Source organism: Leisingera sp. ANG-M6 (genome assembly GCF_000813905.1).
In the GTDB taxonomy this organism is placed as follows: Bacteria; Pseudomonadota; Alphaproteobacteria; order Rhodobacterales; family Rhodobacteraceae; genus Leisingera.
The window spans coordinates 111,793-167,679 of the sequence record NZ_JWLG01000007.1; the positions used below are offsets into that span (position 1 = coordinate 111,793).

Consider the following 55,887-nt stretch of genomic DNA (forward strand, 5'->3'; position numbering starts at 1 on the left):
TTTCGAGGCTTCCCTGTGGATAACTTCGCAAGGGCCTGTCAGCGCCGCATCAATGTAATCAGACCGCGTTCCAGCCGCCCGGCCGGCCCGGTTTCCCGGTAGGTTCCGCTCATCCGGCCCTGGTCAATCAGAAACAGCCGGATGTCCTGCCGCAGCTCCTCTCCGGTCCCACTGTCGCGTTCCGCCTGCAGGTTCAGCCGCAACAGCTGGTCCGCACCGCAGGGCAGCGCGCCCAGCGCCAGTTCATCCAGAAAGACCTCCGTGCCGTCAGGCAGGTCACCGCGGCCCACGCTTTCGGCCCTCAGCCCCGTGCCGGGCTTCAGCGGCGCCCGGTCCTCGACCCCGATGGGCAGAAACCCCAAGGCGGCGGAATCCGCCACCAGCCGCCCGTTGCGGAATCCCAGCCGCAGCACCTCGCCGCTGCGCTGCGGCAACGCCACCATTTCGATGCGCCCGCCCGCTGTCAGCCCGGTTTCCCCCGGCCCTTTCTGCACGACCCACTGCCCGCGCAAGGCCTGCGAGCCGCCCTTGATCAAATCGTCAATGGAGATACGGCAGCCATCCAGCGGCGGCGCCTTGAAAAAGCTTGAAGCTTCCGCCAGGGAACCCGGCGCCGCGTTGCTCTGCTCAGTCTGCGCTTCAGCCGCCGGAGAAGCGCCCAGCAGGGCCGCAACGGCCAGCGCACGCCAAATAGTCATCGCCATCCTCCGCGTTTTGGCGCGAGGATAGCGGATCAGGTCTTCATAACAGGTGAACGCGGGCGCATGGCCCGCTATCTGCGACCGGGCGTGTGCTGCCCGGCCGCAAACCCCTGGTCTGAAGGTCCGGGGGCTACTCGGCCGCCACCTGCTCCAGCACCGGGTAATCGGTATAACCTTCATCTCCGCCGCCATAGAAGGTTTCCGGGTTGCCTTCGTTCAGGGGTGCGTCCGCTGCCAGCCGGTCAACCAGGTCCGGGTTGGAGATGAAGGGGCGTCCAAAGGCCACGAGGTCGGCTTCTCCGGATGCCGTCCGCGCCAGCGCAGTTGCACGGTCGTAGCCGTTGTTGGCCATGTAGGTGCCTGTATAGATTTTCCGCAAAGCTTCGAAATCACCCTCACGGGCGCCGCCGGGGTTCCCTTCGACCATGTGCAGGTAGGCCAGACCATAGCTGTTCAGACGCTGGATCAGCGGCGTGTAGAGTTCCACGGGATCGCTGTCCAACACATCGTTGAAGGTGGCAAAGGGTGACAGGCGCAGGCCAATGCGGCCGGCGTCCCAAACCGTCAGCAGCCCGTCAAGAATCTCGAACACAATCCGGGCGCGGTTTTCCGGGGAACCGCCATAGGCATCGGTGCGGGTGTTCACCCCGTCCTTCAGGAACTGCTCCAGCAGGTAGCCGTTGGCCGCATGCAGTTCGATCCCGTCGAAACCTGCGTCCTTGGCGTATTTTGCAGCCTGCACGTAATCGGCGACCACCCGCTGGATGCCTTCAGCGCTCAGCGCCTGCGGCTTGGCGGTCGGCTCAAAACCATTATGGGTGAACGTCTGGGCCTCTGCAGCGGCATCCGTGGAAGACACAGCATGGGTGCCTCCGGGCAGCAGCGAGTCATGCGTGATCCGCCCGACATGCCACAGCTGAATGACAATCTTGCCGCCCTTCGCATGGACCGCATCAGTGACCTTGCGCCAGGCCGCGGCCTGCGCCGCCGTGTGGATGCCCGGGGTCTGGATATAGCCTTTGCCCTCGGGGCTGATCTGGCTGCCCTCGGTGATGATCAGGCCGGCACCCGCCCGCTGGGCATAGTACTCCACATGCCGGTCCAGAACCTCGCCGGTCTGGTCGTCAGCCCGGTTTCGGGTCAGCGGCGCCATGACGATGCGGTTTTTCAGCTCGATTGCACCAGCAGTGCTGGCGGAAAACAATTCTTGGCTCACGGGGATTTCCCTCCGGTCAAAGTTTCCAGCAACAGGAACGTCGCCGGAAAGACCTGAGCATTCCGCTCCGCGCGTTCAAGCAGGGGCCGGCCAGAACAGCTGCTCACCTGCGCACAGCAGACTGTTCAATCGCGCGGCTTTACAACCGCTCAATATCCCCTTGCGCGCGCAGGTAGTGGAAATCCTTTTGCCAGGCCTCGAACGTGCCAGCAGCAATCGCCTCCCGCATACCTTGCATAATCTCCTGAAAATAATGCAGGTTGTGCCAGGTCAGCAGCATCCCCGAAATCATTTCGTTGGAGCGGAACACATGGTGCAGATAGGCCCGCGAATAGTTGCTGCACGCCGGGCAGGAACACTGCTCGTCCAGCGGCCGCGGGTCGTCCTGGTGCCGGGCGTTCTTGATGTTCACGACGCCGTAGCGGGTGAAGGCCTGACCGGTGCGGCCCGACCGCGACGGCAGCACGCAGTCCATCATGTCGATACCGCGGGCGACGGCGCCGACGATATCATCCGGCTTGCCCACACCCATCAGATAGCGCGGCTTGTCCTCGGGCAGGAAACCGGGAGCATAATCGAGGCACTCAAACATCGCCTCCTGCCCCTCGCCCACAGCCAGACCGCCGACCGCGTAGCCTTCGAACCCGATCTTCTTCAGCGCCTCGGCGCTTTCCTCGCGCAGGTCCTGCTCCAGCCCGCCCTGCATGATGCCGAACAGCGCATGGCCCGGACGGTCGCCGAACGCCTCGCGCGACCGCTCCGCCCAGCGCATCGACAGCCGCATCGACTCGGCAATCCGGTCGCGGTCCGCAGGCAACGCCGGGCATTCGTCGAAACACATGACGATGTCCGATCCCAACAGGCGCTGGATCTCCATTGAGCGTTCCGGCGTCAGCTCATGCTTGGAACCGTCAACGTGGCTCTTGAAGGTCACGCCCTTCTCGGTGAGCTTGCGCAAACCGGCCAGCGACATCACCTGGAACCCGCCTGAATCAGTCAGGATCGGGCGTTCCCAGTTCATGAACTTGTGCAAACCGCCCAGCCGGTCGATCCGCTCTGCCGTCGGGCGCAGCATCAGGTGGTAGGTATTGCCCAGCAGAATGTCAGCCCCGGTCGCACGCACGCTCTCCGGCATCATCGCCTTCACGGTCGCGGCAGTGCCAACCGGCATGAAAGCAGGCGTGCGGATCTCGCCGCGCGGCGTATTGATGACACCTGTGCGCGCCTTGCCGTCGGTTGCCTTCAGTTCGAAGTTGAAAAGCTCTGCCATCTCGTATTCCTGCCGTTACACTCAAACCGGCATCCCGGTGATTCACCCCTAATGCCAAGGAGCCAAGCTCATGTCCACAGCCGACCCTGCACCGCAACTGAAACTCGGCTGGGAGGAATGGGTCAGCCTGCCGGACCTCGGCCTGCCTGCCCTGCGGGTCAAGGTCGACACCGGCGCCCGCACCTCGTCGCTGCATGCCACCGGGATCGAAACCTTCGGTCCGGCAAGCGCCCCCAAGGTGCGCTTCATGGTGCACCCCATTCCCGGCCAGTATGATCTGGAAATCCCCTGCTCTGCCCTGATCAAGGACCGGCGCGAGGTGACATCGTCAAACGGCGAAAGCGAGATGCGCTTTGTGATCGAAACCCCGATGGAGATCGGCGGCGAGTCCTGGCCGGTGGAACTGACGCTGACCGACCGGCGCGGCATGGCCAAGCACATGCTGCTGGGCCGCCAGGCGCTGACCGAGAACGTCACCGTGGTTCCCGGTGAGCGCATGTGCCAGCCGGCACTGGACTATTCCGTCTACGCCTCGGCCAACATCCGCAAATCCGCCCCGAAGCGCGCCCTGCGCATCGCTGTGCTCAGCCGCGAGGACAATTACTCCACCCGCCGCCTGGTGGAAGAGGGCGAAAGCCGCGGCCACACGGTGGAGGTGATCAACACCACACGCTGCTACATGGCGCTGAACGCGCTGGCACCGGAAATCCACTATGACGGCAAACGCCTGCCCCGCTATGACGCGGTGATCCCGCGCATCGGCGCTTCTGTCACCCAGTACGGCACCGCTCTCCTGCGTCAGTTCGAAACGCTGGGCACCTTCTGCGTCAACGGCTCCGAAGGCATCACCGCCAGCCGCGACAAGCTGCACGCGCACCAGATCCTGGCCCGCCACAAGATCGGCATGCCCGCCACCGCATTCGCCGCCTCGCCCAAGGACACCGGCAGCCTGATCCAGATCGTCGGCGGCGCGCCCCTGATCGTGAAGCTGCTGGAAAGCACCCAAGGCAAAGGCGTGGTGCTGGCGGAAACCAAGAAAGCCGCCGAAAGCGTCATCACCGCATTCCGCGGGCTCAAGGCCAACTTCCTGGTGCAGCAGTTCGTCAAGGAAGCCGCGGGCGTCGACATCCGCTGCTTTGTTGTCGGCTCCAAGGTGGTCGCGTCGATGAAACGTTCGGGGGCTGAGGGCGACTTCCGCTCCAACCTGCACCTGGGCGGCAGCGCCGAAACGGTGCGCATCAGCAAGGAAGAACGCGCCACCGCCGTGCGCGCTGCCCGCGCCTTTGGTCTCAACGTGGCGGGCGTCGACCTGCTGCGCTCGGAAACCGGCCCCAAGGTGCTGGAGGTGAACTCCTCCCCCGGGCTGGAGGGGATCGAGAAGACCTCTTCCAAAAACATCGCCGCTCTCATCTACGGCGAAATCGAAGACCGGGTCCGCCCCACCCCGATGCGGCGGCTGAAACCGACCAGCAACTGAAACCGCAAATAACCCGGCAACAGTCACCGGGCGGCAAGCCTGTCCGGGCTTGCCAGCCTGCGCCAGCCCGCGTCATATACGCCTGAAACTCTTGAAACCAGCGCTGTCAGAACCCATTTGTATACCATTGCACACAACGGGGCATATCATTGAACAAGGCCAAGACTTCCGGCGCACAGCCCCTGCCCGGCGGGCCGCCTGATCCGGCGGCGCAAACCGCGCCCGCCGCCCCTGCGGCCCCTGCTGAACAACCAAAGGAATTTTACATGAACGAAGACCTGATCCTCGACCTCCTGTCCGGCAACCTGCTGTATCTGCTGGGTGCTATCCTGCTGATCATCGTGATCCTCAAAGGGGTCAAGATCGTGCCGCAGTCGGAGAAATACGTGGTCGAGCGTTTTGGCCGCCTGCATTCGGTGCTGGGGCCGGGCATCAACTTCATCGTGCCCTTCCTGGATGTGGCCCGCCACAAGATCTCGATCCTGGAACGCCAGCTGCCCAATGCCACCCAGGATGCGATCACCAAGGACAACGTGCTGGTGCAGATCGACACCTCTGTCTTCTACCGCATCCTTGAGCCGGAAAAGACCGTCTACCGGATCCGCGACGTCGATGGCGCCATCGCCACCACCGTGGCCGGCATCGTGCGCGCGGAGATCGGCAAGATGGACCTGGATGAGGTGCAGTCGAACCGGGCCCAACTGATCACCCGCATCCAGGAAGCGGTAGAGACCGCCGTGGATGATTGGGGCATCGAAGTGACCCGCGCCGAGATCCTCGACGTGAACCTGGATCAGGCCACCCGCGACGCCATGCTGCAGCAGTTGAACGCCGAACGCGCCCGCCGCGCCGAGGTCACCAAGGCCGAGGGCCAGAAACGCGCCGTGGAGCTGCAGGCCGATGCGGAGCTGTACGCGGCTGAACAAACCGCCAAGGCCCGCCGCATCCAAGCCGAGGCCGAGGCCTACGCGACCGAAGTTGTTGCCAAGGCGATTGCCGAAAACGGGCTGGAGGCGGCGCAGTACCAGGTCGCCCTGAAACAGGTGGAATCGCTCAATGCGCTCGGCAACGGCGACGGCAAGCAGACCATCGTCGTTCCCGCCCACGCGCTGGAGGCCTTTGGCAACGCCTTCAACCTGCTGAAAGGAGCCAAATGATGGACACACCCTTCTGGGCCTTGTGGTGGGTCTGGGGCGCCGGCGCGCTGGCGCTGGCGATCCTCGAGGTGCTGGCACCGGGCTTTGTCTTCCTGGGCTTTGCCATCGGCGCCGCGGTGGTGTCCCTATTGCTGCTGGCCGGTGCGGGCTTCGGCCTGCCGCCGCTGCTGTTGATCTTCGCCGTGCTGTCGCTGGCAGCCTGGCTGGTGATGCGCAAGTTCTTCGCCCTGCCCAAGGGTCAGGTGAAGACCTTCAACCACGATATCAACGATTAAACCTGTTTCCGGGGCGCCAAACGCGCGCCCCGCGCCTGATCCGGGCTGTCAGAACCTGAACCCCACCCCCGCCAGCAGACTGTGCGTCACCGCATCATGGCGGAAGAATCCCGGGGTGCCGCGGGTGCCTTCCTGATACTCTACACCCAGCCCGCGGTACATGACGTAGATCGAGGCCCGGTCCCAGCGGTCGTAGATCACCCCGCCCATGGCTGACCAGCTTTCATCGGAACTGCCGCCGAAACCGATATCCCCCTCCAGCATCAGGCTGAGGTCATCCGACAGGCGGCGCTGCCAGCGAAAGCCTGCAACCGGATCGGTCCAGTCGGCGCCGCGCCGCACCATGCCGCCGGGCAGGCTGGCCGTCACATCCACATCCCAGTGGCGAACGCCGCCGAACAGTTCGAACTGGTCCAATCCGCGCTCGAACCGGTAGGTCATCACCGCCTCGCCCAGATTCTGATCATAACGCACCGATGCCGGTCCCATTGCAGTGGCCCCGTCCGCATCGGCATCCAGTATCGAATAGCGCAGCCTGAACCCGAAGTTGCTGCTGTGAAACCCCTCGAACTGCAGCATGCCCCCAGCACGCAGCTGGTCAAATGCATCACCGGCATCAATCTCCACATCGCCACCGGCGAGACCCAGTTCTGTGGTGCTGTCGATGGAGGGCGCCAGGACAAAGGGCGTCAGCTGCCACTGCCAGCTGCCCTCGGTCCGGGCAGGCGCGGCAGCAGCCAATACCGCAGCCGCCGCCAGCATAATGCGTGCGAAAACGCGGTGAAGTGCAGACAGCTCAGGCATGGCTCCTCCCCGGACCCGCCCAGACTGGATCACGACCGGCAATCGGATACCGGTCCGCTGCAGCCTGGCAGCCTTCACAAAAACATGATGGGGAACCACAACTTAGCGCGAATCCGGGTGCAAATCAAATATTCACATCGCAAGAGTCGCAGATCATCGGCGTCTTGGCGCCTGCCGCCTCTGGACGCCGGGGCGCTTATTTCCTATATAAACCGTCGGAATATAGAACCGGGATCCTCATGACCAACCCTGCCGAACCGCTCGAAGGCGCCCCGCTGATCGCGCCCTCCTCCGTCAGCCACCCGCTGTACGAGGCCATCGTCGACGCCTGCCGCACCGTCTATGACCCGGAAATCCCGGTGAACATCTACGAATTGGGCCTGATCTACACCATCGACATCACGGACGAGAATGACGTGAAGATCATCATGACCCTGACCGCGCCGGGCTGCCCGGTGGCAGGTGAGATGCCGGGCTGGCTGATTGATGCCGTCTCCCCGGTCGACGGCGTCAAGAGCGTTGATGTCGAACTCACCTGGGAACCGCCCTGGGGCATGGAGATGATGTCCGACGAGGCGCGCCTCGAACTGGGCTTCATGTAACCCCGCTCCAGTTGTCATGGAAGTTTGATGCGCCCGTCATGCGGGCGCAATCCGGTTGTTACATATGCGCGGCACGCTCTGCGCAAATTTGACCAACCGGAGAAAAATTCATGCGCCTCGCCCTGACTTCGGCAGCCGCCCTGCTTGTGTCCACCGCCGCCCTGGCCGGCAATCCGCCAGTGGCAGCGGATGCGGGCCTCAGCTACGGCCCCCGCCCCGCCTATCTGATCTCCAAGCTGCCCGAGGGCGCGCTGAAAGAGAAGCTGCAGTCCTGCCTGGGCCAGACGCCGCAGCGCACGGATTTCTCCATCGGCCACCGCGGCGCACCGCTGATGTTCCCCGAACACACCGCCGAATCCAACATCGCCGCCGCGCAGATGGGTGCCGGCATCCTGGAATGCGATGTCACCTTCACCAAGGATCTGGAACTGGTCTGCCGCCACGCCCAGAACGACCTGCACACCACCACCAACATCCTGACCTCGGATCTAGCGGACACCTGCGTCACCGCCTTTACCCCGGCCGACGGCGAAACACCCGCCGCTGCCGAGTGCCGCACCTCCGAAATAACCCTGGCCGAATTCCGCAGCCTGCAGCCCAAGATGGACAGCGCCGACAAGACGGCCCTGACCGCCGAGGCCTACCAGGGCGGCACCGCCGACTGGCGCTCCACCCTGTTTGCCGGTGACGCAACCAGCATGACCCACGCGGAATCGATCACCCTGTTCAAATCGCTTGGCGCTAAATTTACCCCGGAGCTGAAGAGCCCGGCGGTGGAGATGCCTTTCAACGGCTTCTCCCAGGCAGACTACGCCCAGAAACTGATCGACGAATACAAGGCCGCCGGCATCCCCGCTTCGGATGTCTGGGCGCAAAGCTTCAACCTGAATGACGTGCTCTACTGGATTGAAAACGAGCCTGAATTCGGCAAGCAGGCGGTGTTTTTGGACGCCAGCTATGACCTCGAAGGCTTCGACCACAACAACCCGGCGACCTTCCCGCACGACTTTGCCGCGCTGCACGCCAAAGGCGTCAACTACATCGCCCCGCCGATGTGGATGCTGGTGACGTCCGCGGACGGCAAGATCGTCCCCTCGGCTTATGCCAAAGAAGCCAAGGCGGCAGGCCTCAAGCTGATCACCTGGACCCTGGAACGCTCCGGCCCGCTGGCCACCGGCGGCGGCTGGTACTTCCAGTCAGTTGCAGACCTCACCACCGACGACAGCATGTACTACCAACTGCTGGACGTGCTGGCCCAGAACGTGGGGGTTGAGGGCGTGTTCTCCGACTGGCCCGCCACCACCACCTACTACGCGAACTGCATGGGGCTCTGACGCCCGTCCCTCCCCAAATGACGGACACCCCCATCACCGGCCGCCTCCCTGCCCAGGAGGCGGCCTCTTTTAATTCTGCATAGCAGGTATATGTTATGGCTTCCCGGTCGCATCCGGGGTTGAGCCGCCCCGGCGGCCATCCTAGATAACTAGGGAAGCGCAAGGAGACATACATGTTCGGCATTCCCGGCAAACAGGCGGTGACCATGACGCCCAAGGCTGCGGCCCAGATCGCCAAGCTGATGGCAAAGGACGGCCATGCCGGCCTGCGCATCGGCGTCAAGAAGGGCGGCTGCGCGGGCATGGAATACACCATGGAATATGTCGACGCGCCCGACGCCAACGACGAGGTGGTCGAGCAGGACGGCGCCCGCATCCTGATCGCGCCGATGGCGCAGATGTTCCTGTTCGGCACCGAAATCGACTATGAGGTGACGCTCTTGGAAAGCGGCTTCAAGTTCAACAACCCCAATGTGTCCGAGGCCTGCGGCTGCGGCGAGTCGATCTCCTTCAAGGAAGTTCCCGGCACCTGATCCGGCACACATTGGCAGAAAACACCGGGCGGGGCTTTCCCCGCCCTTTGCTTTTCAGCCAGGCTCTCAAGCGAATTGCACCGCTCCGCCGCCGGTGCTACCAGTCACGCCCAAACAGGACATTCGGAGGCACCCCCATGCGGCGGAAACTGGCAGCAGGCAACTGGAAGATGAACGGCACCGGCGAAAACCTCGCTGAACTGGCGGCCCTGGCGGAAAGCCATGCCTCCCCCGCAGCCGATATCCTGATCTGCCCGCCTGCCACCCTCCTGTCGCGCGCCGCGGACACCGCCAACAGCAGCGCCGTCGCCATCGGCGGCCAGGACTGCCACGCAAACGCCTCCGGCGCCCACACCGGCGATCTGTCGGCGGCCATGCTCAAGGACGCAGGCGCCTCTGCCGTGATCCTCGGCCACTCCGAACGCCGCGCCGACCACGGCGAGAGCGACGCCCAGGTCTGCGCCAAGGCCGAGGCCGCCATCGCAGAAGGCCTCATCGCCATCATCTGCATCGGCGAAACCCTGGCAGAACGCGAAGCAGGCGATACGCTGAAAGTGGCCGGCACTCAGCTGGCAGGCTCCGTCCCGGCCAATGCCGCAGGCGAAAACACCGTGATCGCCTATGAGCCGGTCTGGGCCATCGGCACCGGCAAGGTGCCGACCCTGGAACAAATCGCCGAAGTGCATGATTTCCTGCGCGCCGAACTCACCGCCCGTTTCGGGGCTGAGACGGCAGACAGCATCCGCCTGCTCTACGGCGGCTCGGTGAAGCCGTCTAACGCTGCGGAAATCTTCGCCGTCTCCAACGTCGACGGCGCGCTGGTTGGCGGCGCCAGCCTCAAGGCCGCGGATTTCTCCCCGATCATCACCGCGCTTGAGGCCAGCTGAGGCTATTGGGTATTTAAGACCAGAAAGAAGCAGCAACTCCTGCGCGCTTCTTTCTGGTTCGAAATACCCCCGGGTGAATTGGCCCGAAGGGACAAGAGGGGCTGCGCCCCTGCCCGGAACCGAAAAACGCCCCGGTTTCCCAAGGCGTTTCTCTTAAAAACGAACTTGCCTAGTTCGTTATGATCTCCGGCCCCATCACCGCGTTTGGCAGCACCGTCGACAGCCACGGCACATAGGTGATCAGGATCAGGAACACGAACAGCACCGCCAGGAACGGAAGTGCGGCCCGCACCACCCCCATCATCGGCATGCCCGCCACGCCCGAGGTCACGAACAGGTTCAGGCCGACCGGCGGGGTGATCATGCCGATCTCCATGTTCACCACCATGATGATGCCCAGGTGGATCGGGTCGATGCCCAGCTCGATGGCAATCGGGAACACCAGCGGCGCCACGATCACCAGGAGGCCCGAGGGCTCCATGAACTGGCCGCCAATGAGCAGGATCACGTTGACGACGATCAGGAACATCACCCAGTCAAAGCCCGCCGACAGCATCGCATTGGCGATATGCTGCGGCACCTGCTCATCGGTCAGCACATGTTTCAGGATCAGCGCGTTGGCGATCACGAACAGCAGCGTCACGGTCAGCTTGCCCGCTTCGAACAGCGTGTGCTTGGTGTCCCGATGCACCAGCGACGGGACAAAGTACACCACGCTTTCCGCAAAGTTCAACGCAAACGCCTTGGCCCGCAACCAAAGCTGCTTCGGCAACTTGGCAAGGAAATCTGCAAATGTGCTGCCGCCTTGCAGATTCGCGACTTCTGCCGTGGCGCCTGCCCCCCAAGCCCGGGATTCGACGCGCGGTCCCATATCCCGATAAACAAAGCTGGCAATAAAGAAGGCATAGACCGCCGCCACCGCTGCCGCCTCAGTCGGCGTGAAGATGCCGCCATAGATGCCGCCCAGGATGATCACGATCAGGAACAGGCCCCAGCCGGCCTCACGGCCAGAGGTGATGATCTCGCCCCAGCCCTTCCACTCGCCCTTCGGCAGGTTCTTGACCTTGGCCATCACATAGATGGTGACCATCAGGAACAGACCGGCCAGCAGGCCCGGAATGACACCGGCCAGGAACATCCGCCCCACGGAGACTTCCACGGCCGCCGCATAGACCACCATCACGATCGACGGCGGGATCAGGATGCCCAGGGTGCCTGCGTTACAGATCACACCGGCCGCAAACTCCTTGGTGTAGCCCACCTGCCGCATGCCAGCGATCACGATGGAACCGATGGCCACCACGGTCGCCGGAGACGACCCGGACAGCGCAGCAAACAGCATACAGGCAAACACGCCCGCAATTGCCAGACCGCCGGGCAGGTGGCCGACGCAGGCGATGGAGAAGCGGATGATCCGCCGTGCCACGCCGCCCGTCGTCATGAAAGACGACGCCAGAATGAAGAACGGGATCGCCAGCAGCGTAAAATGCCCTTCAAAAGCTTCAAACAGCGTACCTGCGACCGAGGCCAGCGAACTGTCGGAGTAGATCAGCAAGAAGATAGTCGAGCTGAGGCCCAGGGACACCGCAATCGGCACCCCGATCAGCAGCAGGCCGATCACCATCGCAAAGAGGATTACCACTTCCATCAGTCATGCTCCCCGCGCTGCGCCTGCACTTCTGCAATTTCATCTTCGACCTCATGGCTGGCGACCAGCCGGTCAGCCTCGCCGCGGGCAATCTGGAACGCCGCCTGGATGAAGCGGAACACCAGAAGCAGCATCGACACCGGCAGCACCACGTAAGGCACCACCTTCGGCAGTTTCTCGTAAGAATCGCCGTAGTTGATCAGGTCCTCCAAGAACTTGAACACCGCCACCATCGGCACGTCCTGCACCTCATAGAAGCTCTGGCTGCGCGCCTTCATGTCCAGCCCGGTCGGGAACCAGCGGCCCGAGGTGGGCGGCAGGTCGGCAAACACCGCCCAGTAGTCATAAGCCCCCTTCAGCAAGAGCAGCGAAAACACCATGCAGCAGCCAGCGGCAAACAGGCCAACCGCCTTGCGCGCGCCCGGCGACAGCATGTTGACGATGGCATCAACGCCCAGATGCGCGTGGGTCTTGACCGCGTAAGACGCCCCCAGCAGCACCAGCCAGGCAAACAGGAACACCGTCAGTTCCAGTGCCCACAGAATGTTGGAATTGAACACGAAGCGCGCGATCACATTGGCGAATGTAATCGCCGTCATCAGCCCCAGCAGAAGCGCGATCAGGGTTTCTTCGAGTGAATTGATAAGCCCGCTCGGGCCGGTTCTGGACCCCGCCATGGCTGCCTCCCAAGTTTTGCGGAAAGTAAGGGTGCAGGCGGCGGATCCCCGCGCCGCCTGCGGTCACGGGGCGCCCGCGCAGGGCACCCCGGAGATGGCCTTTAGAGGCCTGCGTTGATGGCTTGCGCCGCGTCGATCTTCTCCTGGCCGACGTCGCCTGCGAATTTCTCCCACACCGGCTTCATCGCCTCGACCCAGGCCGCGCGCTGCTCAGGGCTCAGCTCGCGCACCACGCCGCCGGCGTCGATGATCGCCTGGCGGGCCTCGCCGTTCACTTTAGTCGACTCGGCGTTGCGGACCGCGGTCACCTCGTTCAGGATGGTCAGGAACTGGTCGCGCACTGCCGGATCCAGGCTGTCCAGCCAGTCCACGGAGGTCACCACCAGGTAATCCAGCGCGCCATGGTTGGTCTCGGTGATGCCGTCCTGCACCTCAAAGAACTTCTTGCCGTAGATGTTGGACCAGGTGTTTTCCTGACCGTCGACAACCCCCTGCTGCAGCGCGCCGTAAACTTCGGAGAACGCCATTTTCTGGGGCGAGCCGCCGATCGCTTCCATCTGCGCCACCAGCACGTCAGAGGACTGCACGCGGAACTTCAGCCCGTTGGCATCCGTGGGCTCGACCAGCGGCTTGTTGGCGGACATCTGCTTCATGCCGTTGTGCCAGTAGCCCAGCCCCTGCAGGCCGCGGCGCTGCATCGAATTCAGCATCTCCTGCCCTGTCTCGGACGCCTGAAAGGCATCCACGGCTTCGATGTTTTTGAACATGAACGGCAGGTCGAACAGGCGGAACTGCTTGGTGAACTTCTCGAACTTCGAGAGGCTCGGCGCGGCCAGCTGCACATCGCCCTGCAGCATCGCTTCCAGCACCTTGTTGTCGTTATACAGCGTGGAGTTCGGATAGACCTCCATGCACATGGTGCCGTTCATCTCTTCGTTCACGCGCTTTTCCAGCAGCGCCGCAGCAATCCCCTTGGGGTGCTTGTCGGTGTTGGTGACGTGGCTGAACTTCACCACGATTTCGCCGTCATCACAGGCGGCGCTTGCGGCGCCTGCGGAAACAGCCAGAGCCAATGCGGTGGCGGCAGTTGTCAGGAATTTCATGGTTTTTCCTCCCAGAAAAATCGTCTGTAAATCCGATGGTGCACTCAGCGCAGGGCTGAGGCCTGGCAAAAGCATCCCAAGTTGCGGAAAACCGCTCAACAATTGATTCGAGAATCACCATTCCACAGAATTATCTGCGTCTTTGCATACACTTACGGGAGACATCAAAAGCGTATCAACAACGCCCGCAACAAGCTGTGCGAAATCCCGCACAGGGCTTTCAGGGCTTTGTGCGAAAAACCGCACAAATGTTAGCGCCAGACAAAACTGCAGGAATCACGAGCATGTTTGCAACTGATAGGTCTGCGCCTGCCTGGGCGGGCGCGAATGCGCCTGACCGTTTTGCCGGAGGCAAACCTGTGGTTTGACGGGCAGGCAGGCGCAGACCGGGCCGCAAGCGATCCGGTCTAAGAAGGGTGTTGCGCACCCACCGTACGCACCGCTTGCCGCTCTTTAACCCGGGCTTGCGATACTCATTTCCGTCGCGACACCGGTACGGACTGACACACCGCACCACCAGGAGATCACAGGGCCCCCGGACCACTTCTTAATAGGTTTCAGGGGCGTCCCGCACCGAAGGCTTCAGCGGACATGGGGGCTTGCGACCCCCGTCCTCCCTCCGCCCACGGCCCCACCCGGGGCTTTCCGGCGGCGCCGCCTCCTTGATTACCCCGGCCTCAGCGCCGGACAGAACGAACCGCAAGGCTCCCGGCCCCAGCGCCCTCAGCGGCGGTAATCCTCGGGCCGGATGCCATAGCGGGCCAGCTTGTCATAAAACGTCTTGCGCGGCAGCTTCAGGGCTTCGGCGGCCGCAGCCGCGCGCCCGTTTGCGCGGCCCAGCGCCGCAATCAGCAGCGAGCGCTCCACCTGCGCCATCTGCTCTGCCAGCCCCAGCCCGGCCGCCGCTGCGGCCTCTTCCGGCATTCCCAGCACAAACCGCATCGCCGCCGACATTAATGAGCGCGCATTGCCCGGCCAGTCCTGCGCCATCAGCGCCGCCAGATGGTCCTGCGAAACCTCCGGCGCCTCGATCCCCGCCTGCTCCGCCGCCTGTGCCACGTAATGGCGGAACAGCACCGGAATGTCGCCCGGACGCTCCGCCAGCGAGGGGATGCGCACCCGCATCACATCCAGCCGGTAAAACAGATCCGCGCTGAACCCGCCCGCTTCCGCCTTGCCCGCCAGATCAGCGCTGGAGCCCGCGATGATCCGCACCCCGCCGCCCTGTTCCAGCTGCGCCAGCAGCGCATACTGCGCCGCCTCCGGCAGCGCCTGCACCTCGTCCAGAAACAGCGATCCGCCCGCCGCCTCCTGACACAGCTCCGCCACCGTCTCCGCCGCCAGCCCTGCGGCCGGGCGTTTCACAAAGGGCCCCTGCGCGGCGGGCGACATCAGGTGGATAACCTCCGCCACCTTGGAAATGCCGCTGCCGGGCGCGCCGGTGACCAGCACCTCTGCCCCCGTCGGCGCCACCGCCCGCACCCGCTGGCGCATTTCCTTGGCCTGCGGCGAGGTCCCGAATAGCAGCCGCGCTGCCGGGTCGCCGGTTTCCAGCTGATGCTTCAGCCGCCGGTTCTCCAGGACCAGCGCCCGGGTCTTCAGCGCGCGCTCCAAGACCGGCAGGAAGTCGGCGGGCGCACAGGGTTTCTCAAGGAAATCAAACGCCCCCTGCGACATCGCCTTCACCGCCATCGGAATGTCACCCTCGCCGGTCAGCAGCACCACCGGCAGTTCCTCGTCGGCACCGCGGGCATAGTCCAGCAGGTGAAACCCGTCCCGCCCCGGCATCCGGATGTCAGACACGATGATGCCATCGAACGCAGAGGTGATGTGATCCTTGGCCGCCACAAACGAGCCGCAGGCGACCACATCCAGGTCGTTCAGCTCCAGCGTCTGAGCCAGCGCCTCCCGCACCGCCGCGTCATCATCTACCAGCAGCACCTTGCGGGTCATGCCGCGTCTCCCTTTTCAGCACCTTCGCGCCACGGCTCCAGCTCCACCGTGAACACCGCGCCGCCGCCGGTATTGGCACCACGGATATTGCCGCCAAAGCTCTGCACCAGCCCATAGGAGATCGACAGCCCTAGCCCCATGCCTTCGGAACTGCCCACTGCCTTGGTGGAATAGAAGGGATCAAACATCTTTTCCGGCTCCTTGATGCCGGGACCGCTGTCCTGCACCCGCACCAGCAGCCGCGGGCCAGTGTCAACGCTGATCGAGATCACCTTCTCCACCTGTCCCTGCATCGCATCGGCGGCGTTGTTGATCAGGTTCACAAACACCTGCGTCAGCCGCACCTCGCCGCCCCAGGCATGGACCGGCCCGCCGCAGGCAGCTGGGGTCCACCGTAGGTCGATGCGGTCGGCCTTCAGCCGCGGCATCGTCAGCTCCACTGCGGCGTCGATCACCTGCACCAGATCGACCTGCCCCATCGGCTCGCTTTCATTGCGGGCAAAGGCACGCAGGTTCTTGATGATCCGCGCCATCCGCGCCGCCATATCGGCAATCCGGCCCAGGTTTTCGCCGGTCCGCTCCGCCTTGCCGCGCTCCAGGAAGGCCGCGCCGTTCTCGGCATATTGCTGGATCGCCATCAGGGGCTGGTTCAGCTCGTGGCTGATCCCCGCAGACATCTGCCCCAGCGCCGACAGCTTGCCCGCCTGCACCAGCTCCTCCTGCGCGCGCTTCAGGGCCGCCTCGGCCTCCTCGCGCTCGCGCACCTCGCGGCGCAGCAGGGTGTTGGCCGCCGACAGATCACGGGTGCGCTGCTCGACCCGGCTCTCCAGCACCGCGTTGGCCTCCGCCAGGGTGCGGCGGCGCTCCATCACGATGAACAGCATCGCACCCAGCGCCAGGCACACTGCCGCCAGCGCCGCCGCCTGCAGCAGCGCAATCTGCCGGGCCGGCGCCACGTCCACCAGGATCTCCCCGGTCATGCCGATGACCGGCAGGCCAACTGTCAGATGCAGCGCCTGGGCAGGCAGGTAAGGGCTGCCCTCCAGGCTCCAGATCTCATGCCCGGCAAAATAGTCGCGTCCCGTCACGCTCGGGTTCTGTCCGTCAGCGCCGCGCTGCCAGAACAGCAGCTCCGTGCGGTTGGCAATGAACACCTCTCCGCGCTCATCGGTAAAGAACACCGCGGGCAAGGAGCCGCGCCAGGTCTGCTCCACGTCCCCCACATCTGCGACCACAACCAGCGCGCCCCGCACCCGGCCCTCACCGGAAAAGGCGGGGGCTGCATAGAAATAGGCGCGTTTGCCCTCCGCGGGCAGCACGCCATGGCCGGTGCCCAGCGCGCCCTGCGTGGCCCGGATGAAATAATCCTCCGCTGCCACGCTGGCACCTGTCACCCCCTCGGCAGCCGCCAGCACCCGCCCGTCCGCGGCAGCAAAGAACACATCCAGCGCCGCGGTCTTGTCGGCGACCGCGCGCAGCAGCTCCGCCGCCTCGTCTTGCGCTGCCGGCGTCGAGAGGTCTGCCAGCGCCGGATGCTCCGCGGTCAGCACCGCCAGTTCCTGATAGACCTGTAGCTGGGTGCTGACGCGGTCAGACGCCAGCGCCAGATCCGCGGCGCTGCGCTCAGCCAGCCCGTTCAGCGCCTGTCGGTATCCATAAGACCAGACCGCAAGCGCCAGTGCCGCCACGGCCACAAGGAACCCGGCAGGCAGGCTCCAGCGAAGATAGTGCTGTGTTTTCATTGCGGCACGTTATCAAAGCGGCCCTTGCATTGACCAGACGCAACAGCAACAACCGGTATATGAAGACTTTAATCCAATCCCCCACCGATCCCGCCTTTGTGCAGGACCCCTATTCTTTCTATGCCGAAGCCCGGAAACATGGGCAGCTGCACCACTGGCAGGACTACGGCATGGTTGCTGCCTTCGGCCATTCCGCGGTGCATATGCTGCTGCGCGACCGCCGCTTCGGCCGCGAGGTTCCGGAAGAGCTGCGCAAGCCCGGCCCCGCCCATCTGGCCCCCTTCCTGGCGGTGGAGGCGCATTCAATTCTGGATGCCGAACCGCCCCGCCACACCCGCCTGCGCCGCCTGGTGTTGCACGCCTTCACCTCGCGCGGGATCGCGGCGCTGGAGCCGGGCATCAAGGATCTGTGCCACCAGCTGGCAGGCAGCTTCCCGGACCAGCCCTTCGACCTGCTGGACGCCTATTGCACCCAGGTGCCGGTGATCACCATCTGCCGCCTGCTGGGCGTGCCGGAGGAAATGGCGCCGCAGCTTCTGGACTGGTCGCACAAGATGGTGGCGATGTATCAGGCGTCGCGCACCGAAGAGACCGAACACGCCGCGGCCAAGGCCTCGCAAGAGTTCACGGACTTCCTGCGAGGCTACATTGCGGAGCGCCGCAATGATCCCCGCGACGACCTGATCACCCGGCTGATCGCGGCGGAGGAGGAAGGCGACAAGCTGTCAACAGACGAGCTGATCGGCACTTGCATCCTGCTGCTGAATGCGGGCCATGAGGCCACCGTGCATTCGCTGGGCAATGGTGTGAAGACGATGCTGCAGCAGGGCTGGCAGCCGGAGTGGCTGGCGCCGGAGGGGATCGAGGGGCTGGTGGAGGAAATCCTGCGCTTCGACCCGCCCCTGCACATGTTCACTCGCTACGCCTATGAGGAGGCAGAGGTTTTCGGCCACACCTTCCAGCGCGGCGACCAAGTGGCCCTGCTGCTGGGCGCCGCCAACCGCGACGCATCGGCGCTGGACGATCCGCACCGCTTCGACCCATCCCGCCTGCCGAAAGTGAACAAGAGCTTCGGCGGCGGTCTGCATTTCTGCGTCGGCGCGCCGCTGGCCCGGCTGGAGATGCAGATTGCCCTGCCCATCTTGTTCGAACACTGCCCGGACCTGAAACTGGCGGCAGAGCCGGAGTACTCGAACACCTATCACTTCCACGGCCTCACGCGGCTGATGGTCACCCGCAGCTGAGGACCGGGGCGCTCCCGCCCGCGCCGCAGGGATCACAGATCCCCTTGCACAGTTGGGCCAGGCGCCGCTGACGCGGCGTGACGCCCCCCCTTTTTCACCTTTGGCAAAATACTCCGGGGGTGAGGCGCCCCGGCGCCGAGGGGGCAGCGCCCCCTCCCGCCCTCCTTCCGCGCCCGGCCCGGATGTCACTGCGGCAAGGCCGGCAGGGCCGCCATACCGGGACTGTTCAGCAGCCACTCCCGGAACGCGGCCACCTTGGGGTCATGCCATTTCTGCCGTTCACCGATCAGCGCATAAGACCCTTGCGGGGTGGCGCAGGCCATGTCCGGGAAGGGCAGCACCAGATCCCCCCTTTCCAGTTCGTCGCGGCACAGCACCAAATCGGCCATCACCACACCGGTCCCGATCACAGCGGCACGGGTGGCCATATCGAGGTTCGGGAAAACTTCACCGCTGTCCGGGTCCACCCCCTCCACCCCGAAGTGCCCCAGCCAGGTGTGCCAGTCCTGGCGGCGCGGGGTTTCGTGCAGCAGCCTCAGACCCGCCAGCGCCGCAGGACCGTCCGCAAGCGCAGGCAGCAGCGATGGCGCGCAAGCGGGTGAGAGGATCATGCCGAACAGCGGCATGACCTCGATATCCGCAGGCCGCCCCGGAATATTTTCCAGCGAAATGCCAAGATCGTATTCCGACCGTTCAAACCCCTTGCTGCCATAGAAGTCAGTGGCCAGCCGCAGCGTGATCTCCGGATGCGCGATGCGGAACTGCTCCAGCTGCGGCAGCAGCCAGCGCAGCGACAGGGTCGGCGGGCAGATCACCCGCAGCTCCGAGGCATCCGCCGTGACCCGCTCCACCTCGCGCTGCATCATCGCAAAGGCCTCGGTCAGCACCGGGTAAAGCCGCTGCCCCGCCGCCGTCAGCGCCACCCCGCGGGCGTTGCGGTGAAACAGCGGCACGCCGATGTGGTCCTCCAGGATCTTCACCTGCCGGCTGATGGCACCGCGGGTCACGAACAGCTCCTCCGCCGCAGCAATGAAGCCTTCGTGGCGGGCAGCGGCCTCGAAGGCGCGCAAGGAATTGAGGGGCGGCAGGCGCATCAGATCACCATGGGTCAGTTTTCCTGATCCATGGTGGAGATTAACTGGTTTGCGCGCAAGCCCCCTCCGCCCCTATCTGTCAGAGGCCAGAACGGAGGAACAGCCATGACCTCAAATTGTGAAACAGCAGACATCCGGCACCATGCGGGTCCGGCCCGCAGCGTGTTTGATTGGATTGCAGCCCTGATAGGGCTGAGAAAAGCTGAGCCTTTTACAAACACGTCCCGGAAAACGGTCCACGTGCCGCGCCGCGACATGGAGCGGCTGTCGGAAATCTCTCCGCACCTGCTGGCCGATATTGGCGTAGTGCCGCAAGCATCCGCCGAAGACACATCACCCTGGCGGCTGCAAGATGGGCGCCACCTGCTGCTGCGCCCGCCTCTGTGACGATCAGCTGCGGCCAGCCGGCCGCCCTACCCTCTAGCTGCCCAGCGGCAGCATGGTGGTCGACTTAATCTCTTCCATCGACAAAAGCGCGGTCACATTGTGCACTTTCACCTCTGAAATCAGCGCCTGATAGAACACGTCATAGGCACGGGCGTTCTGCACCCGCACTTTCAGAATATAGTCGATGTCCCCCGCCAGCCGGTGCGCTTCCTGCACCTCGGGGCGTTCCTGCAGCGCCTTCAGGAACTTGGCCTGCCATTCCGCCTCATGCTCCGAGGTGCGGATGAGGACAAAGAAACAGGCCTCAAACCCCAGGGAATCCGCGTCCAGCAGCACTGTCTGCTGGCCGATCACCCCGGCCTCCTTCAGCTTGCGGATGCGATTCCACACCGGGGTCTTGGAAGACCCCACCCGGCGGGCTATTTCATCCAGCGACTGGCTGGCGTCGCGCTGCAGTTCAGCCAGAATTTTCCGGTCCGTGCCGTCGATCCGCACCGTCATTCCTGTTTTCTCCTTTTGTGAGGACCAATCGGCCCGATGTCCCGCCGCGGCAAAACCATTGTTCTTATTTATCCGCCCATATAGCGCAATACCGGGAATATTTCCTATATCTAACCCCAAGTCAAACACACTGAAGAGGGTACAGGAATGTCCGCACCATCGACACATGCTGCCAATGCCGCCACTCACGTCCGTGGCAGCATGGACTGTATGGTTGCGGGCCAGGTGTGCTTTGCGGGCTCCGGCCCCGGCGATGCAGAGCTTCTGACCCTGAAGGCCCTGCGCGCCCTGCAAGCCGCCGACGTGATCCTGCATGACCGCCTGGTCAGCGATGAAATCCTCGCTCTGGCCGGTCCGCAGGCGGTGCTGGAAGACGCAGGCAAGGAAGGCTTCGGCGCTCAGGTCAGCCAAGCGGACATCAACGCCCGTCTGGTGGCACTGGCCAAGCAGGGCAAGAAGGTACTGCGGCTGAAGGGCGGCGACCCGGCGATCTTTGCCCGCCTGGATGAAGAGCTGACCGCCTGCGAGGAAGCGGGCATCGCCTACAGTATCATCCCCGGCATCACCGCCGCCTCCGCTGCCGTGGCCGCCATCGGCCAGAGCCTGACGCAGCGCGGCCGCAATACCTCGGTCCGGTTCCTGACCGGCCATGCGATGACCGGCTTTGCCGATCACGACTGGGCCGCACTGGCGCGCCCGGGCGAGGTTGCCGCGGTCTATATGGGCAAGAAATCCGCCCGCTTCGTGCAGGGCCGCCTGATCATGCATGGCGCCGACCGCGCAACGCCGGTGACCATCATCGAAAACGCCTCGCGCCCCGAACAGCGGGTGCTGGAAACAACGCTGGACCGCCTGCCCGCCGACCTGGATGCGGCTGGTTTCGACGGCCCTGCCCTCACATTCCTGGGTCTTGCCCCGCGCCAGGCGGCGGCAGCCCTGAACGATCTCAAAACGGAGCTTGCATAATGGCCCGCGCCTTTACACCCAAAGTCATCACCGCCAACGACCTGCTCGAGGGCGACGTGATCTATTTCACCGCCCAGGACACCTGGACCCGCGACCTGTCCGAAGCTGAGCTGATCACGGACGAGGCAGACGCCCAGCTGCGCCTGATCGAGGCGGAGAAGCAGAACATCAAGATCGTCGGCGCCTATCTGGCCGACGCCAAGGCAGGCCCGAACGGCCCCGAGCCGACCCACTTCCGCGAGGAATTCCGCCGCACCGGACCCTCGAACTACTTCCACGGCAAACAGGAGGCTGAAGCCAATGTATAAGTACAATGAATTCGACGAAGCCTTCCTGGCCGAACGCAACGCACAGTTCCGCGCCCAGGTCGAGCGCCGCATCGACGGCTCCCTCACCGAGGAAGAATTCCGCCCGCTGCGCCTGATGAACGGCGTCTATCTGCAGCTGCACGCCTATATGCTGCGGGTTGCGATCCCCTATGGCACCCTGAACCCGAACCAGATGCGCGCCCTGGCGCTGCTGGCCGAGAAGTGGGACAAGGGCTATGGCCATTTCACCACCCGCCAGAACATCCAGTACAACTGGCCGAAACTGCGTGACCTGCCGGACATGCTGGACGCGCTGGGTGAGGTCGGCCTGCACGCGATCCAAACCTCGGGCAACACCATCCGCAACACCACCGCCGACCATTTCGCCGGTGCCGCCGCGGATGAGCTGACCGATCCCCGCCCCTATGCCGAGCTGATCCGCCAGTGGTCCACCGACCACCCGGAATTCCAGTTCCTGGGCCGCAAGTTCAAGATCGCCATCACCGGCAGCGACACCGACCGCGCCGTGATCCGCGCCCATGACGTGGGCCTGCAGGTGGTCGAGAAGGACGGCAAGCTGGGCTTCAAGGTTATCGTTGGCGGCGGCCTCGGCCGTACCCCGATGATCGGCCAGGTGCTGCGCGAGTTCCTGCCGCAGGCGGATCTGCTGCCCTATCTGGAGGCGGTTCTGACCGTCTACAACGTGCTGGGCCGCCGCGACAACAAGTACAAGGCGCGCATCAAGATCACCGTCTCCGAGAACGGCATCGACACCTACCGCGCGATGACCGAGGAAGCCTTCCTGACCATCCGCGGCCAGTACGACGGCACCGACCAGGAGCTGCTGGAAGAGATCAAAGCGCATTTCCAGGCGCCGGAATTCCGCTCTGCCCCGACCGATGCGTTCGACACAGCTTATGCCAACGACCCGGTGTTCCGCGCCTGGGCCGACACCAACCTGCACGCGCACCGCGCCGAGGGCCACGCCATCGCCACCATCTCGATCAAGGCGCATGGGGCAACCCCGGGCGACGCATCGGCTGAGCAGATCCGCGTGATGGCGGACCTGGCAGAGCAGTACGGCTATGGCGAGCTGCGCATCAGCCACCAGCAGAACGTGATCCTGCCGCATGTCCACAAGTCGGACCTGCCGGCAATCCACGCCAAGCTGAAAGAACACGGGCTGGCCACCGCCAACCTCGGCCTGATCTCGGACATCATCGCCTGCCCCGGCATGGACTACTGCAACCTGGCCACCGCGCGCTCGATCCCGGTCGCGCAGGAGATTGCCACCCGCTTTGACGAGCTGAAGCTGGAGCATGACATCGGCCACCTGCAGATCAAGATCTCAGGCTGCATCAACGCCTGCGGCCACCACCATGTGGGCCACATCGGCATCCTGGGCCTGGACCGCGCAGGGGTGGAGAACTACCAGATCACCCTGGGCGGCGACGCGTCGGAGAATGCCGCCATCGGCACCCGCACCGGCCCCGGTTTCGCCTATGACGAAATCGTGCCTGCGGTGGAACGGATCGTGGAGACCTACCTGTCGGTGCGCGAAAACGCCGAGGAGACCTTCATCGAAACCTACCGCCGGGTTGGCATGGATCCCTTCAAGGCCGCGCTTTACCCCGAGGCTCAGAAAAAGGTCGCCTGATCTGATGTTCCATACAGCCGGAAACAAGCCCGCCGGAGAGGAAGACCTCATCCGGGACCGGGAGCTGGCCGCCAAGGCGGAGGCGCTCAATGCGCGCTTCCGCCACCATTCGGCCACCTCGGTGATGGAGGGCGCATTGCGGGACGCAGGGAATATCGCCCTGGTCTCCTCTTTCGGCGCGGAATCCGTGGTGCTGCTTCACATGGCCGCGATCATCGACCCGATGACCCCGGTTGTGTTCGTGGACACCGAACTGCTGTTCACCGAAACGCTGATCTATCAGCAGGAGGTGAGCGAGCGGCTGGGCCTGCGCAATGTGCGCATCATCCGCGCCGATGACATCGCCGAGAAGGACCCCTACGGGGCCCTCAAGTTCAGCGACAAGGACGCTTGCTGCACGCTGCGCAAAACCGTGCCGCTGCAAAAGGCGCTGGCGGACTACGACGGCTGGATCACCGGCCGCAAGCGGTTCCAGTCCGGCACCCGTGCGGCGCTGGAGTTCTTCGAGGTCGAAGAAGGCACCGGGCGGCTCAAGATCAACCCGCTGGCCCACTGGGCGCCGGAAGATGTGCGCGCCTATATGGATGAAAACCGCCTGCCCCGCCATCCGCTGGTGGCCAAGGGCTATCCCTCGATCGGCTGCGCGCCCTGCACCAGCCCGGTCAAGGAAGGCGAAGACCCGCGCGCCGGACGGTGGCGCGGGGAGAACAAAGAAGAATGCGGCATCCACGTGGTGGACGGCCAAATGGTACGCACAGGAGCGTGAGTGAGATGACTGTTATCGTGACCGACACCGGCTTTGCCGCCGAAGACTGGACCGGCGGCTTTGAGGGCAGCAACGTGCTGGAGCTGGCCTCGGACGCCAATCTGGCCGAGGTGTCGCTGGACGGCGTGGAGCTGGTGCGGGTGCAATTCCCCAGCTTTGCCGACGGCCGCGGCTTCACCCTGGCCCGCCAGCTGCGGCTGAAGGGCTTTGAGGGCCGCCTGCGCGCCTTCGGCCATGTGATCGCCGACCAGTACGCCATGGCCCGCCGCTCCGGCTTTGACGAGGTTGAGCTGACCGACGAGCTGGCCGCCCGCCAGCCCGAGGACCAGTGGCTCGCCCGCGCCAACTGGAAAGACCACAGCTATCAGGCCCGCCTGCGCGGCAGCACCGCTGCCCGCTAAGCCAGCCCCTTAACCCGGGACACTCCCTGAAACCGGCTCCGTTGCGTCAGACGCGGGGCCGGTTTCGCAAAACAGGGGGTTTTCCTGACATGTATCAAAGACTAATCAGAGGTGCCGGCTACTCCTCCGGCAGTGGAACCGATGAATGAGATGACACCCGTGACCGACACTGCAACCGACCCGAAACCGGCCAAAGCCGTGCCGGCCCTGCCCGACGCCCAGACCGTGACCCAGGTGAAACACTGGACCGACCGGCTGTTTTCCTTCCGCTGCACCCGGCCTGCCTCCCTGCGCTTCCGCTCCGGCGAGTTCGTGATGATCGGCCTGATGAACGATCCCGATCCCAAGACTGGCAAGGTGAAGCCCCTGCTGCGCGCCTATTCCATCGCCTCCCCCTCCTGGGACGAGGAAATGGAATTCTACTCGATCAAGGTGCAGGACGGCCCGCTGACCTCCAAGCTGCAGCACATCAAGGAAGGCGACGAGATCATCCTGCGCCCGAAGCCCGTCGGCACCCTGGTGCATGACGCGCTGGTTCCGGGCAAGCGGATCTGGTTCTTTGCCACCGGCACCGGCTTTGCGCCCTTCGCCTCGCTGCTGCGCGAGCCGGAAACCTACGAGAAATTCGACGAGGTGATCATCACCCACACCTGCCGCGAAGCTGGCGAGCTGACCTATGGTGCTGAGCTGATCGAGAGCCTGAAGGACGACGAGCTGCTGAATGAGGTGATCGGCGAAGGCTTCTGGAAGAAGATCAAGTACTACCCGACCACCACCCGCGAAGAGAGCCCCAAGATGGGCCGCATCACCGACCTGATGCGTTCCGGCGAGGCCTTTGCCGATCTCGGCGTGCCGCCGCTGAACCCGGAAAGCGACCGGGCGATGATCTGCGGCAACCTGGCCTTCAACCTGGAGCTCAAGGACCTCTTTGAGAACACCTATGGGCTGGAGGAAGGCGCCAATTCCAAGCCTGCGCATTTCGTGGTGGAAAAGGCGTTTCTGGACTGATCCGGCGCTGGTCCGCCCCTGCGGGCTGCCCGAATTTTGACACGGATTTGACGGGAGGCTGCCGCCTCCCGTTTATCTTTTGTTGGGGATGAATCGGTAATTCTGCTGCTGAGATCCAGAATGGAGCACCAGCAGATGCATAACGAAACGGCCCCCGGGCAGGCGCCCGTCTTCCAGTCCGTCAGAACCGAAGCAGGCAAGGCCCGCGTCCGCGCCGCGCTGTCCGGCTTCCAGAACCGCCCCGACCCGGTGCAGCCGCCGCTGCAGGACAGGATTGCCGCCATCAAGGCCCGGTTTGATCTGCGTGCCATGACACCGCAGGACATCGACCTGATGTTCGACGCGCTGGTGCAGGAAGGCCAGCCGATGACCGCGCCGTTGCTGCTTTTGAATTCGATGGGCGACCGTTTCCGCAGCCATCTGGCCGGCCTCACCGGCAAGGACTACGACGGCGGCAAAGCGCTGGACCTGCTCGCGGTGGCACAGCTGCAGATCCAGCGCGCCCGCAAGCAAGGCGGCGCCAGCGGCGGCTGGGAGAGCTTCCTGACATTTCTGGTGCCGCGATCGCCCTCTGAACAGCCCGCAGCCCAAGCACCGCTGGAGCATATGGCGCGCCTTGCCCAGCAGGCGCAGGCGCGGCCGCACTGACCGGCCGCCGCGGCGCGGTTGAACCGGACAATCAAAAAAGGCGGCCGGGGTTCCCCAGCCGCCTGTTTTTTTCCCGCCTTGGCGGAGGCTATCAGTCGCTGCCGGTTGCCGTGGTGTCAGCCGCACCGGTTTCGCCAGCGCCGGACTGGTTCAGCAGTTCCTCAGCGGCAGTGTTTGCGCTGTCCAGCGCCCCGGTGGCAGTGTCCTGTGCCGCCTCAGCAGCATCTGCAGCCGCATCCGCCGCGCTGTCTGCCGCGCCTGTTGCAGTTTCTGCAGCGCTGTCAACCGCTGTGGCTGCTGCATCTGCTGCGGTGCCGGTGGCCTCGCCAGCCGCATCGGACGCGCTGTCCAGCGCATCGCCGACGGTTTCCGTCACCGCGCCGGCGGCCTCGTTTACCGCATCCTGCGCCGCTTCAACCGCGTCGCCTGCTGCCTCGGCGCCAGACTCGACGGCTTCTTCCACTGCCTCAGCCGCGTCCTGGGCGGCGTCTTCTGCCGCTGCCGCCGGTTCTTCCGAAGTCACCGGATCGGTGCTGCTTTGCTCTTCCTGCACCGCAGGTGCTTCAGCCGGGGCGGGCTCCTGCGCGTCCTGGCCGCTCACCAGCAGATAGGCAACCACCGCTGCGGCACCCAGGCCCAGCACGATCAACAACTGTTTCATAGGTCTCTCCTCACTCCTTTCGGCCCGTCCGGGGCCGGGCCGCGCCACGCGCGGCATCTGCCTGCCAGATGGCAATGCACGGGGCACAGCTCAAGGGGGAAGTTTGGCACATATGCATCACGGGCGGCGCCGCGCCGCCCGGCCGCGCCAAACTGGCGGAACCCCGCCGCAATTGCGGTTTTTCAGACGGTTGCGCCGCCCGCTTCACCTGCGCTGCAGACCAGTTTCGCTTCTGTTTTCCGGGCCTTTTGCAACATGCGGCCTTGAAATGCGGCTTTCCTGCCGCCATACCGCCCATAACGCTTGAATCACAGACGCGGGGGCAGTAGCGTTCCCGCACTTTTTGCAATGACAGAAGGATCGCAGTCATAGCCCGCAGACCTCATAACGCGCCGCCGCAACGAGACACCGGCCCGCGCGTCAACGAAAAAATCCGCGCCCCCGAAATCCGCCTGATCGGCGCCGATGGCGAAAACGTCGGGGTTGTGCACCCGGCAAAAGCCATGGACATGGCGGCAGAGGCCGGACTTGATCTGGTTGAAATCTCGCCCAACGCCAATCCGCCCGTGTGCAAGATCATGGACTTTGGCAAGTTCAAATACGAACAGCAGAAGCGCGAGAGCGAAGCCCGCAAGAAGCAGAAGATCATCGAGGTCAAAGAGGTCAAGTTCCGTCCCAACACGGATACCCATGACTACGATGTGAAGATGCGCAATGTCGTGAAGTTCCTGGAGAACGGCGACAAGGTTAAAGTCACCCTGCGTTTCCGCGGCCGCGAAATGGCGCACCAGAATCTTGGCCGCGAGCTTCTGGAGCGGGTTGCCGAGGACACCAAGGAGATCGGCAAGGTCGAGAACTTCCCCAAGATGGAAGGCCGCCAGATGATCATGCTGATCGGGCCGCTCGCCAAGAAATAAGCCGGTGCACCGCTGGTGCCAGGCACAGCCCCGCAGGCCGCCGCCTGCGGGGCTTTTTTTGTCTGCTTCGGTTAGCGCTGCCTTAACGCCTGCCCGCTATACAGGTGCCATCCCCAGTGAAGGCAGACGCATGACCAGCTTGACCGACGTTCAGAACACCGCCTTCATGGCCATTGGCCCCAGCCGGATTGCCGCGCTGTCGCTGCTGGCGCTGGCGCAGGCGCCGGAGGGTGCGGACAGCTCCAATGCAGAGGATGTGCTGGACCTGTCGGTGCGGCGTATCTTCGCCGCTTGCGATATGCTCGGCGGCGGGCTGGATGCCCTGCTGGCGGACTGCGCCTATACTCTTCCGGCGGAGCTTGAGGGCAAGCGCCAGTCCTGCCTGGAGTTGCTGGAACCGCTCCACAGTGCGGCCGGCCAGGCTGACGGCGCCGTACTGGCGCACGTTCGCAATGTGCCGGATCTGGCCGCCCTCTGCCTTTACCGGCTGGAACCGGCGGTCTCGGACTTTCTCAAGGACATGGTGCAGACCCTGCGCGAGGCGCAGCAGCAGCGCGAGGAAGAGCGTGACGCACAGATGCGCGCGACCATCGCCACTGCCGAAGGGGTTGGCAAGAACATCAAGTTCATCTCCTTCAACGCCTCGATCGAGGCGGCGCGGATCGGCGAAATGGGCAAAGGCTTTGCCGTCATTGCCACCGAGATCCGCGAACTGTCCGGCAAGACTCAGAACCTGCTGGAAGAAATGTCCGGCTATCTGAAGCACTGACACGGGAACAGGCACCGGTAACCGGTGCCTGCGCATGTCTTTAGCTTGCGGCGGTTCAGCCCGCTGCGGCCACCGCGCGTTTTGCCATCACCCCAACCAGATGGGCGCGGTATTCCTTGGTGCCATGCAGATCACCGATCATGCCGCCGGCATCCACACTCAGCCCGTCCAGCGCGTCCGGTGCGAAATTGGCATCCAGCGCCGCCTCGGCCTCATGCCAGCGGAACACGCCCTCCTCTGACGCTCCGGTGACAGCCACCCGCACGCCCGCCGCATATTTCGCCGCAAAGACGCCCACCAGGGCAAACCGCGAGGCGGGCTGCAGGAACTTCTGGTAATTGGCCTTTTCCGGCACCGGGAAGCGCACTGCGGTGATGATCTCGCCTTCTTCCAGCGCAGTCTCGAACAGGCCGCGGAAATAGTCATCGGCAGTGATCTCGCGGGCGTTGGTGACGATGGTCGCACCGCTGCCCAGCGCCGCCGCCGGATAACAGGCCGCCGGGTCGTTGTTGGCCAGCGAACCGCCGATGGTGCCGCGGTTCCTGACCGCCGGGTCCCCAATATGGCTGGCCAGTTCCGCCAGCGCCGGATAGCTGTCCGCCGCGGCAGCGGCCACTTCTGCATGGGTGACTGCGCCGCCAATGGTCAGCATGCCGCCGTTGTCGCTCAGCTCCTTCAGTTGGGGAATGCCGCTGAGGGAGACCAGTTTCGACGGCATCGCCAGCCGCTGTTTCAGCGTCGGGATCAGCGTCTGCCCGCCGCCCAGCGCCTGCGCGTCCTCATCCGCCAGCGCAGCAACCGCCTCTGCAACGGTTGAGGGCTTCTCGAATTCGAATTCATACATTTCGTATCCTTTCTGAAAACCGGCCCGCCGGCTTTCATCTTTCCGAAAATACTCCGGGGGTATGGGGGCAGCGCCCCCATGAGCCCTTACCCGTTCATCGCCGCCCAGACCCGAGCAGGCGACAGCGGCATGTCAATGTGGGCCACGTTCTTGCCGCCCGACTGCAGCGCGTCGATCACCGCGTTGACCACCGCTGGCGGTGATCCGATGGCGCCGGCCTCACCGCAGCCCTTCACGCCCAATGGGTTATGGGTGCAGGGGGTCTGGCAGGAATGGTCCACCTGGTAGAACGGCACGTCATCGGCCCGGGGCATGGCGTAATCCATGAAGGAGGCCGACAAGAGCTGGCCGTCCTCGTCGTAGGCGGCGTTTTCCAGCAGCGCCTGGCCGATGCCCTGCCCCAGCCCGCCATGGACCTGACCGTCAACGATCATCGGGTTGATAATATTGCCGAAATCATCCGCCGCCGCGAACCGTTCAATGCTGACTTTCCCGGTGTCGGGATCCACCTCCACCTCGCAGGCATAGGCGCCGGCCGGATAGGTGAAGTTCGCCGGGTCATAGAAGGCGGTCTCCTCCAGCCCCGGCTCCAGCTCCTCCAGCGGGTAGTTGTGAGGGACATAGGCCGTCAGGCAGACATCTCCCCAAGCCACCGACTTGTCGGTGCCTGCAACGGTGAACTGGCCGTCCTTCAGCTCGATATCGGCGTCCGAGGCCTCCATCAGATGGGCGGCGATCTTCTTGGCCTTGCTGATGATCTTCTCTGTCGCGCGTACCATGGCGGAGCCGCAGACCGCGATGGAGCGCGAGCCGTAGGTGCCCATGCCAAAGGGCACCCGGCCGGTGTCGCCATGCACGATATCGACCATGCTCTCATCAATGCCAATCATGTCGGCCACGACCTGAGGGAAGGAGGTTTCATGCCCCTGCCCGTGGGAATGCGCGCCAACCATGACGCTGATGGAACCGGTGGCGTTCACCCGCACCGTCGCCGCGTCATACAGCCCCGCCCGGGCGCCCAGCATGCCGACGATATTGGACGGCGCGATGCCGCAGGCCTCGATATAGCAATTGATGCCAAAGCCGCGCAGCTTGCCCTTGGCTTCGCTTGCGGCACGGCGGGCGGCAAAGCCAGCGACGTCAGCCACTTCCTCCAGCTTGTCCATGGTCGCCACGTAATCGCCGGTGTCATAGGTCAGCGCCACCGGGGTTTCATAGGGGAACTCGGTGATGAAGTTCTGGCGGCGCAGGGCAATCGGGTCAGCGCCCAGCTCGCGCGCGGCCTTGTCGATCACCCGCTCTAGCTGATAAGTCGCCTCCGGCCGGCCGGCACCGCGGTAGGCATCCACCGGCACCGTGTTTGTGAAGACCGTTTTCACGTTCACCTGCACGATGGGCGTCTTGTAGTTCCCCGCCATCAGGGTGCCGTGCAGGTAGCTGGGCACCGAGGTGGAGAAAGTCGAGAGATACGCGCCCATATTCGCCATCGTGTTGGTGCGCAGCGCGGTGAAGTTGTTGTCAGCATCCAGCGCCAGCTCGATCTTCGTCACATGGTCGCGGCCATGGGCGTCGGAGATGAACGCCTCTGCCCGGGTCGAGGTCCATTTCACTGCCCGGCCGCAGGCCTTGGCGGCGAAGGTGCAGAAGGCTTCCTCGGCATAGTGGAAGATCTTGGAGCCGAAGCCGCCGCCCACATCCGGCGCGATCACCCGCACCTTGTGCTCCGGCAGGCCCAGCACGAAGGCGCACATCAAGAGGCGGATCACATGCGGGTTCTGGCTGGTGGTGTAGAGCGTGTGCTCATCCGTGGCGCGGCTGTAATCGCCGATGGCCACGCGCGGCTCCATCGGGTTGGCGACCAGACGGTTGTTGACCAGCTCCAGCGTTGTCACATGGGCGGCACTGTCAAAGGCCGCCTGCACCGCGTCGTCATCGGGATTGCCGAACACCCAGTCATAACAGAGGTTTGAGGTCAGATCCTCATGCACTTTTGGGCTGCCGTCTGCAAGTGCCGCCCCCATGTTGACCACCGCGGGCTTGTCGCCCAGATCCAGCTCAATCGCTTCCGCCGCATCGCGGGCCTGTTCCAGCGTGTCAGCGACCACGGCGGCAACAATCTCACCCACGTGGCGGATGGTGTCATGCGCGATGATCGGGTGACGCGGCTCCTGCTGCGGGTTGCCGTGGCGGTCGGTGACGCCCCAGCCGCAGGGGATGCCGCCCACCTCGGCGAAATCGGCGCCGGTGAAGATCTTCACCACGCCGGGCATCGCCTCAGCCGCGGATGTGTCGATGGAATTGATGGTCGCATGGGCCACATCGGCGCGCAGGAAATGCACATGGGCCTGGCCGTTCACGTTGATGTCGTCGGTATAGTTCCCGGCTCCTGTCAGGAACCGCACGTCCTCGCGCCGCTTGGGGCTGGCGCCGATGCCGTTATCCTTGGGCATGTCTGGTCTTCCTCCCTGGAGGGTGCTGCCGTGGCGCACCTCTTTGTCAGTCACTCCTTGTTCAGCTCAGGCCGGGTACCGGCCTGGGGTCGTCCGGTTATTCCGCCGCTATGCTGGATACATCCTGTCCCGAGGCCGCCATGATCGCCTTGACGATATTATGGTAGCCGGTGCAGCGGCACAGGTTGCCTTCCAAGTAGTCGCGGACCTCCGCCTCAGTGGGCTTGGGGTTGTCTTTCAGCAGTGCCGCCGCCGACATCACCATACCCGGCGTGCAGAAGCCGCATTGCAGCCCGTGATGGTCCTGGAACGCCTGCTGGATCGTGTTCAAAGAGCCGTCGGCATTGGCCTGGCCTTCGATGGTGGCAACCTCGGCGCCTTCGGCCTCTTGCGCCAGCATGGTGCAGGCTTTCACCGCCTTGCCATCCACATGCACCACGCAGGCGCCGCACTGGCTTGTGTCGCAGCCCACGTGGGTGCCCGTGAGCCCCAGCTGCTCGCGCAGGAATGATGACAGCAGCGTGCGCCCTTCAACGTCGCCGCTGGCAGCCTTGCCGTTCACGGTCATGGAGACCTTGGCCATAGTACCCTCCCTTTAGCTTGTTTTTGTCTGGCTGGGGGGAGTTAAGCACGCCGCCAGCCTTCCGCGAAGTGTTTTCCGGCGGGGATGCAGCGCAAATTCGCGTCAGAGCCGCTTACCCATGGTTGTGACCTTGCGTCACAAATCCCGCGCTGCAGCGCCGCATTCAGCCTTCTGCATCGCGGCGCGGCATCGGGCGGGTGGGGATTTCCTTCAACAGGCCGCCAACGCCCATGGCGGCGATATCGGCGGAGCTGACAGGCAGTCCGCAGACGATCCGCTCAAGCACCCAATCGGCACCATTCAGCGCCGGCGAACGTGCACAGCCCGGCAGGCCGATCACCGGCTTGTCCTCGTATGCGCCCAGGAACAGCAGGTTGCCGGGGTCCACGGGCATGCCGAAACGAGTCACCGTGCCGCCTGCCTGCCGCAGCCCCTGCGGCGCGACGTCGTGAGGGTCGGAGGTGGCGGAGCCGGTGAGGATCAGCAGCAGCTGCCCCGGCGCGTTAGCAATGGCCTCAGCCAGTTCCGCCTCGCGGTGCGGCACCACCACCCGCGGCGACAGGCTGAGCCCCAGCCGGTGCAGCCGCCCCGCCATCGCGGCACGGCCCTTGTCCGGGGGGGTGTCTTCCGTGACTGCCGTTTCGATCAGCGTGGCGGAGGAGAGGACCGGCGGCAGCACCCGGATCGCATCCCCTGCCCCCTCGCTGGCACGGCGGATTGCATCGGCCGGCACGCCATAAGAAATGATCTTGATCGTGGCCAGCATGCCGCGCGCATCGGCCCGGTGATAGTCCGGTACGGTGGCGACGGTTATCATCGGATCGACCGCGTTGACCGCCGCCAGCCTGTCCCGGTCCAGCCGCACCAGCCCGGCGCCGGTGGCATAGAGGTTCACCCGTCCGGTGCCGGCGCCGGAAATCCGGATGCCCTGCGCGGACGGGTCCGGCACCAGTGCGTTTGCCAGCGCCTCTGCTGCCGCATCCTCGTGCAGGTCGGCAGGGTCGAGCCGGGCAACGGTCAGCGTGTCATGGCCCGCGGCCGCCAGATCCGCGAGGTCATCCGCGCTTAGCACCGTGCCCTTGGCCACCTTGCCGCTGGCGCCCTGCAGGGAATGCGCGAGGATGGCGCCCTGCGCGTCATCCAAGGGGACCGGGCCAAACCTCATGGCTGCTTGCCGCGCAGAACGGCGGTCATTTCCGACAGGATCGAAACGGCAATTTCCGCCGGGCTGGCGGCACCGATGTCGAGGCCGATGGGGCCGTGGATGCGGTTGATCTGGTCTTCATTGAACCCGGCCTCCTGCATCCGCGCCACACGGGCGGCATGGGTCTTCTTGCTGCCCAGCGCGCCGATATAGAACACATCAGCGCTGAGAGCTGCCTCCAGCGCCGGGTCGTCCAGTTTCGGGTCGTGGGTCAAGAGCACCAGCGCGGTGCGGGTGTCCAGCCCCAGCTTTGCGACCGCCTCATCCGGCCAGTCGTCCATCAGGGTTTCGCCGGGGAAACGCTCAGGAGAAGCGAAGGCCGCGCGAGGGTCGATGATAACCGGATCATAACCTGCAATCCGCGCCATCGGCACCAGCGCCTGGGTGATGTGGACTGCGCCCACTGCCACCAGCCGCAGGGGCGGGTTATGGACAGCCACGAAGGTCTCGCCGTCGTCTTCCAGCCCGGAGCGGTCCATACGCATGCGGTCCGGGTATTCTGTGCGGGTGAGATGGCGGGCGCCGGTGGCGAGGTTCACCTCATAGGCAACAGGGGTGCGGCTGGCGCGGGCCGCCACCAGCTCCTCCAGAATTTCCACCGGCAGGGCAGAGCCCACCGGCTCCACCAGCACCTTGATGGTGCCGCCGCAGGCGAGGCCGACGGCAAAGGCGTCCTCGTCGCTGACGCCGAATTCCAAGAGCCGGTGCTGGCCGTCCTGCAGCGCCTCCAGCGCCTCGCCCACCACCGCGCCTTCGACGCAGCCGCCGGAGACCGAGCCCTCGATCTGCCCCACCCCGGACACAACCAGCTGCGACCCGGTGCGGCGCGGGGCGGAGCCCCAGGTCTGCACCACGGTGGCCAGCGCAGCGCCGGTGCCGGAACGGTGCCAGTGCAGCGCGGTTTCCGGGGCGTGCTCAAAGGGGGTCATGGTCTGCATCGGCGGGCCTTCCGGTGTCGGGTGGGTTTGCGTTCAAACATCGGCGCTTGCGGCGCTGGTTTCAAGCGGCATGCGTCTCAGAGCATCCCCATCAGCCGCGCCTTTTCACCCGCATCAGAGGGGCTGGAGATCACCTGCGCCAGATCCTGCAGCGAGGCGATGGAATGGCCGGCGCGGAAACTGTCCGTGTAGGGCAGCATCGCACGGATGCCCTGCGCCTTGGGGGCAAAGCCGTCCCAGCGCAGCAAAGGGTTCAGCCAGATCAGGCGGCGCGACGACAGCTGCAGGCGCTGCATTTCGCGTGAAAGGCCTTCCGCATCGCCGCGGTCCAGCCCGTCGGTGATCAGCAGCACCACTGCGCCCTGCCCCATGACGCGCCGCGACCAGTCGCGGTTGAAGGCATGCAGGCAATCGCCGATGCGGGTGCCGCCCTCCCAGTCCTGCGCCTCTGCCCCCGCTGCGGCCAGCGCCGCGTCCACATCACGCTGCGCCAGATGACGGGTGATGTTGGTCAGGCGGGTGCCGAAGGTGAAGCCATGCACCCGTGCCCAGCCCTGCCCACCAGAAGTTCCCCGGGCGTTTGCCGCGGCGTGCAGGAAATGCAGAATGATGCGGCTGTACTGGCTCATCGAGCCGGAGATGTCGCAGAGCACCACCAGATTGGGCCAGCGGATGCGGCGCTTGGCGCGGGCGATCTGCTGCAGATCGCCGCCCTGCCGCGCCGCATTGCGTAAGGTGCGGCGCCAGTCGGCCCGCTGCCCGCGCGGCGCGGCCATCAGGCGGCGGGACTGGATCGGCGTCACCGGCAATTTCAGCTGCGCCAGAATGCGCTTGGCGGCGGCAATCTCAGCCGTGCTCATCTGTTCGAAGTCCAGCGTCCTGAGGCGTTCCTCCGCCGACATGGTGCGGGAGGCGTCGATCTCGATCTCGGTGCCTTCCTGCTCCGCTTCCGGGAGGTCCGGCTGCTCCAGCATGCCGTCCAGCAGCGCCTCTGCCGCGCGTTTCTCCGCAGGTTTTGCGGGCCGCTCCTCCTGCACGCCGCGGATGGCGGGCAGCATGGCGGCCATCATCTGCTCCAGATACCGCGGATCGCGCCAGAACAGGCGGAAGACCTGGGCAAACACCACCCGCTGTTCCGGCTTGGTGACGAAACAGGCGTGCAAGGCCCAGTAGAAGTCCTGGCGGCTGGTGAAGCCCGCAGCCGCCACCGCGCGCACCGCATCCAGCACCCGGCCCGGGCCAACGGGCAGCCCGGCCTTGCGCAGGGCGCGGGCGAAATGGGTGATGTTGCGGAGCAGCTTGGGGTCGTCCGGCAGGGTGAGCGGGGGATAGTCAGGCACTAGCGCTCATGGGGGCGCTGCCCCCATACCCCCGGAGTATTTCCAGAAAGATGAAGCATCAGGCAGCGTCCAGGCTGGCCTTGGCCTCATCAAGGATGCGCTTGGCCTCGGAGCCCTGCAGGCGGGCGATGTCGTCCTGGTATTTCAGGATGGCACCCAAGGTGTCGGCGATCACCTCGGGGCTGAGGGCGATGACATCGAGCGCCAAGAGGCAGTTGGCCCAGTCGATGGTTTCCGCAACGCCCGGTTTCTTGAACAGATCCTCGGTGCGCAAGGACTGCACGAAGGCGACGATCTCGCGGCTGAGCTGTACGCTGGCCTGGGGCGCGCGGGCGTGCAGGATGTCGAGTTCACGCTGGAAATCGGGGTAATCCACCCAGTGGTAGAGGCAGCGGCGCTTCAGCGCGTCGTGCACCTCTCGCGTGCGGTTGGAGGTGAGGATGACGATCGGCGGCTCCGGCGCCTGGATGGTGCCAAGTTCGGGAATGGTCACCTGGAAGTCGCTGAGCGCCTCCAGAAGGAAGGCCTCAAACGGTTCGTCGGTGCGGTCCAGCTCGTCGATCAGCAGGACGGGGGCGCCGTGTTCGTCCGGGCGCATCGCCTGCAACAGCGGACGTTCGATCAGGTAGTCCTGCGAGAAGAGTTCATTCTGCAGCGCCGCGCGGTCGGCGCTGCCAGCGGCCTCGGCGGTGCGGATGGCGACCATCTGGGCGGCGAAGTTCCATTCATAGACGGCGCTGGCGGCATCCAGACCTTCGTAGCATTGCAGGCGGATCAGACGGCGGCCGAGGCTGGCGGCCAGCGCCTTGGCGATCTCGGTCTTGCCGGTGCCGGCCTCACCCTCCAGGAACAGCGGGCGGCCCAGTTTCAGCGACAGGAAGACCACGGTGGCCAGCGCCCGGCCGCAAACGTAGCCCTGCTGCGACAGCAGCTCTTGCACCTGTTCGATGGATTGTGCCTGCATGTGGAGCCTCCCCTAACCCCGCCCAACAGGCCATGGGCGGGCGCATCGGTCAAGCGGCGGCTGGCCGCGACGCTGCGGCCCTGCAGTGGCACGCAAAGGTTTGTATCGCTGCCGCCTTCGGGTAAGACTGGCGGCAAAGCAAAGAAGGCTGAGGCATGAGCAAGACCCCTTACATGCGGTTTCAACCTGCAGTGCTGCGCTGCGGGCGGGTGTGACGATGCGGGTGCTCGCGGTCCTTTGCGTGCGCAACGAGAGTGCGTTTCTGCTGGAATGGCTTGCCCATTACCGCGCCGCCGGCTTCACCGATTTCCTGGTGTTTTCCAACGATTGCCAGGACGGCACGGATCACATGCTGGACCGTCTGGAGGCAATGGGGCAGCTGGCGCATGTGCGCAACGACGGGCCATATGGCAGCGAGGGTATTCAATTCACCGCGCTGAAGGTGGCCGACAAGCATCCGCTGATGAAAGCCGCGGATTGGGTGCTGGTCGCGGATATTGACGAGTTTCCCTGCATCAAGACCGGCGATGGCACGGTGGCGGACCTGCTGGCGGCGCTGCCGGATGCGGATGCCATCACCCTCACGTGGCGGCTGTTCGGCAATGGTGGTGTGGTGCAGTTCGAGGACCGACCGGTGACGGAGCAGTTCACGTGCTGCGCACCCGAGGTGATCCACTGGCCCTGGCGGGCGGTGATGTTCAAGACGCTGTACCGCAACAACGGCACTTATGGGAAATGCGGTGTGCACCGGCCCCGCAGCATCCGCGACAAGGCGCGGCTGGAGCGTTACCGCTGGTTCGATTGCGAAGGGCGCGAGCTGGGCGGGGACTTCAAGACCAAGCGGCTGTTTTCCGATTACGGCCAGCCGAATTACCGCCTGGCGCAGCTGAACCATTACCCTTTGGGTGCGATGGAGAGTTATGTGCTGAAGGCGGACCGCGGCCGGGTGAACCGGCAGGCGCGGCTGGGCATGGATTACTGGGTGGAGCGCAACTATGCGGCCTGTGAAGACCACTCGATTGCCCGTTATGCGCCCGCACGCGCGGCACTGCAGGCGGAGCTGATGGCAGACGCGGACCTGGCCCGGTTGCACGGCGCTGCGGTGACCTGGCGCAAGGCCCGGTTCAAGGAACTGATGCTGGCGGAGGAAAACCGGGCGCTGTTTGCCCGCCTGCTGATGACACCGCCTGCGCGGGTGCTGACGGCGGCGGAGGGCGCGGAGATGCGCCGCTTTGCGATGCTGGGGCTGGCGGCGGAAAGCGGAAAACTGCAGGATTGAGGTCGCAGTTACGGGCCAGGCAAGCGGGCAAATGCCCGCCGATAGCCCGGTCCCAGACAGCAAAGCGGCCCTAGTTTTTCCAATTTTAGCCTTATTTGTCACCTAACCGTAAATTAACAAATCCGCCGTTAGGCGTACCGGGGGTATCAAAGGTGGCTGTAATGCAGGACGGACTCGAAAATCTGGATGAGGACCTCTCCGGTCTGAAACCGCCGCAATGGAAGGCCCGGATGGCGGCGCTGGCGGAAGAGCATGGCATGTATCAGCCGCTGGGCGACAAGCATTTCGCCACCTTCATCGACCAGGGCAACACCCTTCTGGTGACGTTTGAGACCATGCAGGGCATCCACAACCTGTCGGATCAGGCGCAGCCCTTGGGCTTTGATCTGGTGAAGAACCTGGGCTGGTCGCATATGTGCGTGGTCTCTGACGGCGACACCTGGTTCCGCGAGGGGCGCATTTACGGCTTTTTCGACCAGCTGATCGACGACGGGTTCTTTGATGAATTCGACAATGTGATCTTCTACGGCGCAGGCCCCTGCGGCTATGCGGCGGCGGCCTATTCGGTGGCTTCGCCCGGTGCCACCGTGGTGGCGGTTCAGCCGCAGGCGACGCTGGATCCGCGGATGACCGAATGGGACGACCGTTTCACCGAGAACCGGCGGCTGTCCTTCACCGACCGCTACGGCTATGCGCCGGACATGCTGGATGCGGCGGGCCAGGCCTTTGTGATCTATGACCCTTATGAGCGGCTGGACGCGATGCACGCAGCGCTGTTTGCCCGCAAGAACGTGACCCGGCTGCGGGCCACCAATATGGGCGGCGCGGTGCAGACCCGGCTGATCGAGATGGAGATGCTTTATCACATCCTGTCGCTGGCGGGCAGCGGCAAGCTGACGGACGCCGCTTTCTACAAGCTGTTCAGAAGCCGCCGCAACAACTCCTTCTTCCTGCGCAACCTCCTGGGGCGGCTGGAACGGGAGGACCGCGGGGTGCTGATGGCGCTGCTGTGCCGCAATGTGACGGAGCGGATGCGGGCACCGCGGTTCCGCCGCCGCCTGGAAGAGATGAAGAAGCGCGCCGAGAGCGGTGAATTCAGGATCCCGGAAAAACGCTGAGCGGGCGGCGGGCGGGCGCATTCAGCCGCTTTGTTTCCCCGCCGCCATGTGCTAACGCACGCGCATGACCCAGACGCTGACCATCCCCCGCCCCGATGACTGGCACCTGCACCTGCGCGACGGCGCCATGCTGCAGGCCGTGCTGCCCGAAACCGCCCGCCATTTCGGCCGCGCGATCATCATGCCGAATCTGGTGCCGCCGGTGGTGACCGGGGCGCAGGCCGCGGCCTACCGCGACCGCATTCTGGCGGCACTGCCGGAGGGAATGGCGTTTGAGCCGCTGATGACGCTGTACCTGACCGAGGACACCGACCCGGCGGATGTCGCCGCGGCCCATGCCAGCGGGCTGGTGAAGGCGGTGAAGCTCTATCCGGCGGGCGCGACCACCAATTCGGCCTCCGGCGTGACCAATTTCGACAACGTCCGCGCGGTGCTGGAGAAGATGGCCGAGATCGGCCTGCCGCTGTGCACCCACGGCGAAGTGACTGACCACGACATCGACATCTTTGACCGCGAAGCGGTGTTCATCGACCGGGTGCTGGACCCGATCCGCACCTCCACCCCCGGCCTGCGCGTGGTGATGGAGCATATCACCACCAAGAACGCTGCGGACTACGTGGCAAGCCAGGACAAGGACCTGGGCGCGACGATCACCACGCACCACCTGATCATCAACCGCAACCACATCCTGGTGGGCGGCATCAAGCCGCATTACTACTGCCTGCCGGTGGCCAAGCGCGAGGAGCACCGGCTGGCGCTGCGCGCCGCTGCTACATCTGGCGATGCGCGTTATTTCCTGGGCACCGACTCGGCGCCGCACACCGACCCCAACAAGGAAAGCGCCTGCGGCTGCGCCGGCTGTTTCACCGCCACCAACACCATGTCCCTGCTGGCGCATGTGTTCGAGGAAGAGGGCGCGCTGGACAAGCTGGCGGGCTTTGCCTCGGAAAACGGTCCGGCGTTCTATGGCCTGCCGGTGAGCGGCGAGACGCTGACGCTGACCAAGCAGGATGCGCCGGTTCAGTTCCCGGAGAAGATCGAGAGCGGCGACGGGCCGGTTACGGTGTTTGATCCGGGCTTCCCGGTCTACTGGACCGCCGGCGGCTGAGCCGTAAATTTCTTCGAAGAAATTCACCAGGAAAATTCGAATTTTCCTGGCGCCTGAAAGGACCCGACCATGATCCCCACCTCCTACCCCTCCCGTGAAGAAATCGCCCGCCTGTCGGCCCGGATGCTGCTGGAAATCGGCGCGGTGAACTTCAATACGGATGAGCCTTACACGCTGGCCTCCGGCCTGCCCTCGCCCAGCTACATTGACTGCCGCAAGCTGATCTCCTTTCCGCGCATCCGCACCACGCTGATGGATTTCCTCACCGTGACCGTGATGCGCAACGCAGGGTTCGAGGCGTTTGACAATATTGCGGGCGGCGAAACCGCCGGCATCCCCTTTGGCGCGCTGGTGGCCGAGCGCATGGCGCTGCCGATGACCTATGTCCGCAAAAAGCCCAAGGGCTACGGCCGCAATGCCCGCATCGAAGGGGTGATGACCGAGGATCAGCGCGTGCTGCTGGTGGAGGACATGACCACCGACGGCGGTTCCAAACTGTCCTTCGTCGATGCGATCCGCGAAACCGGCGCCTCCTGCGGCCATACCGCGGTGATTTTCTATTACGACATCTTCCCCGAAACCACCAAACGCCTGGGCGACCACGGTGTTGAGCTGCACTACCTGTGCACCTGGTGGGATGTTCTGGCCGAAGCCAAGGCGCAGAAGAGCTTCAGCGAGGAGACGCTGGCCGAAGTGGAGAAGTTCTTGAAAGACCCGCGCGCCTGGCAGGAAGCCCATAAAGCGTAAAGCAGATCAACGGCTTCGGTGGGCGGGCAGTTTGCCCTGCATTCCGAGGCCGGATGCCGTACAGGCGGACAATCGCCTTACGCAAGGGAAAGCGTTACAGGCCGGGCTGTGGACAAGCCCGGCTCGAATCGCTTCCCGCGCAGGTTGAAGCGCAGATCTTGGGGCCTTCCCAGGCGGCACCGCATCATGTAGTCTGAATAGGACAGGCTTACTGGCCTTTTATGGTAAACGGCCCACAAACCCTGCGGCTTTATCCACAGGGAATCCACAGAGATTCCCAGATAGGAGAACCCCGCGCGGCACCGTATAAGCGGGCCGAGTGACGAGAGCAGTGATGAACGAGATTACCCCTTTCGACGGCGATATGCCGCCCCCCGCCCCGATGCCGGAGCATCTGCCGGCCCCCGCGCAAGCGGACCAGGCGATGCCGGACAACGAGCTGCCGCATTCGGTGGAGGCGGAACAGCAGCTCTTGGGCGCGATCCTGACCAACAACGAGGTCTATGACAAGATCGCGCTGATCATCGACTCGTCGCATTTCTATGACCCGGTCCATGCCCGCATCTATGAGGTTGCGGCTGCGCGGATCTCCAAGAACGCGCTGGCCTCGCCAGTGACGCTGAAGGCGTTTCTGGAGGACCACGAGGGGCTGAAGGAACTGGGCGGGCCGGCCTATCTGGCCAAGCTTGCGGGCGCGTCGATCTCTGCCTTTGCGGTGCGGGATTACGCGCAGATGATTTACGACCTGGCAATCCGGCGCGAGCTGATTGCCCTGGGTCAGTCGATTGCAGAAAAGGCGCGCCGCGTTGACGTGGCATCAGAACCTAAAGAGCAGATCGTTGAGGCAGAGCAGTCGCTTTACCAGCTGGCCGAGCAGGGCCAGACGGAAAGTGGTTTCAAGTCATTCCTGAAGGCCGTCACAGAAGCGGTCAATGTGACCAACGAGGCGTATCAGCGGGGTGGCGGAATGGCCGGCATCTCGACGGGCCTGATGGACCTCGATAAGCAACTTGGCGGCCTGCATCCCTCGGACCTTCTTATCCTCGCAGGCCGCCCCTCTATGGGGAAAACGTCGCTGGCGACCAACATCGCCTTCAACGTTGCCAAGGCCTATAAACGCGGGGTGAAACCCGACGGATCGGAAGGCGCGCTGGACGGCGGCGTGGTGGGGTTCTTCAGCCTCGAGATGAGCGCCGAGCAGCTGGCCGGGCGTATTCTGGCGGAAGCGTCTGAGATCTCATCGCACAAGATCCGCCAGGGCGACATGACCGAAAGCGAATTCCGCCGCTTTGTGCAGGCGGCCAAGGATCTGGAAAGCTGCCCGCTGTTCATTGATGACACGCCCGCGATCCCGATCTCGCAGCTGGCCGCGCGCGCCCGCCGCCTGAAGCGGACCCACGGGCTGGACCTGCTGGTGATCGACTATCTGCAGCTGTGCCGCGGCATGTCGGACAACCGGGTGAACGAGATCGCCGAAATCTCGATGGGGATGAAGGCGATTGCCAAGGAATTGAACATCCCGGTGATCGCGCTGTCGCAGCTGTCGCGTCAGGTGGAAAACCGCGAAGACAAACGCCCGCAGCTGTCGGACCTGCGGGAATCGGGCTCGATCGAACAGGACGCCGACGTGGTGATGTTCGTGTTCCGCGAGGAATACTACAAGGAACGGGAAAAGCCCGGCGACCACGAGCTGGAAAAGATGGAAGAGTGGAAGCAGGCGATGGAGCGGCTGCACGCCAAGGCCGAGGTCATCGTCGGCAAGCAGCGTCACGGTCCAATCGGCACGGTGGAGCTGTCGTTTGAGGCGCAGTTCACCCGCTTCGGCAACCTCGCCAAGGCCTGGCAGCAGGGGCATGAGGACGGCGGCTATTAACCGCCGCCGGTTTCTGGCCGGTTCAATGGCCGGTGCCGCGGGCGCCGGCGCGCTGTCCATTGCGGGAGGTCCGGGTATGGCACAGGACGGGTTCCGGGTGCCGCCGGAAGAGGCGCCGCATCAGCTGACATTCATGCAATGGCCGGTGACGACTGAGGTCTACGGCACCGGGCGCTACCGCAAGCAGGTGCAGAAGCAGATCGCGCGGATTGCCAATTCGGTGGCGGCGTTTGAGCCGGTGGTGATGCTGGCCGCGCCAGAGGAACACGCACGCGCCCGGCGCAGGCTGTCCAGCAATGTGGAGCTGTGGGACATTCCGGCAGACGACCTGTGGTGCCGCGACTCCGGGCCGCTGTTCGCGCGCGACGGGCGCGGGCAGCTTTCAGTGCGGCAGCTGAATTTCAACGGCTGGGGCCGCTACCATCTGCCCAATGACGAACGCATCGCTGCACGGGTGGCGGAGCGGTTGGGCTTGCCGCTGTTTGACAGCGGCATCAGGGGCGAGGCCGGCGGGGCGGAGGCGGACGGCCATGGCCTGTTGATGGCGAACGAAAGCAGCTGGGTGAACAAGAACCGCAATCCCGGTCTGAGCCGCGGCGAAATTGAAACGGCCCTGCTGGCCGCCTATGGCGCCGACCGGATGATCTGGGGCAAGGGCGTCAAGGGCCAGGATGTGACCGATGACCACATCGACGGACTGGCCCGCTTTACCGGCGGGGGCCGCGTGCTGATGATGCTGGCAGAGGCACCTGTGCCGGATGATCCCTTTGATGCCTCGGCCCGGCAGTTGCAGCAGCGCTTGCTGGAGGCGGGCCTTCAGGTGGACACCCTGCCCTGGCCCGAGGCCGGGCGGATCAGGGACGTGAACAGCCAGTGCAGTTACGTGAACTATTACGTCTGCAACGGCGGGCTGATCGCGCCTGAAAGCGGCGACAAACGCACCGATGCACTGGCCGCGGAGGCGCTGCGCCGCCATTATCCCGGGCGTGAGCTGGTGATGCTGGACACCGATCTGCTGGCAGAGCTTGGCGGCGGTATCCATTGCGCCACCCACCAGATGCCCGCCTGAAATCTGCGGCGCACAGCCGTGTGATCCGGCGATTGCGGCATGCAGCTGCCGGTTCGCCGCTTTCCTGCGGTTTTCCCCCTTGACGTGCGCCCCTCCCATGTCATGAACACGCCATGAGCACGGCAAAACTGACAATCAACCTGGATGCGCTGGTCACCAACTGGCGGAATCTGGATGCGCTGACGGGCTGCGAGACTGCAGCCGTGGTGAAGGCGAACGGGTACGGCCTGGATGCAGGCCGGGTGGGCAAGGCGCTGGCCAAGGCGGGCGCCCGCAACTTCTTTGTGGCGGCAGCCGAGGAAGGCGGCGCGCTGCGCCGTGCGCTGGGACCGGGTCCCGGCATCTCGGTGTTCTCTGGCCACATGGAGGGCGATGCGAAGCTGCTCAAAGATTTCCAGCTGACGCCGATGCTGAACTCGCTGGATCAGATGCTGCGCCATTTCGAGACGCTGCCGGGCCATCCCTTTGGCGTGCAGCTGGACAGCGGCATGAACCGGCTGGGGATGGAGCATGGCGAATGGGCTGCGGTGGCAGAGATCGCCCTGGGCCAGAACCCGGTGCTGTTGATGTCGCATCTGGCCTGCGCCGATGAGCCTTCGCACGAGATGAACGCGCAGCAGCTCAAAGCCTTCCGCGAGATGACCGACGGGCTGGAGGTGCCGCGCTCGCTGGCCGCAACCGGCGGTATGCTGCTGGGCAAGGACTACCACTTTGACCTCTGCCGCCCCGGTGTCGGGCTTTATGGCGGGCTGCCGTTCACCGACGCGGTGCCGGTGGTTCAGCTGGACCTGCCGGTCATTCAGGTGCGCGATATGGAAGTGGGCGAAAGCGCCGGGTACGGCAATGCCTGGGTCGCCCGGCGCCCCAGCCGCATCGCAACCGTCGCTGCCGGCTATGCCGACGGGCTGCACCGGGCGATGGGCAAAGGCGGCATTCATGTTTACGCCGGCGAAACCCCCTGCCCCGTTGTCGGCCGTGTCTCGATGGATCTGATCACCGTGGATGTGACTGACCTGGCCGAAGTGCCCCAGATGCTGGCAATCCTCAACGAGCGTCAAACCGTGGACATGCTGGCCGACGCGGCGGGCACCATCGGCTATGAGATCCTGACCTCCTCGGGGCACCGTTCGGCGAGGACTTACCTGGGATGAATCCAATAGCACTCCTGGCCCGGCTGGGCCGCACCGCTTTGGCCGGGATGTCGGCGGTTGGCCGCGCGGCACTGTTTGCGCTTTCGGCCTTCAGCCACATGATCCGCCCGCCCTATTACCCGCGCGAGTTCTTTCAGGCGCTCTTGAACGTCGGCTGGCTGTCACTGCCGGTTGTGGGCCTGACCGCGATTTTCACCGGCGGCGCGCTGGCGCTGCAGATTTACGCGGGCGGCGCCCGTTTCAATGCTGAGGCCGTGGTGCCGCAGATCGTCGCCATCGGCATGGTGCGCGAGCTTGGCCCGGTACTGGTCGGGCTGATGATCGCAGCACGGGTGACCTCCTCCATCGCCGCCGAGATCGCCACTATGAAGGTGACCGAACAGATCGACGCGCTGGTGACGCTCTCCACCCATCCGATGAAATACCTGGTGGCGCCGCGGGTGCTGGCGGCGCTGATCACGGTGCCGGTGCTGGTCGGTGTCGGCGACATCATCGGCATCATGGGCGGCTACACGGTGGCGGTGCAGAACCTCGGCTTCAACCCGGCGGCCTACCTCAAGAACACGGTCGACTTCCTGGAAGCGCTCGACATCATCTCCTCGCTGGTCAAGGGCGCGGCCTTTGGCACCATCGCGGCGATGATGGGCTGCTACTACGGCATGCAGTCAGGCCGCGGCGCCCAAGGCGTGGGCCGCGCCACCAAGGGGTCGGTCGAATCCGCTGCCGTCCTGATCCTGGCCGCCAACTTTGTCCTCACAGGGGTGTTCTTCTCGCTATGATCCGCATGGAAAACGTCCACAAGGCCTTTGGCGACAACCGCGTGCTGAACGGCATGAACCTGGAAATCGCCAAGGGCACCTCGATGGTGATCATCGGCGGCTCCGGCACCGGCAAATCGGTGGCGCTGAAAAGCATTCTGGGGCTGATCCAGCCGGACTCAGGCCAGATCTATGTCGATGGCAAGCCTGCCGGATCGGGCGACCGGGATAAGTTCCTGGCACGCTTCGGGATGCTGTTCCAGGGCGGCGCGCTGTTTGACAGCTTGCCGGTCTGGCAGAATGTTGCCTTCCGCCTGTTGCGCGGCGCGCTGAAACGCCCGCAGGAGGAAGCCCGCGAAATCGCCATAGAGAAGCTGCGCCGGGTGGGGCTGCGCGCCGCAGTAGCCGACCTCTTCCCCTCGGAACTGTCGGGCGGCATGCAGAAACGCGTGGGCCTCGCCCGCGCGATTGCAGCAGAGCCGGAGATCATCTTTTTCGATGAGCCGACCACCGGCCTCGACCCGATCATGTCGGGCGTCATCAACGACCTGATCCGCGAGATCGTGGTGGAGATGGGCGCCACAGCCATGACTATTACCCACGACATGACCTCGGTGCGCGCCATTGCCGATAACGTGGCGATGCTGCACGGCGGGGTGATCCAGTGGACCGGGCCTGTGAGCGAGATGGACAGCTCGGGCGATCCCTACATGGAGCAATTCATCCATGGCCGCGCGGAGGGGCCGATCGAGGCAGTGCGGTGAGGCATGGTTGAGGACTGCATCCCGCTTTATGAACTTCTCGAGGCCGGACCAAACCCATACGCGGTCACAATCTCATACATCTTGCTGGCCTTGCCAATTGTCGCCGGGTTCGCATTGTTGGCTAAGCGGCTGAAGGGGCATAGTTCTTCTCGTATTGTAGTCGGGATCATCTCAGCAATTATCTGGGCAGGTCTATTGGCGGCACATTGGGTTTCGCCCGCGTTTGGCAACCCTCTGCTTCCGCAAGGGCTGAATACGTTGGTATTCACGCTATTGTTCACCTGCACAATGCTCGACTGGGCCATTCAGGCATTTCACAGCAGGCTGCGCCCGCAGTGGAATGATGCGCTTGTTATCCTCCTCATTGCCGCCTTGCCTGTGGCTGGCTACGCCGCGTCTAATTCTACGAGGACTGTATGCGAAAACAGCTTTCAAGAAACTCGCTGATCGCTGACTGACCATTCGCTGCGCCTCTTTTGCTTCCTCAAATACTCCCCGCCAGCGGCTTCCAACACAAGGCCAGCGTCCGTCCGCGGGCGAAAGCGGAGCACCCGCCGTTTTGCCGGAGGCAAACCTGCGGTTTGACGGGGGCGGACGGCGCTGGCCGGGCCGCAAACGGCCCGGCTGATGTTGGCCGCTCCCGTTTTCCCCCTTTCAAATCAGTAGGAAAACACACAAGTCTTGGCAAACCCGCATAAAACGAGCCGCCATGACCCTCCGCCTCCTCACCCTGTCGCTCCTGATCCTCTACCCCGTCGCCTGGTTTGCGCCCCTGATGCGGGCGGGGCTGCTGCCGATCTTCGGCCTCAGCGAGATCTCGGTGATCACCGGCCTGCAAAGCCTTTGGGGCAGCGACGCGGTGCTGGCGCTGATCGTCACCTTCTTTGCGATCTTTGCCCCCTACCTCAAGACCATCGGCACCGCGCTGGTGCAGTGGAACCTGATGGACGCGCGGGTGCAGAAGGTGCTGCATGTGCTGGGCAAGCTGGCGATGGCCGATATCTTCCTGATCGCGCTTTACATCACCCTGGCCAAGGGCATTGGCCTGGCGACCATCGAGACCGCCTGGGGGCTTTACATGTTCACCGCCTGTATCCTGGCCTCGATCGTGCTGGGGCTGCTGACAGAGCGTGCCGCCAAGGGGCAGCAAGCCGGGTAAGCGCTTGATCCGGCGGCAAACCGCTCCATTTCATAAAGCCGGATAAGTGAAACCATTTCGATGGGACCGGCACGCTGCGCCCTGACCGGGCATTCCCCCTGCCCCGCCGGCCCCGCGTCTGCACGTGTATCTGCTGGAGGGGGCCCATGGCCGGCATTCAATCCATCCTGTTCACCGCACAGACCGCCTTGATGCGGCTTTCGTTCCTGATGATCTGCCTGGGGGCCGCGGCGGCGCTGACGGCCACGGTACTGGCCGCTCTGGGCATATGGCCCTGGCTGTCGCTGCAGGCGGGCCTCGGCGCGGACATCCACCCGCAGGCCGGCATGATGGCGCAGATCGCGCTGACCGCACTGGCGGTGATGCTGGTGTTCTTTCTGCCCGCCAACGGGCGGGTCCTGGCGCTGGAGCACTCGCACCGGCGCTTTGCCCTGAATATGGAGGACGTCAAGCAGGCCTATCAGCTGGCCCACGCGGGCGACCGTGCCGGGGTGTTCACCCTGGCCTCCGAATTTGACGCGGTGAAGGAACGGCTGGCGTTTCTGCGCGACCACCCGGATCTGCAGGGGCTGGAGCCGGATGTGCTGGAGACAGCCGCGCAGATGAGCCAGGTGAGCCGTGAACTGGCAGAGACCTATTCCGATGCCAAAGTGGCCCGCGCCCGCATGTTCCTGAAACAGCGGCAGGAGGAGCTGGAAACCTTCAAGGCGCGGCTGGAGGATGCCCAGATCATCATGCATGAGCTGCGCCAGTGGACCCGCGACGTGGAGATCGAGGAAAGCATCGCCAAGTCGCATCTGGGCCGGCTGCGCGGCGAGCTGTTCGAACTGCTGCCGGAACTGTCGGCGCAATTGCAGGGGCAGCCCGACGGATCGGACCCCGAAGGCGGCAGCGTGGTGCCGATCCAGCCGCCGCGGCGCGCCGACTGACGCTCCGCTAAGGGCGCTGCCCGCGGTGTATAGTGGGCCAGAAAGAAACCGCTTCTTTCTGGTTGCAAATACTCCGGAGCGCGAGGCAGCGCCTCGCATCCTGCCAGAGCCACGCGCGTCACCTCTTGAACAAAAGGGAAACATCTGCCACTGGTCAGAGCCATGGCAAAAACATCTTTCTCCTGCTCCGCCTGCGGGGCCAGCTTTTCGAAATGGTCGGGCCGCTGCGAGGGCTGCGGCGAGTGGAACACCATCAGCGAGGATCAGGGACTGTCCTCCGGCCCCGCCAAGAAGTCGCTGGGCGTCAAGCGCGGCCGCACCATCCAGCTGACCGATCTGTCCACCCGGGAAACCCCGCCGCCGCGCGCCTGCTGCGGCGTCGGTGAGCTGGACCGGGTGCTGGGCGGCGGGCTTGTTGCGGCCTCGGCCATTCTGGTGGGCGGCGATCCGGGCATCGGCAAATCCACCCTGTTGCTGCAGGCCGCGGCGCGGTTTGCCCAGGCCGGCGTCAAAACCGTCTATGTCAGCGGCGAGGAGGCGTCGGCCCAGGTGCGGATGAGGGCGCAGCGGCTGGGGCTGGCGGATGCGCCGGTGCAGCTGGCGGCGGAAACCAACCTGCGCGACATCCTCACGACGCTGGAGGCGGAAAGGCCGCAGCTGGCCATTATCGATTCCATCCAGACCATGTGGGCGGATCATGTGGACAGCGCGCCCGGCTCCGTCAGCCAGGTGCGCGCCGCCGCGCATGAGCTGACAACCTTTGCCAAGCGGCACGGGATTTCCATTATCATGGTTGGCCATGTCACCAAGGAGGGCCAGATCGCAGGCCCCCGTGTGGTCGAGCATATGGTCGACACGGTGCTGTATTTCGAGGGTGAGCGCGGCCATCAGTTCCGCATCCTGCGGGCGGTCAAGAACCGCTTTGGCCCGGCGGATGAAATCGGCGTCTTCGAGATGACCGGCAGCGGCCTCAGCGAGGTGATCAACCCCTCTGCCCTGTTCCTTTCGGAACGCGGCGAGCCCTCGCCCGGGTCGGTGGTCTTTGCGGGGATCGAAGGAACCCGGCCGGTTCTGGTAGAGATGCAGGCGCTGATTGCGCCCTCGCCGCATTCGCAGCCGCGCCGTGCAGTGGTGGGCTGGGATTCATCGCGGCTGGCGATGATCCTGGCGGTACTGGAGGCGCGCTGCGGCATCCCCTTTGCCGGGCTGGACGTCTATCTGAACGTGGCAGGCGGCATGAAGATCTCCGAACCCGCCGCCGACCTTGCGGTGGCGGCAGCGCTGCTGAGTGCGCGGGAAGACGTCGCCCTGCCCGCCGATACGGTGGTTTTCGGAGAAATTTCGCTATCCGGCGCCCTTCGCCCGGCGCCGCAGACCGAAAACAGGTTGAAAGAGGCGCAAAAACTTGGTTTCACGGCGGCGATTGCCCCCGGCGGCAGCAAAACCGTGTCCGTGAACGGCCTGAATTTGCGAAAATCAGGCGATCTGGCAGGTTTTGTTGGCGAATTCTTCGGGGCCGGTTAAAGATGCAAAAAATTTGAGATCGCAGGCAAACGGGCGAGGGACATGGAAGGTTTCACAATTATCGACGGGGTCGTGGCCCTGGTCATCGTGGTATCGGCGCTGCTGGCCTATTCGCGCGGTTTCGTGCGCGAGGCGATGGCGATTGCCGGCTGGATCGCCGCGGGTGTGCTGGCCTTCATCTTTGCGCCGCAGGTCGAGCCGCTGATGGCAGAGATCCCGGTGGTGGGCGAATTCATCGCCGACAGCTGCGAATTGTCGATCATCGCCGCCTTTGCCGCAGTCTTTGCACTGGCGCTGATTGTGGTCTCCTTCTTCACGCCGCTGTTCTCCACCCTGGTGCAGCGCTCTGCGCTTGGCGGGTTGGACCAGGGCGCGGGCTTCTTCTTCGGCGTGCTGCGCGGCATTCTTCTGATTGCGATTGCCTTCTTCCTCTATGACGTGGTGATGACCGGGCAGTCCTTTACCATTGTTGACGAAAGCCGCTCTGCCGAGGTGTTCGCGCGCATGACCGGCAAGATCGAGGAGCGCAATCCGGAGCAGGCTCTGGGCTGGGTGACCGAGCAATATGAAGCGCTGATCGGTACTTGCGGCCAGTAATTCCAAGGGATTACCACCATCAGGCAGAAACGCGGGCGCCCAAGGGGCGCCCGTTTTGCTTGAATTTCAATGCGTTCACACAGTTATCCACAGGATGACGGGTTCAGCCGTTAACACCGCAAATTCACATTAACACTTTGTTAACCAAAGAGAATCGGGCTCCGGAGGCCGTTTGAGCGCGTCTCAAAAATTGCGTCAAACCTTAATAAATCCTCAGCCTGCACCGTGAAAAGGTTAACAATACCCCTGAAAAAGCGGCTTTTGTCCCCAAAAAATCGCGTCATCCCGAAATGCGACGCAAGCCTGCCCCAATTTGGTCCCAATTCGGGGGCCACATGGCTTCAACGGCAAAACGCCGGGACGAAGACGCTCAGAAGGGACACCAAAATGCAGCTGGATCACACCACAGATTTCGCCGACTACCTGCCGGTTGATGTTCTGCTGCTGACCAATCCCCTGCCGCAGTCCGTGAAGCCGGCGCCCAAGCGCGCCCGCATCCGCAGCGGCGGCTTCCTGCCTGATACGCTGGTGGAGACCGAAGAGGGCTTCAAGCAGGCCCGCGACGTCAAGCCTGGCGACATGGTGTTCACCTTTGACGGCGGTGCCCAGGAAGTGAAAGCGGTGAAGCACGCGGTGCCGCGCCTGACCACCCTGATGCACATCCCGGCTGGCGCCCTGGGCAATGACACCGACCTGATGCTGCCTTCGGACCAGAAAGTGGCGCTGGAGATGGACACCGCGGAACGCCTGTTCGGCCTGCCGGTTGTCGTCGCCAAGCTGATCGCCCTGGCCGGCTACAAGGGTATTACCGCAGCCGCGCCGGAACGCCTGGGCCGCATCCATTTCGAATTCGCAGAAGAAGAGCTGGTCTGGGCCGAAAGCGGCATGCTGCTGCCCGCCGGTGACGCCGCTGAGGACTCCGCCTTCCACCAGCTGTCGCTGACCGAGACCCGCCAGGTGCTGGCCAGCGATGACGGCCGCGCGCTGTCGCAGACCGGCATGGGCGAGATTGACGCCCGCCTGCCCAGCCCGCTGGACAACCTTCTGGACCGCATCCTCGCGGCCTGATCACACCCAACGATATTCCTCCCCCCTCGGGCCCGCCATCGTGCGGGCCTATTCTTTGGTTTCGGATTGGGGCTGGAACTGCCGCATATGCTCCGTCTAGTCCACGCAGCACATGCTACTTGAAAGAATTTTCCCTACCCGTCCCGTCCCGGTTCGTCCGGGTTGCTGGAGAACAAAGCGATCTTGTTGCCTTGAGGGTCGCGAAGATAGCCGACATAGAAACGAGGCCCATAGGAGGCGCGAAAGCCCGGCTGGCCCTCGTCGGAGCCGCCAGCGGCAAGCGCGGCGGCGTGAAGCTTGCGGACCTGGTTCTGACTGCGGGCTTCAAAGGCGACCATGGATCCGTTGCCGGCTGAGGCCGGACGCCCATCGAAGGGCGGTTTGACGTAGTAATCAGGTTGGGCCGGGGGCCGGCCCGGCTTTGCTGGCAGCGTGTAGCTCAGCCCGGCAGGCCCCTCCTCCAGCGCGTAGCCAAGGGCTGGCAGGATGGCCGAATAAAACTCTTTCGCGCGCGCGATGTCATCCGCGCCAACTGTGACATAAGCAATCATGACTTGAGTGTCCTTCGGGAAACCGGTCCATTCAAGCAGTATTCCCGCCGTGTTGCCGCCCGCCTTTGATCCGGCGCGATGAATTGCCTGGTGCTCACCCGGCAGCCGCAACTCCCCATTGGCAACAGCCTTCAAGGCGAGCCGCCGCGCCATTTGTGATCCTGTGATGACAGCGGCCGCGAAAGCCTCTATGTGAGGGCGCGAACAGGAAACGGATTCGGAGCCACACCGCCTTGCCGCTGCTGCAGACGCTGCCCGCCTGCCCTTGTGGACCTGACCCGATGCGCGCGGCGCCGGGGAGCAGGGCTGCAACCGGCCATCAGGCTCCGGACGTTTTGCCGGCAAGCTGCTTTGGTGTCTCCGGAATGGCGCGGGCGCGGGAAAATGCGCTAGACTGCCGGCCAAGCCGCTTCCATCAGCCATCGGACTAATCGGGATTGGAGCCAGCCAATGTGCGGGATTTTGGGGATCGCAAGCCGGGACACAGAAGTCTTTGCAGAGATATATGACGGGCTTCTGATGCTGCAGCACCGCGGCCAGGACGCCTCGGGCATCGTGACCTACACCGGCGAATTCTTCCGCGAGCGCAAGGCAAACGGGCTGGTCAAGGATGTGTTCGGCCCGTCGGATGCCGAAACCCTGACCGGACGCGTCGGCATGGGACACGTGCGCTACCCCACGGCGGGTTCCCTCAGCGCAGCAGAGGCCCAGCCGTTCTTCGTGAACGCGCCTTACGGCATCTATCTGGTGCACAACGGCAATATCACCAACACCGCCGAGCAGCGCGAGAAGGTGACCGGCAAATACAGCCGCCATCTGCGCACCACCTCGGATTCGGAAATCCTGCTGAACGTTCTGGCCGACAAGGTTGCCGATGCGATCAAGGTCAATGGCAATGCCGAGCCGATCCGCAACATCTTTGCCGGCGTGAAGATGACCATGGAGCGGGTGCAGGGTGCCTATTCGGTGCTGTGCATGATTGCCGGTGTCGGCATGCTGGCCTTCCGCGATCCGCACGGCATCCGGCCGCTGTCGCTGGGCAAGCGCCCCGCGCAGGGTGACGGCGACGACTATTGCATCGCGTCTGAGGACGTGGCGTTCGGCATCAACGGCTTTGAGAAGGTCCGCGACGTGAAAGCCGGCGAGGCGGTGCTGATCGACCTAGAGGGCAACCTGCACACATTCCAGGCGGTCGAGGGCAAGCTGACCCCCTGCATCTTTGAATATGTCTACCTGGCGCGTCCGGACTCGATGATGGACGGCGTCTCGGTCTACAAGACCCAGCTGCGCATGGGCCAGGCGCTGGCCAAGCAAATTCAGGACTCGGGGCTGGAAATCGACAGCATCATCCCGGTACCTGATTCGGCACGCCCCGTGGCGCTGGAAGTCGCCAACTCCACCGGCATCCGCTACCGCGAGGGGCTGGTGAAGAACCGCTATGTCGGCCGCACCTTTATCATGCCGGGCCAGGCCGAGCGGCAGAAATCGGTGCGCCGCAAGCTCAACGCGATCCCGCTGGAGTTCAAGGACCGCAACGTGCTGCTGATCGACGATTCCATCGTGCGCGGCAACACCATCAAGAAGATCGTGCAGATGTGCCGCGAGGCCGGCGCCAAGAAGGTCTATATCGCCTCCGCCTCGCCGCCGGTGGTTTACCCGAATGTCTATGGCATCGACATGCCGACCAAGCATGAGCTGATCGCAAACGGCCTCAGCATCGAGGAAATCCGCGAGGAACTGGGTGCCGATGCGCTGTTCTACCAGAAACTCGAAGATCTGATCTGGGCGGCGCAGGAAGGCAACCCGGACATCCAGGGCTTTGACTGCTCCTGCTTTGACGGCAACTACATCACCGGCGTCACCGACGAATATCTGGACGCGCTGGAAGGCAGCAGCCGGGTCAGTGCCAAGATCAAGGACATGCCCGCACCGGGCGCGTCGTGGAACGCCTCCAAGCTGGCCACCGGCTGAGGCGAGCACCCTGCCCCACCAGGGGTTTGAACTTTGGCCCGCATCCGTCTATGAGGGCCCGGAACTTTGCGTGGGGAGGCGCTGGCCATGACGGCCCGCGCCTTTTCCTATGCTCCTGACGAAAGGCCGCCCCTTGGACGCGCATCTTGCCCGCATGCTGACCTCCCCGCGCCAGTGCCGCTGCTGCGGCGCGACGTTTGCGCAGCTGCTCAGCCTCAGCTGCGACCGGCCCGATATCTGTTCCGAGGATCTGGAGGTGGAGGACAACTCTGCCGTCCTCGCCACCCGCGGCGACATCCTGACCGAGGATTTCTGCCGCCTCGGCGATCTGCGCTTTGTCCGCGCAGTGCTGGCAATCCCGCTGTCCGGCACCAGGGGCGAGGAGTTCATCCTGGGCACCTGGGCCAGCATCAGCCGCGATGACTTTGACGCCTATCTCGACCTTTTTGAGATGCGCGAGACCGACAAGCTGGGCGACCGGCCGGCCTGGCTGGCCAATGCGATCCCGCCGGATATGCCGATGCCCGCGGGCTGCATGCTGGAAATGCGCCCTGGCGGCCAGTACCCGGAACTGAAGGTCACCGAACAGAACCACCCGCTCTACCCGCTGCAGAAGGACGGCGCAGAGCTGGAGGAGCTGCTGGAGCTGCTCTATGCCTACGGGCACGACCTGCCGTCGCTGGTTTATGACGCCTGAGGCATGACGAAGGGGCCGCTGCAAGCAGCCTGACCCGGGGTCATCGGCGGTCCTCCTCTCAGCCGGCTGCAGCTTTCCGCCGAGGCCCGTTTTGCCTGCTTGAAACACCTGCGCCGGCACGCCAGATGCCATCCGGATCAACGAAGGACGGACAAAATGGCGAACGAGCAGACCTCCGCCAAAGTGGCGGGGCTGGCAACCCAGCCCAATGCGGTGAACCGCAGCAACCTGAGCCTGCTGGGCGTTTACGGACCCGAAAACAGCATGAGCGCGCTGATCCGCCTGCCCTCTGGCCGCACCCGCGAAGTCAAGCGCGGCACCAAGCTGTCGCAGGGCCAGATCATTGCCATCGACGCCCACGGCCTGGTGCTGAACCAGCGCGGCGAAACCAAACGCCTGGTGATGCCCGGCAGCTGAGCCGGCGGCCAGCGGCGCAAATCTCGTCCAAGAAATTTGCCAGGGGTTTTCGAAAATCCCTGGCGTTGCCTTCCGCCT

Annotated in this window: 56 protein-coding genes; 36 read left to right on the forward strand and 20 right to left on the reverse strand. The window is 64.3% G+C overall.

All coding sequences use genetic code 11. From position 1 onward, the window contains the following. Nucleotides 1-38 precede the first annotated feature (38 nt). The 3 genes from RA24_RS04910 to tgt form a co-directional block, all read right to left on the reverse strand. Nucleotides 39-698, reverse strand: coding sequence for a hypothetical protein (locus tag RA24_RS04910; RefSeq protein ID WP_039190255.1), 660 nt, complete (start codon nt 696-698; stop codon nt 39-41). 133 nt (nt 699-831) lie between these two features. Continuing rightward, nucleotides 832-1,917 carry an alkene reductase gene (locus tag RA24_RS04915; RefSeq protein ID WP_039190257.1) on the reverse strand — a complete coding sequence of 362 codons (1,086 nt, stop codon included), beginning with the start codon at nt 1,915-1,917 and terminating at the stop codon, nt 832-834. 139 nt (nt 1,918-2,056) lie between these two features. Then, the gene (tgt, locus tag RA24_RS04920; RefSeq protein WP_039190259.1) at nt 2,057-3,187 is read right to left on the reverse strand and encodes a tRNA guanosine(34) transglycosylase Tgt; all 1,131 of its coding nucleotides are present in this window, start codon (nt 3,185-3,187) and stop codon (nt 2,057-2,059) included. A gap of 70 nt (nt 3,188-3,257) precedes the next feature. Here tgt and rimK point away from each other — a divergent pair, with 70 nt between their 5' ends. The 3 genes from rimK to RA24_RS04935 all read left to right on the forward strand — a co-directional run bounded on the left by rimK (nt 3,258) and on the right by RA24_RS04935 (nt 6,096). Next, nucleotides 3,258-4,664: a 30S ribosomal protein S6--L-glutamate ligase gene (rimK, locus tag RA24_RS04925; protein ID WP_039190261.1), complete on the forward strand. Its 1,407-nt coding sequence runs from the start codon at nt 3,258-3,260 to the stop codon at nt 4,662-4,664. Nucleotides 4,665-4,930: 266 nt separating this feature from the next. Next, on the forward strand, nt 4,931-5,821 hold the full coding sequence (locus tag RA24_RS04930) for an SPFH domain-containing protein (protein ID WP_039146427.1): 891 nt from the start codon (nt 4,931-4,933) through the stop codon (nt 5,819-5,821). Continuing rightward, complete coding sequence (locus RA24_RS04935) at nt 5,821-6,096, forward strand: NfeD family protein (RefSeq protein ID WP_039146425.1); 276 nt, start codon at nt 5,821-5,823, stop codon at nt 6,094-6,096. The genes RA24_RS04930 and RA24_RS04935 overlap by 1 nt, the downstream gene beginning before the upstream one ends. A 48-nt stretch (nt 6,097-6,144) precedes the next feature. Here RA24_RS04935 and RA24_RS04940 read toward each other — a convergent pair whose 3' ends face one another. Next, complete coding sequence (locus tag RA24_RS04940; protein ID WP_039190262.1) at nt 6,145-6,900, reverse strand: outer membrane protein; 756 nt, start codon at nt 6,898-6,900, stop codon at nt 6,145-6,147. 239 nt (nt 6,901-7,139) lie between these two features. Between RA24_RS04940 and RA24_RS04945 the strand changes: the two genes are divergently transcribed. The 4 genes from RA24_RS04945 (at nt 7,140) to tpiA (ending at nt 10,256) form a co-directional block, all read left to right on the forward strand. After that, nucleotides 7,140-7,502 carry an SUF system Fe-S cluster assembly protein gene (locus RA24_RS04945; RefSeq protein WP_019295897.1) on the forward strand — a complete coding sequence of 121 codons (363 nt, stop codon included), beginning with the start codon at nt 7,140-7,142 and terminating at the stop codon, nt 7,500-7,502. Between the two features lie 110 nt (nt 7,503-7,612). Beyond that, a complete protein-coding gene (locus RA24_RS04950) occupies nt 7,613-8,836 on the forward strand; it encodes a glycerophosphodiester phosphodiesterase family protein (protein WP_039190264.1) in 1,224 nt (407 codons plus the stop codon). 173 nt (nt 8,837-9,009) lie between these two features. Next, on the forward strand, nt 9,010-9,369 hold the full coding sequence (locus RA24_RS04955) for a HesB/IscA family protein (protein ID WP_019295899.1): 360 nt from the start codon (nt 9,010-9,012) through the stop codon (nt 9,367-9,369). Nucleotides 9,370-9,506: 137 nt separating this feature from the next. Further along, nucleotides 9,507-10,256, forward strand: a complete 750-nt coding sequence (tpiA, locus tag RA24_RS04960) for a triose-phosphate isomerase (RefSeq protein WP_019295900.1) — start codon at nt 9,507-9,509, stop codon at nt 10,254-10,256. 169 nt (nt 10,257-10,425) lie between these two features. Here the strand turns inward: tpiA and RA24_RS04965 are convergent, their stop codons facing one another. The 5 genes from RA24_RS04965 to RA24_RS04985 all read right to left on the reverse strand — a co-directional run bounded on the left by RA24_RS04965 (nt 10,426) and on the right by RA24_RS04985 (nt 17,379). Next, nucleotides 10,426-11,904, reverse strand: a complete 1,479-nt coding sequence (locus RA24_RS04965; RefSeq protein WP_039190265.1) for a TRAP transporter large permease — start codon at nt 11,902-11,904, stop codon at nt 10,426-10,428. Then, the gene (locus RA24_RS04970) at nt 11,904-12,581 is read right to left on the reverse strand and encodes a TRAP transporter small permease (protein WP_039190267.1); all 678 of its coding nucleotides are present in this window, start codon (nt 12,579-12,581) and stop codon (nt 11,904-11,906) included. The genes RA24_RS04965 and RA24_RS04970 overlap by 1 nt, the downstream gene beginning before the upstream one ends. 101 nt (nt 12,582-12,682) lie before the next feature. After that, nucleotides 12,683-13,684 carry a DctP family TRAP transporter solute-binding subunit gene (locus RA24_RS04975; protein WP_039170611.1) on the reverse strand — a complete coding sequence of 334 codons (1,002 nt, stop codon included), beginning with the start codon at nt 13,682-13,684 and terminating at the stop codon, nt 12,683-12,685. 723 nt (nt 13,685-14,407) lie between these two features. Further along, complete coding sequence (locus RA24_RS04980; RefSeq protein ID WP_039190269.1) at nt 14,408-15,637, reverse strand: sigma-54-dependent transcriptional regulator; 1,230 nt, start codon at nt 15,635-15,637, stop codon at nt 14,408-14,410. Next, on the reverse strand, nt 15,634-17,379 hold the full coding sequence (locus RA24_RS04985; RefSeq protein ID WP_039190271.1) for a sensor histidine kinase: 1,746 nt from the start codon (nt 17,377-17,379) through the stop codon (nt 15,634-15,636). Before RA24_RS04985 ends, RA24_RS04980 begins: the two co-directional genes overlap by 4 nt. 59 nt (nt 17,380-17,438) lie before the next feature. Between RA24_RS04985 and RA24_RS04990 the strand changes: the two genes are divergently transcribed. Next, nucleotides 17,439-18,623, forward strand: coding sequence for a cytochrome P450 (locus tag RA24_RS04990; RefSeq protein ID WP_039190273.1), 1,185 nt, complete (start codon nt 17,439-17,441; stop codon nt 18,621-18,623). A gap of 185 nt (nt 18,624-18,808) precedes the next feature. Here RA24_RS04990 and RA24_RS04995 read toward each other — a convergent pair whose 3' ends face one another. Continuing rightward, the gene (locus RA24_RS04995; RefSeq protein WP_052269535.1) at nt 18,809-19,717 is read right to left on the reverse strand and encodes a LysR substrate-binding domain-containing protein; all 909 of its coding nucleotides are present in this window, start codon (nt 19,715-19,717) and stop codon (nt 18,809-18,811) included. A gap of 240 nt (nt 19,718-19,957) precedes the next feature. Here RA24_RS04995 and RA24_RS22455 point away from each other — a divergent pair, with 240 nt between their 5' ends. Next, entirely contained in the window at nt 19,958-20,104 is a 147-nt protein-coding gene (locus RA24_RS22455; RefSeq protein WP_156131907.1) for a hypothetical protein, read from the forward strand. A 33-nt stretch (nt 20,105-20,137) separates the two neighbouring features. Here the strand turns inward: RA24_RS22455 and RA24_RS05005 are convergent, their stop codons facing one another. Beyond that, nucleotides 20,138-20,605 carry an Lrp/AsnC family transcriptional regulator gene (locus RA24_RS05005; RefSeq protein WP_019295909.1) on the reverse strand — a complete coding sequence of 156 codons (468 nt, stop codon included), beginning with the start codon at nt 20,603-20,605 and terminating at the stop codon, nt 20,138-20,140. Between the two features lie 210 nt (nt 20,606-20,815). Here RA24_RS05005 and cobA point away from each other — a divergent pair, with 210 nt between their 5' ends. From cobA to RA24_RS05040, 7 genes are all read left to right on the forward strand, one after another. Next, nucleotides 20,816-21,571 carry a uroporphyrinogen-III C-methyltransferase gene (cobA, locus tag RA24_RS05010; RefSeq protein WP_039190275.1) on the forward strand — a complete coding sequence of 252 codons (756 nt, stop codon included), beginning with the start codon at nt 20,816-20,818 and terminating at the stop codon, nt 21,569-21,571. Then, nucleotides 21,571-21,879: a DUF2849 domain-containing protein gene (locus RA24_RS05015; protein WP_019295911.1), complete on the forward strand. Its 309-nt coding sequence runs from the start codon at nt 21,571-21,573 to the stop codon at nt 21,877-21,879. The genes cobA and RA24_RS05015 overlap by 1 nt, the downstream gene beginning before the upstream one ends. Next, nucleotides 21,872-23,536, forward strand: coding sequence for a nitrite/sulfite reductase (locus RA24_RS05020; RefSeq protein WP_039145489.1), 1,665 nt, complete (start codon nt 21,872-21,874; stop codon nt 23,534-23,536). Before RA24_RS05015 ends, RA24_RS05020 begins: the two co-directional genes overlap by 8 nt. A gap of 4 nt (nt 23,537-23,540) precedes the next feature. Beyond that, on the forward strand, nt 23,541-24,302 hold the full coding sequence (locus tag RA24_RS05025; RefSeq protein ID WP_019295913.1) for a phosphoadenylyl-sulfate reductase: 762 nt from the start codon (nt 23,541-23,543) through the stop codon (nt 24,300-24,302). Nucleotides 24,303-24,307: 5 nt separating this feature from the next. Continuing rightward, nucleotides 24,308-24,703: a DUF934 domain-containing protein gene (locus RA24_RS05030; protein ID WP_039190277.1), complete on the forward strand. Its 396-nt coding sequence runs from the start codon at nt 24,308-24,310 to the stop codon at nt 24,701-24,703. Between the two features lie 141 nt (nt 24,704-24,844). Next, a complete protein-coding gene (locus RA24_RS05035) occupies nt 24,845-25,711 on the forward strand; it encodes a ferredoxin--NADP reductase (protein ID WP_029204787.1) in 867 nt (288 codons plus the stop codon). Nucleotides 25,712-25,846: 135 nt separating this feature from the next. Further along, entirely contained in the window at nt 25,847-26,359 is a 513-nt protein-coding gene (locus tag RA24_RS05040) for a hypothetical protein (protein WP_241480904.1), read from the forward strand. A gap of 91 nt (nt 26,360-26,450) precedes the next feature. On the opposite strand, the gene RA24_RS05045 is transcribed toward RA24_RS05040, so the two are convergent. Further along, nucleotides 26,451-27,020 carry a hypothetical protein gene (locus tag RA24_RS05045; protein ID WP_019295917.1) on the reverse strand — a complete coding sequence of 190 codons (570 nt, stop codon included), beginning with the start codon at nt 27,018-27,020 and terminating at the stop codon, nt 26,451-26,453. 455 nt (nt 27,021-27,475) lie between these two features. On the opposite strand from RA24_RS05045, the gene infC reads away from it, so the two are divergent. Both infC and RA24_RS22880 read left to right on the forward strand, forming a co-directional pair. Continuing rightward, entirely contained in the window at nt 27,476-27,937 is a 462-nt protein-coding gene (gene infC, locus RA24_RS05050; RefSeq protein WP_337589023.1) for a translation initiation factor IF-3, read from the forward strand. Between the two features lie 130 nt (nt 27,938-28,067). After that, nucleotides 28,068-28,706, forward strand: coding sequence for a methyl-accepting chemotaxis protein (locus RA24_RS22880; RefSeq protein WP_039190281.1), 639 nt, complete (start codon nt 28,068-28,070; stop codon nt 28,704-28,706). Between the two features lie 55 nt (nt 28,707-28,761). Here RA24_RS22880 and RA24_RS05060 read toward each other — a convergent pair whose 3' ends face one another. From RA24_RS05060 to RA24_RS05090, 7 genes are all read right to left on the reverse strand, one after another. After that, nucleotides 28,762-29,550, reverse strand: coding sequence for an FAD binding domain-containing protein (locus RA24_RS05060; RefSeq protein ID WP_039145483.1), 789 nt, complete (start codon nt 29,548-29,550; stop codon nt 28,762-28,764). Nucleotides 29,551-29,636: 86 nt separating this feature from the next. Then, on the reverse strand, nt 29,637-32,000 hold the full coding sequence (locus RA24_RS05065; RefSeq protein WP_039190282.1) for a xanthine dehydrogenase family protein molybdopterin-binding subunit: 2,364 nt from the start codon (nt 31,998-32,000) through the stop codon (nt 29,637-29,639). A 97-nt stretch (nt 32,001-32,097) separates the two neighbouring features. Beyond that, nucleotides 32,098-32,583, reverse strand: a complete 486-nt coding sequence (locus RA24_RS05070) for a (2Fe-2S)-binding protein (protein ID WP_039145480.1) — start codon at nt 32,581-32,583, stop codon at nt 32,098-32,100. Between the two features lie 163 nt (nt 32,584-32,746). Then, nucleotides 32,747-33,748: a molybdopterin-binding protein gene (locus tag RA24_RS05075; protein ID WP_039190284.1), complete on the reverse strand. Its 1,002-nt coding sequence runs from the start codon at nt 33,746-33,748 to the stop codon at nt 32,747-32,749. Next, nucleotides 33,745-34,725 (reverse strand): XdhC family protein, encoded by a 981-nt coding sequence (locus tag RA24_RS05080; protein ID WP_446720209.1) that lies wholly within the window; start codon nt 34,723-34,725, stop codon nt 33,745-33,747. The genes RA24_RS05075 and RA24_RS05080 overlap by 4 nt, the downstream gene beginning before the upstream one ends. A gap of 77 nt (nt 34,726-34,802) precedes the next feature. Next, a complete protein-coding gene (locus tag RA24_RS05085) occupies nt 34,803-36,065 on the reverse strand; it encodes a vWA domain-containing protein (RefSeq protein WP_039190286.1) in 1,263 nt (420 codons plus the stop codon). 58 nt (nt 36,066-36,123) lie between these two features. Next, nucleotides 36,124-37,029 (reverse strand): AAA family ATPase, encoded by a 906-nt coding sequence (locus RA24_RS05090; RefSeq protein WP_039190287.1) that lies wholly within the window; start codon nt 37,027-37,029, stop codon nt 36,124-36,126. A gap of 217 nt (nt 37,030-37,246) precedes the next feature. Here RA24_RS05090 and RA24_RS05095 point away from each other — a divergent pair, with 217 nt between their 5' ends. The 15 genes from RA24_RS05095 (at nt 37,247) to RA24_RS05165 (ending at nt 52,173) form a co-directional block, all read left to right on the forward strand. Further along, entirely contained in the window at nt 37,247-38,308 is a 1,062-nt protein-coding gene (locus tag RA24_RS05095; RefSeq protein ID WP_082020323.1) for a glycosyltransferase family 2 protein, read from the forward strand. A 161-nt stretch (nt 38,309-38,469) separates the two neighbouring features. After that, complete coding sequence (locus RA24_RS05100; RefSeq protein WP_039190289.1) at nt 38,470-39,426, forward strand: hypothetical protein; 957 nt, start codon at nt 38,470-38,472, stop codon at nt 39,424-39,426. A gap of 64 nt (nt 39,427-39,490) precedes the next feature. Beyond that, nucleotides 39,491-40,534, forward strand: coding sequence for a dihydroorotase (gene pyrC / locus RA24_RS05105; RefSeq protein WP_039145473.1), 1,044 nt, complete (start codon nt 39,491-39,493; stop codon nt 40,532-40,534). A gap of 69 nt (nt 40,535-40,603) precedes the next feature. After that, complete coding sequence (locus tag RA24_RS05110) at nt 40,604-41,281, forward strand: orotate phosphoribosyltransferase (RefSeq protein ID WP_019295930.1); 678 nt, start codon at nt 40,604-40,606, stop codon at nt 41,279-41,281. Between the two features lie 334 nt (nt 41,282-41,615). After that, complete coding sequence (locus RA24_RS05115) at nt 41,616-43,154, forward strand: replicative DNA helicase (protein ID WP_019295931.1); 1,539 nt, start codon at nt 41,616-41,618, stop codon at nt 43,152-43,154. Between the two features lie 76 nt (nt 43,155-43,230). Beyond that, nucleotides 43,231-44,223: an agmatine deiminase family protein gene (locus RA24_RS05120; RefSeq protein WP_241480905.1), complete on the forward strand. Its 993-nt coding sequence runs from the start codon at nt 43,231-43,233 to the stop codon at nt 44,221-44,223. Nucleotides 44,224-44,336: 113 nt separating this feature from the next. Continuing rightward, a complete protein-coding gene (gene alr, locus RA24_RS05125) occupies nt 44,337-45,374 on the forward strand; it encodes an alanine racemase (RefSeq protein WP_039190291.1) in 1,038 nt (345 codons plus the stop codon). Continuing rightward, a complete protein-coding gene (locus RA24_RS05130; protein WP_019295934.1) occupies nt 45,371-46,153 on the forward strand; it encodes an MlaE family ABC transporter permease in 783 nt (260 codons plus the stop codon). The genes alr and RA24_RS05130 overlap by 4 nt, the downstream gene beginning before the upstream one ends. After that, nucleotides 46,150-46,896 (forward strand): ABC transporter ATP-binding protein, encoded by a 747-nt coding sequence (locus RA24_RS05135; RefSeq protein ID WP_039145466.1) that lies wholly within the window; start codon nt 46,150-46,152, stop codon nt 46,894-46,896. Before RA24_RS05130 ends, RA24_RS05135 begins: the two co-directional genes overlap by 4 nt. A gap of 3 nt (nt 46,897-46,899) precedes the next feature. Then, complete coding sequence (locus RA24_RS05140) at nt 46,900-47,343, forward strand: hypothetical protein (protein WP_039190292.1); 444 nt, start codon at nt 46,900-46,902, stop codon at nt 47,341-47,343. Between the two features lie 262 nt (nt 47,344-47,605). Beyond that, complete coding sequence (locus tag RA24_RS05145) at nt 47,606-48,055, forward strand: paraquat-inducible protein A (RefSeq protein ID WP_039190294.1); 450 nt, start codon at nt 47,606-47,608, stop codon at nt 48,053-48,055. Nucleotides 48,056-48,201: 146 nt separating this feature from the next. After that, nucleotides 48,202-48,984: a hypothetical protein gene (locus RA24_RS05150; protein ID WP_019295938.1), complete on the forward strand. Its 783-nt coding sequence runs from the start codon at nt 48,202-48,204 to the stop codon at nt 48,982-48,984. A gap of 162 nt (nt 48,985-49,146) precedes the next feature. Next, on the forward strand, nt 49,147-50,508 hold the full coding sequence (radA, locus tag RA24_RS05155) for a DNA repair protein RadA (RefSeq protein ID WP_019295939.1): 1,362 nt from the start codon (nt 49,147-49,149) through the stop codon (nt 50,506-50,508). 42 nt (nt 50,509-50,550) lie between these two features. Beyond that, the gene (locus RA24_RS05160; RefSeq protein ID WP_019295940.1) at nt 50,551-51,105 is read left to right on the forward strand and encodes a CvpA family protein; all 555 of its coding nucleotides are present in this window, start codon (nt 50,551-50,553) and stop codon (nt 51,103-51,105) included. Between the two features lie 387 nt (nt 51,106-51,492). Further along, nucleotides 51,493-52,173, forward strand: a complete 681-nt coding sequence (locus RA24_RS05165) for a Hint domain-containing protein (protein WP_019295941.1) — start codon at nt 51,493-51,495, stop codon at nt 52,171-52,173. A 134-nt stretch (nt 52,174-52,307) separates the two neighbouring features. Here the strand turns inward: RA24_RS05165 and RA24_RS05170 are convergent, their stop codons facing one another. After that, nucleotides 52,308-52,724, reverse strand: coding sequence for a VOC family protein (locus tag RA24_RS05170; protein WP_039171194.1), 417 nt, complete (start codon nt 52,722-52,724; stop codon nt 52,308-52,310). 450 nt (nt 52,725-53,174) lie between these two features. Here RA24_RS05170 and purF point away from each other — a divergent pair, with 450 nt between their 5' ends. The 3 genes from purF to RA24_RS05185 all read left to right on the forward strand — a co-directional run bounded on the left by purF (nt 53,175) and on the right by RA24_RS05185 (nt 55,809). Beyond that, complete coding sequence (gene purF, locus RA24_RS05175) at nt 53,175-54,695, forward strand: amidophosphoribosyltransferase (RefSeq protein WP_039190296.1); 1,521 nt, start codon at nt 53,175-53,177, stop codon at nt 54,693-54,695. A 109-nt stretch (nt 54,696-54,804) separates the two neighbouring features. After that, on the forward strand, nt 54,805-55,392 hold the full coding sequence (locus RA24_RS05180; protein WP_019295944.1) for a DUF2199 domain-containing protein: 588 nt from the start codon (nt 54,805-54,807) through the stop codon (nt 55,390-55,392). A gap of 156 nt (nt 55,393-55,548) precedes the next feature. After that, complete coding sequence (locus RA24_RS05185) at nt 55,549-55,809, forward strand: hypothetical protein (protein ID WP_039190298.1); 261 nt, start codon at nt 55,549-55,551, stop codon at nt 55,807-55,809. Nucleotides 55,810-55,887 lie beyond the last annotated feature (78 nt).

Excerpts from the sequence above, each read along its gene's own strand:
- RA24_RS04910 (WP_039190255.1), bottom strand. The coding sequence starts at position 698 with ATGACTATTTGGCGTGCGCTGGCCGTTGCGGCCCTGCTGGGCGCTTCT.
- tgt (WP_039190259.1), bottom strand. The coding sequence starts at position 3,187 with ATGGCAGAGCTTTTCAACTTCGAACTGAAGGCAACCGACGGCAAGGCG.
- rimK (WP_039190261.1), top strand. The coding sequence starts at position 3,258 with ATGTCCACAGCCGACCCTGCACCGCAACTGAAACTCGGCTGGGAGGAA.
- RA24_RS04930 (WP_039146427.1), top strand. The coding sequence starts at position 4,931 with ATGAACGAAGACCTGATCCTCGACCTCCTGTCCGGCAACCTGCTGTAT.
- RA24_RS04935 (WP_039146425.1), top strand. The coding sequence starts at position 5,821 with ATGGACACACCCTTCTGGGCCTTGTGGTGGGTCTGGGGCGCCGGCGCG.
- RA24_RS04940 (WP_039190262.1), bottom strand. The coding sequence starts at position 6,900 with ATGCCTGAGCTGTCTGCACTTCACCGCGTTTTCGCACGCATTATGCTG.
- RA24_RS04945 (WP_019295897.1), top strand. The coding sequence starts at position 7,140 with ATGACCAACCCTGCCGAACCGCTCGAAGGCGCCCCGCTGATCGCGCCC.
- RA24_RS04950 (WP_039190264.1), top strand. The coding sequence starts at position 7,613 with ATGCGCCTCGCCCTGACTTCGGCAGCCGCCCTGCTTGTGTCCACCGCC.
- RA24_RS04955 (WP_019295899.1), top strand. The coding sequence starts at position 9,010 with ATGTTCGGCATTCCCGGCAAACAGGCGGTGACCATGACGCCCAAGGCT.
- tpiA (WP_019295900.1), top strand. The coding sequence starts at position 9,507 with ATGCGGCGGAAACTGGCAGCAGGCAACTGGAAGATGAACGGCACCGGC.
- RA24_RS04965 (WP_039190265.1), bottom strand. The coding sequence starts at position 11,904 with ATGGAAGTGGTAATCCTCTTTGCGATGGTGATCGGCCTGCTGCTGATC.
- RA24_RS04970 (WP_039190267.1), bottom strand. The coding sequence starts at position 12,581 with ATGGCGGGGTCCAGAACCGGCCCGAGCGGGCTTATCAATTCACTCGAA.
- RA24_RS04975 (WP_039170611.1), bottom strand. The coding sequence starts at position 13,684 with ATGAAATTCCTGACAACTGCCGCCACCGCATTGGCTCTGGCTGTTTCC.
- RA24_RS04980 (WP_039190269.1), bottom strand. The coding sequence starts at position 15,637 with ATGACCCGCAAGGTGCTGCTGGTAGATGATGACGCGGCGGTGCGGGAG.
- RA24_RS04985 (WP_039190271.1), bottom strand. The coding sequence starts at position 17,379 with ATGAAAACACAGCACTATCTTCGCTGGAGCCTGCCTGCCGGGTTCCTT.
- RA24_RS04990 (WP_039190273.1), top strand. The coding sequence starts at position 17,439 with ATGAAGACTTTAATCCAATCCCCCACCGATCCCGCCTTTGTGCAGGAC.
- RA24_RS04995 (WP_052269535.1), bottom strand. The coding sequence starts at position 19,717 with ATGCGCCTGCCGCCCCTCAATTCCTTGCGCGCCTTCGAGGCCGCTGCC.
- RA24_RS05005 (WP_019295909.1), bottom strand. The coding sequence starts at position 20,605 with ATGACGGTGCGGATCGACGGCACGGACCGGAAAATTCTGGCTGAACTG.
- cobA (WP_039190275.1), top strand. The coding sequence starts at position 20,816 with ATGGTTGCGGGCCAGGTGTGCTTTGCGGGCTCCGGCCCCGGCGATGCA.
- RA24_RS05015 (WP_019295911.1), top strand. The coding sequence starts at position 21,571 with ATGGCCCGCGCCTTTACACCCAAAGTCATCACCGCCAACGACCTGCTC.
- RA24_RS05020 (WP_039145489.1), top strand. The coding sequence starts at position 21,872 with ATGTATAAGTACAATGAATTCGACGAAGCCTTCCTGGCCGAACGCAAC.
- RA24_RS05025 (WP_019295913.1), top strand. The coding sequence starts at position 23,541 with ATGTTCCATACAGCCGGAAACAAGCCCGCCGGAGAGGAAGACCTCATC.
- RA24_RS05030 (WP_039190277.1), top strand. The coding sequence starts at position 24,308 with ATGACTGTTATCGTGACCGACACCGGCTTTGCCGCCGAAGACTGGACC.
- RA24_RS05035 (WP_029204787.1), top strand. The coding sequence starts at position 24,845 with ATGAATGAGATGACACCCGTGACCGACACTGCAACCGACCCGAAACCG.
- RA24_RS05040 (WP_241480904.1), top strand. The coding sequence starts at position 25,847 with ATGCATAACGAAACGGCCCCCGGGCAGGCGCCCGTCTTCCAGTCCGTC.
- RA24_RS05045 (WP_019295917.1), bottom strand. The coding sequence starts at position 27,020 with ATGAAACAGTTGTTGATCGTGCTGGGCCTGGGTGCCGCAGCGGTGGTT.
- RA24_RS22880 (WP_039190281.1), top strand. The coding sequence starts at position 28,068 with ATGACCAGCTTGACCGACGTTCAGAACACCGCCTTCATGGCCATTGGC.
- RA24_RS05060 (WP_039145483.1), bottom strand. The coding sequence starts at position 29,550 with ATGTATGAATTCGAATTCGAGAAGCCCTCAACCGTTGCAGAGGCGGTT.
- RA24_RS05065 (WP_039190282.1), bottom strand. The coding sequence starts at position 32,000 with ATGCCCAAGGATAACGGCATCGGCGCCAGCCCCAAGCGGCGCGAGGAC.
- RA24_RS05070 (WP_039145480.1), bottom strand. The coding sequence starts at position 32,583 with ATGGCCAAGGTCTCCATGACCGTGAACGGCAAGGCTGCCAGCGGCGAC.
- RA24_RS05075 (WP_039190284.1), bottom strand. The coding sequence starts at position 33,748 with ATGAGGTTTGGCCCGGTCCCCTTGGATGACGCGCAGGGCGCCATCCTC.
- RA24_RS05080 (WP_446720209.1), bottom strand. The coding sequence starts at position 34,725 with ATGCAGACCATGACCCCCTTTGAGCACGCCCCGGAAACCGCGCTGCAC.
- RA24_RS05090 (WP_039190287.1), bottom strand. The coding sequence starts at position 37,029 with ATGCAGGCACAATCCATCGAACAGGTGCAAGAGCTGCTGTCGCAGCAG.
- RA24_RS05095 (WP_082020323.1), top strand. The coding sequence starts at position 37,247 with ATGCGGGTGCTCGCGGTCCTTTGCGTGCGCAACGAGAGTGCGTTTCTG.
- RA24_RS05100 (WP_039190289.1), top strand. The coding sequence starts at position 38,470 with ATGCAGGACGGACTCGAAAATCTGGATGAGGACCTCTCCGGTCTGAAA.
- pyrC (WP_039145473.1), top strand. The coding sequence starts at position 39,491 with ATGACCCAGACGCTGACCATCCCCCGCCCCGATGACTGGCACCTGCAC.
- RA24_RS05110 (WP_019295930.1), top strand. The coding sequence starts at position 40,604 with ATGATCCCCACCTCCTACCCCTCCCGTGAAGAAATCGCCCGCCTGTCG.
- RA24_RS05115 (WP_019295931.1), top strand. The coding sequence starts at position 41,616 with ATGAACGAGATTACCCCTTTCGACGGCGATATGCCGCCCCCCGCCCCG.
- RA24_RS05120 (WP_241480905.1), top strand. The coding sequence starts at position 43,231 with ATGGCACAGGACGGGTTCCGGGTGCCGCCGGAAGAGGCGCCGCATCAG.
- alr (WP_039190291.1), top strand. The coding sequence starts at position 44,337 with ATGAGCACGGCAAAACTGACAATCAACCTGGATGCGCTGGTCACCAAC.
- RA24_RS05130 (WP_019295934.1), top strand. The coding sequence starts at position 45,371 with ATGAATCCAATAGCACTCCTGGCCCGGCTGGGCCGCACCGCTTTGGCC.
- RA24_RS05135 (WP_039145466.1), top strand. The coding sequence starts at position 46,150 with ATGATCCGCATGGAAAACGTCCACAAGGCCTTTGGCGACAACCGCGTG.
- RA24_RS05140 (WP_039190292.1), top strand. The coding sequence starts at position 46,900 with ATGGTTGAGGACTGCATCCCGCTTTATGAACTTCTCGAGGCCGGACCA.
- RA24_RS05145 (WP_039190294.1), top strand. The coding sequence starts at position 47,606 with ATGACCCTCCGCCTCCTCACCCTGTCGCTCCTGATCCTCTACCCCGTC.
- RA24_RS05150 (WP_019295938.1), top strand. The coding sequence starts at position 48,202 with ATGGCCGGCATTCAATCCATCCTGTTCACCGCACAGACCGCCTTGATG.
- radA (WP_019295939.1), top strand. The coding sequence starts at position 49,147 with ATGGCAAAAACATCTTTCTCCTGCTCCGCCTGCGGGGCCAGCTTTTCG.
- RA24_RS05160 (WP_019295940.1), top strand. The coding sequence starts at position 50,551 with ATGGAAGGTTTCACAATTATCGACGGGGTCGTGGCCCTGGTCATCGTG.
- RA24_RS05165 (WP_019295941.1), top strand. The coding sequence starts at position 51,493 with ATGCAGCTGGATCACACCACAGATTTCGCCGACTACCTGCCGGTTGAT.
- RA24_RS05170 (WP_039171194.1), bottom strand. The coding sequence starts at position 52,724 with ATGATTGCTTATGTCACAGTTGGCGCGGATGACATCGCGCGCGCGAAA.
- purF (WP_039190296.1), top strand. The coding sequence starts at position 53,175 with ATGTGCGGGATTTTGGGGATCGCAAGCCGGGACACAGAAGTCTTTGCA.
- RA24_RS05180 (WP_019295944.1), top strand. The coding sequence starts at position 54,805 with ATGCTCCTGACGAAAGGCCGCCCCTTGGACGCGCATCTTGCCCGCATG.
- RA24_RS05185 (WP_039190298.1), top strand. The coding sequence starts at position 55,549 with ATGGCGAACGAGCAGACCTCCGCCAAAGTGGCGGGGCTGGCAACCCAG.